Genomic DNA, 57,671 nt, shown 5'->3' with positions numbered 1-57,671 from the left:
TTCAAGAAACACAAAAAGGCAGAAAAGTTCTCGTTGTTACTCATGGTGGAGTTATTCGCGTTGCACTATCTCAAGTGCTTAGCATGCCACTCATTGCTCTTAATAAATTTGAAGTCCCCTACGCCTGTGTATCTCGTGTAGCGCACTTTCAATCGCCGTCACGGGAAACATTAAAACTGCTCGCGCATAACTGGGTATCGTAGGCAGTGAAAAAGCTATTACTACTATCACTAGCGTTGATAGCAACAAATGTAGCATGGTCAGAAATTATCGTTACTGACTTCATAGGACGCGAGGTTAAGCTACAAAAACCGGCGCAAAGAGTGGTCGCATTGGCACCACATATTGTCGAAAATATGTTTACAGCCGGTGCAGGTGATCGTTTAGTCGGGGCAGTTGATTATTCTGATTATCCGGAAGCAGCGAAAGCTATTCCCCGTATTGGTTTATCAAACAGTTTCAGCTTAGAAGCAATCGTCGCTTTAGCCCCAGACTTAGTGGTTACTTGGCATTCTGGACGAGGGACCTTAGCCCTAGAAAAATTGGCGTCGGTCGGTATAACCGTTTACGCCTCTAACCCCAAAACACTCGATGATATTCCCAAAGCGATTCGGGACTACGGCGCACTTACCGGGAATGATCAAACGGCAAACGCCGCTGCAACAAGCTATGAAATCAAGTTGTCGGGTTTAGCCGCACGTTACCAGACAACTGAAACGATTAATGTACTCTATCAAATCTGGAATAATCCCATCCAAACCATCAACAGCAAACACATTATTAGCCATGTGATACAGCTGTGCGGAGGCATCAATGCGTTTGGGGAATCCCCCGCCCTAGCACCAAAATTATCAATTGAATCCGTAATCGCAGAGAATCCCGATGTCATTATTGCCAGTGGCATGGGTGAGGAACAACCAGAATGGTTACAGGCGTGGGAGCCTTGGCGTACTATCAACGCCGTAAAAAATAAAAGTTTGTATTTCATCCCACCCGATATTATTCAGCGTCACACCGTCCGCTTGCTCGACGGTGCGTCACAAATGTGTGGCCATTTAGAACATGCGCGGCAACAAATCTCGAAAAATTATTGAGCATTATCCAGATTTAAATGCGACAAAATTTGTTTCTCTTGATAGCCATAGAACGGGTTATATCGCAATCTGTTCATTTGTGCAGGAGGAATACGTAGTATTCCCCGCTCTCCTTTAAAGTTGAGCCCACCCAAAGGCACACCACCCGGTTCACCTAATTTGCTATCACCGTAGATTGGATCGTCATATTTAATGGGTAGTGCTGTGTGCGATAGGGAATAAATATCACCCGGCCAATTCAAATCAACCTCATTGGCAGAAATCGTACCCCCTACTCGCTTCATGATCTGTAACCGGTTAGTTTGTGAAAGCTGATTGGAAACCACCGTCACAGAAAACGGCTGCTCTGCATTCAATAGATCCAGTCCATTTGTCATAGCATCGATATTGTATAAATAAGGCGTATAGCGAGTTCGGTCGATGTCGTAGACGACTAAGACATGTTGTTTGGTATTCAAATGCCAATACAGATCATGTACAACCGCCTCAACGGACACCGTTGCGTCAACCGCGGACATAAATGTCAATGTGTCTGGAAATTCCGCATGTGGATCACGCAAACGCCATTGCGCTAAATCATGACTGACTTTTTGCGTAAGTTGGTAGACTTGCTCCGCCGCATTAATAGTAAACGAGTTATATTTGTAGGGGTCGTATTCGGGCAACAATGCATTCCACGCAAGCACCCCTAAGCCAGGTAGATTAGCGGCTCTCCTTTGCCAAGAAGCAAACTCTGCCACTTTCGGCAAACCCATTGCAGGAGAAATCAATACCAACTTATCAACAGGCGGTAGCACTTCGGACGCAAGCGATTGATTAGTCTCCGAAGAAGAGGATATTTGCTTTACGGCATATTCGATTGCCAACGTCGCACCGGTTGAATAACCCACCACATAAAAAGGTAACGCTTCATGAGTTTCTTCATGAAGATAAAGTGCGGCCAGTTCAACCGCACGAGAAAAGTATTTATTCTCAGTATCCAGCAAACCTGCGGGGATGGTGCCATGCCCTGGTAAGCGAAGTGCCACTACCGAACACCCTTCTGCTTGCAGTGTTTCCGCTAACGAACGAAGTGAATAAGGTGAGTCAGTCAGCCCGTGCACCAACAAACATTTCGCTTTAACTTCACCCGCGTTTTGTCCCGCTGCTAATATCTGCGTGCGGTTCCAATTAATCATATAACCGGTCGGATCAACCGGGCTTCCCGGGGTAAAGCGGCTTGCTAGCGATGCGTTTGCAGGCGCTTTGTCGTAGATATGATTATTTAACTCATGAAATAACTTAGCTTCCAGTGCAAGATATTCATCGAGATGAGTAAACTGAGAAAACTCTCTCTCGCCGAATTCATTATCGAGCGGCGCGGCGTGCCATTGATTGAGCTCAGGCTGCGAATTGGCATAGAAGTACAACACCGCAATCAACGCCACTAGCACGCCAAAAAGCATTGTGAGTAGGTAACCAGCAGTCACACGAATAATAGCAATTAAACGAATAGACACGACTTTCTCACTGATTGTATTCGTTATTAAAGTGTCATCGACTAGGTCCCACAGAATGTTTGCGTTACACGTTCAGCATCGGTTGCCGGTAATGCATACTGTGTGTGTGTCGGGTCAAAATCAAACGGATTACTGAGCCGGTCTACTAGTTGGTGAAATGGTTCGAAATCGCCTCGATTTCCTGCTTGAATCGCGACTTCGATTTGATGGTTACGCGGAATATAGACTGGATTAACCTGGCGCATACGGTTCGCAACTTCTTCTAGATTGCTACCCTTAGCGGATAAATACGCTTTCCACTTTGCGATCCAATCGTCAAACTCACCTGGTAGCGCATAGAAAGTACGTATTGTATGGGTCTCATCGAGATAGTCTGCCAACACCCTGAATCCCAGCGTAAAATCAATGTTATTCGCCTGTAACAGCGGTAAGAAATCATTTAACAACTTCATGGCCTCGGCCGACGCCGAGTCAATGCCTATCTTCTGACACATCCGCTGTTGATATTCAGTTGTGAATAGTGGTTTGAAGTTATCTAGCGCTTGTTGCACTAACTCAATACTTTTATCTTCATCGTCGTGAATCAATGGCAGTAACGATTGCGCTAACCACGCCAAATTCCATTGAGCGATTGCAGGTTGATTTCCATAGGCATAACGGCCTTGTCTATCGATCGAACTAAATACCATACCGGGGTGATATTCTTCCATAAATGCACACGGGCCGTAATCGACAGTTTCACCACTCACCAACATGTTGTCGGTATTCATCACACCATGAATAAAACCCAGCGATTGCCAGTGAGCAATCAACTTAGCCTGCGCTCGAATAACACAATTGAGTAACTCAAGGTAGACAATATCTGAATTTTTAGCGTCGGGGTAATGACGATCAATCACGTGATCTGCCAATATAGTAAGCGTCTCTCGTTGTTGCCGCGATGCAAAAAACTGGAACGTCCCGACACGGATATGACTTTTTGCAATACGCGTTAATATCGCACCCGGCAATATTTCATCACGAATGACTTTTTCCCCGGTTGTTACGGCGGCCAAGCTTCGTGTTGTGGGTACGCCTAATACGGCCATTCCCTCACTCACAACATATTCGCGCAATACGGGCCCTAATGGCGAACGACCATCACCCATTCTCGAAAAGGGTGTAACGCCAGCACCTTTTAACTGAATATCGTATCGCTCGCCGTCCTTACCAATCACCTCCCCTAATAAGATTGCGCGCCCATCGCCCAATTGCGGATTCCAATTACCAAACTGATGGCCAGCATAAGCAGTCGCAATCGGCTCAGCACCCTCTGGCAACACATTGCCAGCTAAGGCAGCAACCCCTTCCTCACTTTTTAATTCCAGCGGGTCAATACCCAGTAACGCCGCCAACGCATCGTTAACGCGAATCAAACCTGGGTTTTTAACTGGTGTAGGCGCTTGATAAGCAAATAATGCGCTATCAAGCCTGCAGAAAGCATTGTCGAATGGTATTTTTACGGCTCTAGTCATGTGGTACCAAGCTGATGAGTAAGGGTTCGGAGTACAGTATCACCGCTTCAGGCCAATCTCCACTGTGAACTTTACTATGGTAATTGGAGGTGGGAGTCAGATTCCACGCGTAGCAAGAGGCCAAACTGATTACTCGACGCAAATATATTTACGCTAGGTGTCAACCAATTTAATAGTTCAAGCGTTAACATATAAGATCTTCATCAAATAAACTGGACTTTATCTAATGAACTTCAGTGACCTTTTTACAAGGGCTACCAGGCCTTCTCTCCAACAGCTGGCAGCTCTATTGCTAGCGTTAACCATCTCAGCTTGTGGAGGCGGCGGCTCATCCAACGATGGAGGCAACGGCACACCGATAGAAGAGCTATCCGACACGGAAAAAAGCATTGTCGATGTTCTCAACATTCTCCCAACGGATACCGATTTTACCTTACTGATTGAGTCCCAAAATCGCGTAAGGTTTTCACATAGCGTTGGCGACTCTAGCTCATCACACATCTATGAGTCTGCATCAACTTCAAAGTTAGTCACTGCTGCGGTTATTCTCTCTTTAGTTCGAGATGGTATTTTAGCACTCGATGACAACCCGCAAGATTATATAAGCTATTGGCCTACTAGCGGGAGCCACTCGACTATACAGTTGAGGCACCTGCTTAACTTCACCTCTGGACTGATATCAGAACCACTCTGCATAAACTTAGCATTAGCTAATTTCGAAGATTGCGTAGAGTCAATTTTAGATAGCAACGCGTCTATCTCTTCACCAGGTACAGAATTTTATTACGGCTCATCACATATGCAGGTTGCAGGCTTAATGGCAATGAGAGCAAGCGGCGTGTCAACCTGGACTGAGCTATTTGACAATTTCAAAGCCGAGACTGGTTTATTTAGCAACGGACAGTACGATCTACCCTCCGCTGCCAATCCGCGTCTAGCGGGGGGCATGCATTGGCGCGCCGATGAATACGTCGATTTTCTCTCCGCACTATTCCACCAAGAAATCATATCCCCATCACTAATCAATGAACTGGTAAAAGATCAGATCGACGGTGCCGATATTAACTTCTCTCCTGTTTTAGAGAATGATGTCGGGCAAGATTGGCATTATGGCTTCGGTGTATGGATTGAGTGCAGTGCCACTATATTCAACTGCACACAGGTGACTCGTGTATCGTGTGCCGGTGCCTACGGTTCATATCCCTTTATTGATTACCAACATAATTACATCGGCATTATTGCTAGACAGGGCCCACTAGGTAGTGGCGACGAAGGCTTTGCGATTTACGAACAGGTAGCCGACGAGTTGGCGACATGGGCGAGTGAAAACTAGAGCCCTTTTGCCTTGTAGACATTTCTTTTCGACTTTCTTATAGTCGTATTGGATAGTTTTTTGAGACTTAAGCGATTGTAAACTTTGCTATCAATATCTGCCGGGGTGTAGATTTTGTAGGCGCTTCCAGCGCTAGCATGAAGCATCAGATTTGATGTGTTAGTTACTTGAACGGTTATGAGGAATATTAACTAAAAAGTTGCCACACTGAGAGAACCGGGGCCGGGTGAATAAAACAGCTTTTGGCTGTTTTACCCCTTCGGCATTAACTCGTAGTGTCAGTGCTGCTCGTCTTTCAGCCAGCGATCCTATTCAAATTTAGTCTCCCGTAACGTTTCATCACATTCATTACAAAAAACGCATATTTGGCCGTATTTAATGAACTCGATCGCCTGAGTTTATTAGAGAATATAATTCTAGAAAATAAGGACATTATACTATGAGCGAAATATCCGACTATGCTCGTGGAGCGCGCGAGCTCGCTGTTCGCACGGCTCTTCCAAGCGAACATGCCACAATTCAGGCTAAGCGTCGATTCACCCTGTCCCTTGTAAATTTGCCTGCAACGCCACTTATCAAAGGTAAGTGACAATAAAACCCGCCCCATGGTTGAGCGCAACAACGTTATTTAGATAATATTACGCGCTCTCCCGTTACCACATCTACCATAATTATTCCGCCCATATGTCTGTCCAGCACATAAATCACATCAAGTTCTGCGTCAAAATGAAGACCTTTAGAATCTCTAATACTATTAAACCCTCGCGACTCAGTAAGACCCGAAGTCGAAGATTCTTCCCCCGTAGCAACATCAACGAAATAAATCGATAAATCCTGGTTTAGAAGATCATTATTGCCAACTAAAGCGATATCACGAAAAACCTCGAACTCGCTGGGGCCACGGATAGAAGAATAGTCAGTGAGTACAGATCTCTCGCCAGTCAGAGCATCGAGTGCAAGCGCATTTAGCCAGCCGAAATATAAAAGTTTCGAATTTCTAGCATCGTAATAAATTTGACCATCAGTGTAACTACGACTAAGAGGATTCAGCTCGTTAGGTGTCACGCTATCAGAAAAAACAGATCTTGAACCATCACTAAGGTCTATCGAGTATATAGTTTGTTCAATTGGACTGCTGGCGGGACGATCGAGGACAAATAAACGATTAGATAGGGAATCGATAGCCATTGACAATGGAGATTCAAAAAGATTTTCACTATCCGGGAAACCTTCACCAGAAACTAAAGTTGTTTCTCCTGTATCCACCGCCAGCCTGAAAATAGCAGGTGAGCGTGAAGCATTTCCACTATCTACAAAGTAGACCTGATTGGTATTTTCATCAACGACAATTTGAATAATTCTTGAGGTGCTATGAATGGCTACTCGTCGTCTTTCTCCAGAAGTACGACTAACTGCTATAACATCAGGCCAATCACTAGCGATCAAAAACTCGTCCGTGGAGGAAAAGTAGGCTAGGGACTCCCCATATTCAATTTTTACATTGGAAGAAGGATAGTTATTTGACCAAAATGAAGACAAAACCTCGGTGTCTAAATCGAAAGCTGTTACTTCATTCAATCCAGAATTGGTGATTAGAGCTACTCCTCCTGAAGAATCAAGATCCACCCCCTTAAAGAAGCCGTCATATCCAAAAACATTTAGGCTTGATCTTTCGCCGCCTCCTAAATCGAAGGCGTATAGCCTTGAGGAGCTAACGGCCAATAACCTTTCATTCGCTTCATCGATAGCAATGTCTTCCATGTACATTGAACCAATTGAAAATATGCTTTTCGCTCCAGTATTCAAATCGATTTCAACAATCTCATCAGCCGACCAATGGGAAACTAATGCCCGATTTCCAATTCTATCGACAGCAATTTGCGTTGGAAAATTATTTGGAGCTTCTTCAGTAGGACGGGCATTAGCTGACAAAAGAGCACGCTCTCCACTAACAAGATCAACAGCAATAATCCGGCTTTGATCGAGCACCAATAACCGGCCATTTTCCGAATCAACCGCCATACCACTAGGTATAGTGAATAGCGGAGGATTTACATCAGGTATATCGTTACTGGACAATATACTCTGATCGCCAGTCGAAAAATCAATTGAAAAAATGGCATCCTCATAACCGGATTGAACGATCAGCAATCGATCACGTTCGACGTCTACCACCAAGTCCGTTACATCTTTAACGAGATTACCAGATCCTTCCACTACATTTGAATAATCGTAAAAAACAGATAGAGTATTTGCCCTGATATCAAGCTTGAATATTTTCTTTAAAACCGTGTCAGCCATATAGGCAACTTGGTTAACTGTATCGATACTTATTTCGGTAGGGTTATATAAAAGAGAATCCCTGCCTTCTATCACAACTCTTGCCGCATCCATTTTCGAATTGGATGCATTATCATATGCTTCAACTATTATTTCATTGCGACCCGGTGCGATTGGCACGGTGGCTAACCAACTCTCATATCCGTTGGTGGTATTTGCTTCGATACCATTTACGATAATTGAGGTTATTGGGCTATCGTCAGATGCTATCCCTCTTATCATAACTGAGTCACCCTCTGTCATAGAGTCAGTGGGAGGAAACTTGATACTAACCTGTGGCGCTATAGTATCGTAGGTAGATCTAGTCGTAGCACTAAACGAACCAGACCTCCCACCGATTGTTATCGCCGCAGTTTGCATAGACGACAACTCATCACTAGATAGGACTTGTAATCTAAGCATATCTCCTTGATTGACAATTCCTGGATCACTCGAGAACGGTGCATCGTTAATAGAATAAAATCCGTTTTCTATTGATACATCAACAGCCGTATTTATTCCTGATATTTCGACCAAGTTGGAAGTTATAAATGTATTGAGCGGTACATCATTGCGCTCCTGGAATGTGAAAACATCTGGTTCTATATCTGCATCTAGCGTCGTAACAGAAAAAAAGGCGCTTCCATTCCCAACGGTAAGTGTGGCGTCGACTCTTGATGAAAAATTGGAAGAAGATGTTTGTCGTAGTTGTACATTTTCACCATTATTGATGATGCCATCTTCAGACGTATACGGCCTCCCATTAATTGAATACTCAGCATCGCTCCCACTAATAGTAATTGAGGCTGGAGAACTAATCCCAGTGATAGTAACAACGTTCGATTCAGTAAGACTTGTAAGAGGGATATCTATTTGATTCTCAAAGCTAAACAAGTCAGGCAGGACGTCCTCAATAGTCGTGACACTATAAGTATCCGTTACCCCACCTATGTTAATTGTCGCATTAAGAGTCACAGAATTACTTCCTGAAGATATTTGCCGAATCTGCAACGCCTCCCCATTATTTATAGTACCGTCGACAGATGTGTAGGTGCCCCCCTCAATACGATACTCCGCTTCGTTTCCACTAATACTGATTGATGTTTCAGCACTTATTCCCGTAATAGTAATTAAGTTCGATTCTCGAATACTGTTTATCGGCACATCAACTTCATCATCGAAGCTAAATTGATCCGGTATCGTATCTGCTTCCGTGATGACACTAAAACTTTCAACCACACCACCCACGTTCAAGCGCGTCGTTGTAGTCATCGAATTACTGCCGGAAGAGATTTGTCTTACTCTTACATTTTGACCACTAACAACAACTCCGTCTGAGCTAGTAAAGACGCCACCATCAATTGAGTACTCACCAGCATTGCCACTAATACTGATAAGTGCTGGCTCATTGATACCCGTAATAGTGACTACATTTGACACCCTAATACTGTTAACTGGAACATCAACTGCGTCATCGAAACTAAATTGATCCGGTGTGGTATCACCGATAGTCGTCACACTGAAATTACTCTCGACACCTCCAATATTTAAAAGCGTGGCAGTGGTCACCGAATTGTTCTCGGAAGAAACTTGTCTCACTCTTACATTTTGGCCACTTGAAATTAAACCTGTAGAGCTAGTAAAGACTCCACCATCAATTGAGTACTCACCGCCATTGCCACTAACACTGATAGGTACTGGCACATTGATACCGCCAATCGTAACAGTATTTGATGTTCTAAGGTCAGACAAGGGAACGTCTCTTTGCTCTACAAAATAGAAAGCATCTGGTACGGTGTCAGGCATGAGAGCAACAGTAGTCACTGTAAACGAATCACTTATACCACCGATAGATAATGTAATTGATGTTGTATTGCCGTAACTTGGGGAGGACCTAAGCCTTACAATAATTTCTTGTCCGTCTTCAATAACTCCATTGCGGGAAGTGAAGTTTGCGCCATCGATTGAGAACTCTCCCTCTTCGCTAATAGTAACTGGCGAAAGGCTATTTATTCCTGCGACAACAATTGGGGCGGAGGTTATTAACGAGTCCAAGGGCGCGTTATTTATATCAATGATATTAAATACCTCGGGTGTTATATCTTCCTGTAAAGTAGTCACAGCAAAACTACCGATTACACCCCCTACCGTAAGAACAGCTTCAGTAGCTGTATTAAAATTGTTTGAACTTGTCTGCCGAACTTGAACACGCTGATTATTGACGATCGTTCTTGCATCAGCGCTAAAACCTCCGCCATCGATAGAAAATTCACCATCAACAATGGATATTGGCACATTGCTATTAATACCTGAAATGATAACCTCATTAGAGTCTACGCTAGCGTTTCGCTCTACACCTGATTGGCTATTGAAGTAAAAAGGGGTTGGAATGATGTCTTCATCTTGAGTGGTCACGCTAAAAGTATCACTCACACCACCGATGGTAAGTACCGCGTCAGTCGTCATAGAAAATTGATCTGAAGAGACTACACGCACTATCACTTGCTGGCCATTTGAAATGGTGTTTGGATTTGAACTGAAATCTCCATCGTCGATACTAAACTCACCACCGACAATTGTTATACCTGTTGAGGCATCAATTCCAGCGACGATTACCGAGTTGGATAAAACCTCTTCAAGAAGTTCGATATCCATTTTATCCTCGAATAAAAAAGGATCAGGAATAGTGTCCGCACTATCACTATTTTCATCGCTAACACCACCCTGGCCACCACCGCTACTGCCGCCACCGCCACATGCAGTAGAGCTGACAATTAAACCGAATAAAAAAAGGCGGAATACCCAAGCCATTAGTCCCCCAAAAAACTGCTTTTGCTTAACGAATTACGTTGGTAATGGAGTTAGAGTGATAGAAGTGGTGAGTGTGACCAGTCCATTTTCTTTTTTTGATTCCATTAGGCCCGCGCATAAGGCCACGCAACGAATAACAACCCCATTATATATTCGATCGAGTAATGAGCAACACCCATCTTATATCTTTCGCCAATAACATATCGGTTGTGCATAAATTGCCTTCAAAGAACAAACTCTAACCTGTTGATTTGGCATATTAAAAAGCACTTACAGTAAGCCGCTATTAAATTGGGTAGGTGTTTGTAACGGGACGTGGTCACTACGTACATCTAAATAATTGAAAGCTGGAAGAATCGGGGCTGACAAAAGAACTTGCAAGTCATTGGGAATGGGTTACGAGGGTTGTTAAATTAGAAATTGCCGCACTGAAGGAACCGGGGCAGCGGGGTGAATAAACAGCCTGGCCCTTCAGGATTCACTCGCAGCGTCCATGCCGTTTGGCTTTCACTAAGCAAAGCTGTTCAAATTTAATTTTCTATAAATTTGCCGCCGCACTCTTTGTAAAACGCTCATTTAATGAACCTTTCCGGAATATGCCCATGGATAGGCTGTATGCCGAAATTGCAGGAGCGAATTTCGGTCAAGTACTACCGATTTATGTGAATGGGTTATGAGAGTTCTAAACTAGAGGAGCGCCACACTGAGAGAACCGGGGCCGGGTGAATAAAACAGCTTTTGGCTGTTTTACCCCTTCGGGGCTTCGTCCGCTTCGCTACCTCGTTGCTAAATGCTCCTTTGGTCGCATTTAGTGAACCTCTCCGGTTCAAGTCCCGGTCGAACTTTAGGACTTCGTAGGTGTTGGGTACAGCCGAATTATTTGTGGAGTTTTTAAGTGGTGCCCGGGGCCGGACTTGAACCGGCACGACTGTTAAGGTCGGGGGATTTTAAGTCCCCTGTGTCTACCAATTCCACCACCCGGGCTAACAGGAAGTAATTTTTTATAGTAGAGATTGGTGCCCTACTTGAAGTTCTGGCAGCGCTTTCGCACTGCGCCAATTCGCCGTTTTCAGACGTCCTGTCTTTCACGGCACTCGTGCTGTCCTGCACATCGCACCCCCTGAGCAACAGGAAGTAATTTTTTATAGTAGAGATTGTTGCCCTACTGGTTTCACCTCGCTCGCGCGTGGTGAGGAATATGGAGGCTAGGGTCGGAATCGAACCGGCGTACACGGAGTTGCAGTCCGCTGCATGACCACTCTGCCACCTAGCCACATCTTTAGAAGCCTATTGCTTGCTTCGCTAAAGAGCGCGGCATTTTAGCGAAACCTTACTGATTTTCCTAGCTTTTTTCTGGATTTAATCCCTGGTGATTGAATGTTCAGATCACCGGGGAATTTCTGACTTTTACTGGTGTTAGTACGCGTTATTTTGATCGAAATGCTTATTTTTTCTTCGGCATCAGTACGGGCCATGCGGCTTTGAGGTAAATCAGCATGGACCATAGGGTGAGAATGGCAGCTGCGTAGAGTAGAACATAGCCGATACCCGTCAGATATTGGTTGTTCAGATCACCAAATGCGAGCAATACGATGATCGCGGTCATCTGTATGGTTGTTTTGACCTTGCCAACATACGACACGGCCACTGAGGCCCGTTTGCCAAGCTCTGCCATCCATTCTCGAAGAGCTGAGATGACTATTTCCCGCCCTACTATCACCACAGCCGGGATTGCGAAGGCCGGTGAGGCATGTACTTCGACTAGCAGTACTAAGGCGACCACGACCATCAGCTTGTCGGCGACAGGGTCAAGGAAAGCGCCAAACGGTGTGCTCTGATTGTATTTACGAGCCACATAGCCGTCTAACCAATCAGTGATCGCCGCCAATGAAAATATGAGCCCTGCAACGAAGTAATGCCAAGCAAAAGGCGTGTAGAAAACGAGCACAAATAATGGGATCAGCGCGATTCTGAGCAACGTGAGCTGATTAGCGAGTGTCATGGTTGGGTGGTTCTCCTCGGTACTGCATGGGGCTTTCGCTGTTTGCGCCCATTAACCGCGGTGCGGCTGAGCGTGCAAAGTACTAGCTGTGCAGTGCGCTGTAAATATCTTCGGCGATTTTTTTACTGATATTAGGCACTTTGGCCAATTCTGCCACACTCGCCTTTCTCACCTCTTGCAAACCACCAAAATGCCTCAGCAATTCTTTGCGACGTTTCGCCCCAACGCCTGGGATATCTTCTAACACTGAGGTACGGCGTTTTTTATCGCGCAAATTTTTATGGCCTGTGATGGCAAAACGGTGCGCCTCGTCGCGAATGGCTTGGATGAGGTGAAGCGCCGGCGAATCACTATCGATCACTTTAGGGTTTCCGGCATCATCGAGGAACAGGGTTTCGAACCCTGCTTTACGGGTGGTACCTTTTGCAACGCCTAATAACCGCACACTATCAATGCCTAATTCGGCAAGCACGGCTTTCGCTTTATTGAGCTGCCCCTTACCACCATCAATTAATAAGATATCGGGCAGAACGCCTTCTCCCTTTTTTAAACGTGTGTAGCGACGAAGTATTGCTTGCTCCATTGCAGCGTAATCGTCGCCAGCCACGATACCCTCGATATTGAAACGGCGATAGTCTGAGCTGACGGCACCGCCATGATCAAATACTACACAAGATGCAACGGTGGACTCGCCACTAGAGTGGGAAATGTCGAAACATTCTAATCGCTTGGGAATTTCATCAAACTCCAAAGCATCCTGTAGCGATTCGTAGCGCTTCAACATGCTTTGTTGGCTTTGCGTATGGGAGCGTAGGTTTTCTGCCGCAGTACGTGTCGCGAGTTCCAACCATTTCGCGCGCTGCCCTCGAACTTGATAATTTATCGATACGTTGCGGTCGCGCTGAGATTTGAGCGCAGCCGCAATCAGTTCTCGATCATCAACATCACTGCTGGTAACAATCACCGCCGGAATTTCCCGAGTTTTCGAACCTAAATAAAATTGCGGAATAAACTCTGACAAAAACTCCGAGTCAGTACGCGATAAACGCTCATCATGAAAATAGCTTTTGCTGCCTAATACACGACCCTGGCGCACATACAAAATATGGGTACACAATTTATCCTGATCGCGGGCAACAGCGATGACGTCGAGTTCGCCTGACCCTGTCTCAGCAACTTGCTCTGATTGTATCGTCCTAAGTGACGCAATTTGATCGCGATACGCTGCAGCTTTTTCATAGGAAAGTTGTTCCGCTGCCTGGTCCATCGACGCGGCCAGCTCTTGGGTTAATTCATCATTGCGACCCGCCAAAAACATGACCGTATGACGCAGGTCTTCCTCGTATTCAGATTCTGCAACCATATCAACGCACGGGCCTTTACATCGTCCAATCTGGTATTGCAAACAGGGACGGCTGCGATTTTTAAACACGCCGTCTTCACACTGACGAATACGAAATGTTTTTTGTAAAAAGTTAAGGCTTTCGCGCACTGCTGCCACACTGGGGTATGGCCCAAAGTACTGGCCTTTTCGCCGTTTGGAGCCTCGGTGCAAGCCAATACGTGGAAATCGACCGACAAGATCACCACCCTGCTCAGACGTTAGATAGTCGCTGACGAAAATATACGGATAAGATTTATCATCACGCAACAGAATGTTGTAGGGGGGACGCTGCGACTTAATTAAATTCTGTTCGAGTATCAGCGCTTCCATTTCACTGGCTGTCACAGTGACTTGAATTTCGTGAATCTTCTCTACTAGCGCTCGGGTTTTAGGTGCAAGACCCGTCTGGCGAAAGTAACTCGCTACCCGATTTTTTAAATTTTTCGCTTTACCGACATAGAGAATCTTACCTGCGCCATCAAACATCTGATAAATGCCGGGCTGACGCGTGAGATTCTTTAAAAATTGGGTATGGTCAAACGCAGGTTGATCACTAGCGGGCATAGTAGGTCTTTGCAAAGCTGTTACGCGGGTTGGGCTTATCGTATCACTTATTGTTGCTCTTCGCCCCATAGCAAAACGCCCAGCTCTGCTGGGCGTTTTGAAGTTGACTGATAACGGCGTTAACCGCTATTGCTCACCAACACTCTCTAAATCGAGCACATTGTGTCTCACGGCTAACAAGGCTAATTCAACATCGCTATTGACTTTTAACTTATCGAAAATGCGATAGCGATAACTATTTACTGTTTTAGGGCTTACGCAAAACGTGTCGGCAATTAATTGTACTTTGTGACCATTCGCAATCATCACTGCCGTTTGTAACTCACGCTCTGACAACGCTTCGAATGGTGTCGATGCACCTTGCTTAGAAAAGTTTTTCATCGCAAGCTGTTGTGCAACCGAGTTACTCATATAGGGCTTACCCAGGCACACTGAGCCTATCGCACTGATCATCTCATCAAGTTGAGCGCCTTTAGTCATATAGCCCATTGCGCCCGCTTTCATTAGACGCTCTGGGTACAAGTCATCGTCACAGGCGGTGACAGCGATAATTTTTATCTCTGGATCGAGCTGTAAGAGCTTTTTGGTCGCTTCTAAACCGCCCATTCCTGGCATTTTGACGTCCATGAGTACGACCTTAGGGCTGAGCGTACGAGCAAGCTGTAAAGCTTCCTCCCCACTCTTAGCTTCGCCTACTACGTCGAAGCCATCCACGTCTTGGAGCATGCGGGAAATCCCCATACGCACCAGGTCGTGGTCGTCTACCACTAAGATTTTCGTCAGCATTGTTGTCCCCGAATTTTGTGGCATCTGCATCGATACCGGTACGCTTTTTTCTTATCTCCCTGCGGTTAGGGCTTCCGTACAATTCTTAAAGTACGTTGAGGTGCAGCTCTTTGGCAAGCAAAACCCTTCGCACTTTGGATAGATGGCTATTCTAAAGCATCTTATGGAACACTGAAATGTATAGAAACCGCGCCACTAACGTACCAATAAATTCCCAAGAGGCCTGAGCGAACATCCTTTTGGTACACACGGCAAAGTAAGCGCGCAATTATACGGCTAATAAAGGACTTGGCGGAAGGTAATATTCAATCGAGACTGAGTCAGACCCATTTCTTTTGGCACGCAATGCAACCAATGGCGCTGTAAAGGACCGCGCATCAGTAGTAACGAACCATTTACCAAGGTTATTTTTATTGGCTGGGTATGGGTTTGACTCGCTAACGAGCGATTATTTTTTGGCTTGAGGAGGAATTGTCTTTCAGCACCAAGAGACACTGAGGCAATCGTCGGTGCGCTCCCTAGCTCGGGTTCATCATCCGCGTGCCACGCAACGCTGTCGTTTCCGTCTCTGTACAAGTTCAGCAATGCACTATTAGGCTCAAAGTTATCACCGCCAACATTATCAGCAAGGGTTTCAAATAATTTTACTGACAAAGCGCGAAGAGCACGGGTATAAGGAAGTGGCTTAAATTGTATACCTGAGTATTTATACCTAGCCTCAGGCTCGCCGTACCACGCGTTTAGCCTTGGGATGAGGACACGTTTGCCCGCTACACGAATTTCAGACTGCTGCCACTGTGTCAGGCGTTTTAATTGATCAAAATATAAAGACGCTTTGGCATCACTTAACCAATTAGGGAAGTACCATAACTCGCCCCCATTTAGGCGAATAACTTCTGGACCCACATTGTTGAACAATTCGTTTTGCACGTTTAAATACCACGGGTTGAACCAAGCGAAACGCCCAATTCAATCAAGATAAACCCTCGGTTCAATCTCCAGCATGACACCAAACATATCGTCAACGGAGCGCTGGACCTGCTGTGCAAAGTCAATAATGTGGCGACTCGCACGATGCCCCTCATTAATCAGCACCAACGCTTGTTGACTATGCATTCCGATGCCATGGTCTATGCGCCCTTTCCAGCCACTTTTTTCGAGCAGCCAACCGGCTGCAAGCTTCATATTGCATCCGTTTGAGTCGTCAGAACTTGCAACGGGATAAGCCACTATATCGGGAAAGCGTTCTTGCAGTTCGCGATATTTTTCTGAGGATACGAACGGATTTTTAAAAAAACTACCGGCATTAGGCACACGTTTTGGGTCAGGCAATTTACTGCGACGAATATCACTCACCAGCTGACTAACTTTAACCGGTGTTATCTCCGCGGGCGATAGATGTTCACAGGTCGATTTAAGGGCTGGATATTCGACATTCACTTTGGGGTGCTTGTTGAGCTTTAAGGTTACGTCAGTGATGATGTAGAGGTCTTTTAAGTGCTGCTTGAAAACGCTATCACGATAACCAAACTGGCATCCTTCAGCGGTAAAGGTTACATCGAGCATCGAATTGCATTCAACAGCCTTTAGTTCGACAAACACATCTTTTAACTCAACACCATATGCTCCAATATTCTGAATAGGCGCGGCGCCAACGGTTCCAGGGATCAACGATAAATTCTCTAAACCCCAATAGTGAAAGTTAAGACAATAATCAACAAGATCTTGCCAAACTTCGCCGGCGCCCACCCGCAACCACGCCACATCATTGGTTTCGTGTACCAACTCAATGCCTTTGATATTGATATGGATAACTAGCCCAACGAATAATTCGGGCAAAACCACATTACTACCACCACCGAGAACTAACACACGCAAATTTAGTTCTTTCGCTAGCTTAAGCGCTTCTTTTAACTCAGCTTTAGTCGTTACCTTGACATAATTTCCAGCCGTCGCAGGCACGCCTAGGGTATTTAGTTCATCTAATGAAAAATTCGTGATGATATTTAAGGCAACGATGTTAGTCATGGTGCATCATACTCACGAGCTGTCTATTGGTGGTTCTTTTGTATGTGTCGAATTAAATTGTCCGACGCATTTTCTATGAGATCCAACACCAACTCGAAACCCTGCTCTCCTCCGTAGTAAGGATCGGGTACTTCACGATGGCTTTGTCCTTCAGAAAAATCTAAGAACAAACTCAAATGTCCACTGTAATGGCTAGGTCGTAGTTGGCATAGATGTGACAGATTGCTGTTGTCCATCGCTAATACATAGTCATAGCTATCAAAGTCTTCACGTATAACCTGCCGCGCACGAAGATCCGTTAGATCATAAGAGCGGCGGCTCGCCGCAGCGATAGCGCGTCCGTCAGGCTCATGACCAACATGCCAATCGCCGGTACCTGCTGAATCCACTGCAATCCTATGCTGCAAGTTGGCCTGTTGGACTTTATGGCGGAACACGCCATGTGCCGTTGGCGAACGACAGATATTACCTAAACAAACAAATAGTACCTTAACCAACTGAGTCACCTTCAAAACGCTGGCGTACACGCTCCAAGTCCGGTTGCGTATCAACACCGCCAGGTACTGGCTGACAAGCGACATCGACGTGAATAGCGCCGCCGTTATGCAATATTCGTAATTGCTCCAATTTTTCAATACTCTCTAGTGATGCCATTGGCCAAGAGACAAAATCATTTAACAACTTTACTCGGTAGCCATAAATACCAATATGCCGAAAACATCTCGCTGGCAAACATGCAGGACTAGTAAGGTTCGCCATATCATCACGAGGGTAAGGGATAGGTGAACGGCTAAAATAATGCGCATGCCCATTTTCACCGAAAACAACCTTCACTACGTTTGGATTAACAAAATCTTCAGCAGCGGTGATCGCTTCGCAAAGTGTTGCGGCTTCGGCGCTTTGATCTTGAGCTAGATTAGTCGCTACTTGGTTGATGACCGCTGGCGGGATTAGCGGCTCATCACCTTGCACATTCACAATAATGGCATCATCACTCAAACTTAATTGTGCTGCGACTTCTTGCAAGCGGTCAGTACCCGATTGATGATCTGCCGATGTCATCACAACATCAGTATCATATTCTGATAACGCATCGACAATTTTTTGATCGTCTGCCGCAACAACGACACGACTTGCTTCACTTTTCGCGGCGCGCTCAAATACGTGCTGAACCATCGGCTTGCCTGCAATCGGTGCAATGATTTTACCTGGAAGCCGCGAGGAAGCGTAACGCGCAGGAATAACGACAATAAATTCATTTGGCATATTTAGGACCAAGTTAACTATTTATAATTCGACTTTTGCTCGTCTTTTTCAACATTACCAACGATAACATCGAGTAAATTATCGGGCACCTTCATACCGACATCCAACACCCAAATCGGCAAACCGATTAACTCCTGAGTGCTTTCTAATATAGGTGCTAGCTTTACAGCGTCTTTTGCCGTGGTTACCAAAGGCAAACCCAATTCTGCCATTGTCAAAATGTCACTAGCGCAATAATGGTAATGATCGGCAAAACTTTTTTCATCTACACTCAAACCAATCCGTCGCAAGGTAGAATAAAAGCGCCCTGGATTACCAATACCGGCAAAGGCCAGAACACGACCTTGAAGCGGGTTATCATCGAGCGTTACAGCGATTTGCTTGAGCGTATTTTGCCCATGAGGGCATTCTAGTTTTCGCCATTGAATGGGTTGTACACGTGAAAGCATCACGCGATTGGTATAACTTGCTAGATGTTTTAGCACGTCAGAAGCTGGCTCACCATTCACAACGACTGCATCGACAGACGCGAGCCGCGATGACGTTTCCCGTAATGGCCCGCCAGGCAACACAAGCCCGTTGCCAAAACCTCGACGACCATCAATAACCGCAATCTCTTTATCTCGCCATAAACGATAGTGCTGCATACCATCGTCGCTCAATACAATATCAACATCGAATTGAGACACTAAAAGATCTACCGCAGCGGTTCTGTCTTGGTCGACCACCACGGGACAAGCTGTTAGTTGGGCGATCAGTAGAGGCTCATCTCCGGTTTCGCTGGCGTTGTCGGTTGTACTAACGCGCAAAGGGTATCGGTGGGAATGACCGCCATGACCGCGGCTTACCACCCCAACATTGATGCCCTTTTCTTTAAGTTGCTGGCACAATGAAATAATGAGTGGTGTTTTCCCTACACCCCCAACAGAAATATTGCCAATAACAATGACGGGAACCGGAAACGGGCTAGCAACCTGTTTTGCTTGCTGACGCCGTCGACGTAACCCAGATAAGAACCAAAAGACGAGTGATAACGGGGATAGCAACCAGCCAAGCCAGCGATATTTTCCATACCAAAGTGTATTGGCAAATGTTTCTTGGCTGCTAGACACGCATTAACTCGATTGCAATTTGAAGAAATGGTAGAAGGCCTACTGAGGAAGACTGTAGTGGGCCTTCTGACATTGATTACGCGTCATCATCTTGTGCAGGATTTCGCGTAGTAATACTTAGCTTCGCAAAGCCTAATTGCCCCGCTGCATCCATAGCGGTTACGACGGCTTGATGCGGTGTGTTGGCATCAGCGGTAATAATAATGGGGATTTGGTTATCCCCTTCAGAGACCTTTTCAATCGCGCTTCGAAGCGTCAAAAGCTTCTTATTGATTAAGCTCTGGCCGTTGACGGCAAAACCGCCCTCGCTATTAATGATAATTTCAATTTGACTTTTTTCTTCCGCAACAGGTTGCCCTGTTGCTTCCGGCAAGTCGATTTCTAAATGCGTTTCTTTTGTAAATGTAGTCGACACCATGAAGAAGATTAACAATAAAAACACCACATCAATCAGCGGCGTTAAATTGATACCCTCTTCGGTTCGAACCTGGCGACGAAAATGCAAAACGGTATCTCTCGTTGTTATTTGGCTTTTACATCAACACGGCGATCGCTGTGAAGCGCATCGACCAATTTAACGGCTTCTTGCTCCATGACCACCACTAAGCTATCGACGCGGCGCTGGAAAAAACGGTGTAAGATCATCGCTGGAATTGCAACGCACAAACCTGCTGCGGTAGTAATAAGCGCTTGACTGATGCCGCCCGCCAACACACCTGCATTACCTGTTCCTTGCAACATAATTTCGTTAAAAACATCGATCATGCCGACAACAGTACCAAGCAAACCGAGTAGCGGCGTTACTGCGGCTATCGTCCCCATCGCCCCAAGATAACGCTCCATATCATGAATCACTTGATTGGCCGCTTCTTCGATACTGTCTTTCATGACTTCGCGCCCACTGCGCGAGTTACTCAACCCCGCGGCGAGAATTTTACCTAGCTCGGAGGTATTTTTTAGTTCTTTAATTTTATTACCATCGAGCTGATTGTTTTTTATCCACCCCCATACTTGAGCTAGTAAGTGGCGCGGTGCTATCCGCGAAGGATTCAAGGTAAGGTATCGTTCAAGGCTAATCGCTACAACAGCGAGAGAACAAAGAATGATCGGTATCATCAACCAACCGCCGGCCATGATAATTTCTAACACTGGCTTCTCCTACAACAATTCTTATTTTTAGCGGTCTTGCTAAAGCGGGCAATACTTTATCATAAATCAAGCACTTGCCAGCACTGCTCCGTTATCGAGATGACAAAAACCAATAACGTTTCGCATCTTCACGGCGTGCGCGTACCGCCAGCCTACCGCTATCGTCCCAAATGAAGCTTAGCTGACCAGTATACCCAGTATGCCATTGTGCACTACCCACGCGAGTGAACCGCTCAACCACTTTGGGGTGTGGGTGGTTATACCGATTTCTGTAGCCTGCACTGTAAACAACGTGATCAGGCGATAGCTGTTCGACAAATCGTCTCGAGGACGACGTGATACTGCCATGATGTGCGGCTATGAGCAGCGTGACAGGACCGGCGAAGCTTGGCTGCCCCAATACACTTCGTTCAACCCGGCTACTGATGTCACCGGGAATGATAATACGCTGCCCGCGGTAGGAAATTGCCAAAATACAGCTTTGGTCATTACTTTCTGTATCTTTTGCAACACCGCGAGGTGGCTCTATTAAATAGAAGTCTACATCCTGCCATCGCCAATATCGGCTGGAATCGCAGCTTGTGACCGGGGCAGTGGACGGATCAGCCGCAGACAGTGACTCCCCAACGATGATTTCGCCAATGGGCAATGCATTCCACAATGATGGCGCGCCACCAGCGTGATCATTGTCGCCGTGACTGACGATTAAAGTATCGATAGAACCAATACCCTGTTTACGTAAAAAAGGCAGAACAATCGCCTCCCCCGCATTAAAACGCTCGCTACTCTTCGGCCCTGTATCGAACAACAACGTATGATTTTTAACCTGAACGATAACCGCTAGCCCCTGCCCCACATCCATGACATGCACGGCTAAGGGTGATCGATGCGTTGGCGGCGGATAAAACATAGGCATCAACAGTATTAATCCAAGCCATCGATGAGGCACGCCTCTGGGCGCCAGCAGCCAAAAAACGCCTATAACCGCCACTATTATCGCTATCCAGGACGGGGATTTGAGTGCCAGAGCATCCAACATAGGGGCGTGAGCGGTAAGCTCTTGCGTGAACGTCATCCAATGTAGGGCAAGATCTAAGGCACCATCGGCCAATTTAATTGGCCACACCGCTAAACTCGTTGCGAAGTCCGGCAAAAGGAAATGTAGTGCTATGCCTAACAGCAAAGGTCCAACCACCAATAGCGAAACGACCGGAACCGCAACAATATTGGCGATGGGAGCGAGAAAGGTAATGGCCTGGTTTAATAGCGTCAAAGGCACCATTAAGCCAACAAGCAGAAGCCCCTGAGCGCGCGCTAGGCTTAGCATGCCCGATAGCGCCGAGAACCGCTCGGTAACCTTGGGGGTATTATCGCCAACGGGAAGCGAATCGCGGGTTCCTGGCAACGCATTGATAGCTGAGCGTCCACTAAATCCGTAAAGCAAGACTAAAACGGCACCGAACGACAGCCAAAACCCGAGGTCGTAGGCAGCCAATGGGTCAATCACCAAAATCACGGGCAATGCCACCAATAAAGGTCTGAAGACACCAACTCGACGATTCAGTATTAGCGCGACATTTAGCACGATAATCATCACGAGTGCGCGTTGCGTCGGCAAAGAAAACCCGGCCAACATCGCGTAACTTCCAGCGAATAACACTGACAGACAATTAGGCAACTGACACAACCATCGTCCACTGTGCATAGGAAGCCAACAGCCAAAGCGACGTATCAGTTTACCGGCAGCAAAACCGAACAAGGCGAGTAATCCAACATGTAATCCTGAGATTGCCATTAAATGGCTCGTCCCTGTATCTCTTAACAAACCCCACTGCGCCGGATCGATGACAGAACTATCCCCTACGGCGAGTGCAATCAACAATGATGAGTGCTCAACATCGGGAATCGCCGATAACCAGGCTCTTACGTGTTCGCGGGCCCGCGACACCCGGTACCCGTTAGGAGGTCCGAGCAGACTATTCAGATCATTGTCTCGAACGTAGCCTGTGGCCCCAAAACCCGCACTTAACAACCAACGCTGATAATCGAAGCCACCATCATTTATCGATCCACGAGGTCGCCGCAGTTTAACCACCAGCCTCCATTCTTGACCTACCGCTAAAGGTGGAGCGCCGTACCAATTAAGCAACAACTTACTAGGGAGTCGTAGTTCTCCGTGCTGCTGTACTGTGGATTGTTGTTTTGTAGGCTCTTGCTCTGAAGGTTGTAACTCAAACACAAAACGTTGATAGCGGCCTCTGTCTTGAGGTAAGTCACTGATGTAGCCGGTTATGACAACTTCTTCGCCTTCGAGTCGTTCAGGCAACTGATTAGAAATCAGCCGATCCCCTAACAACACGCCGACAACAAGGCCGACTAAAAGGCATGAAAACCAACGTGTATAGCGATGCCAAATCGTTAGCAGCAGTGGTAACACTAACCACCACAATGGGAAAGCAATAGTAGGAAGCACGCTGGCCAGCATAACGCCGACACAGCCAATGAGAATAAACATGATCTCCTATCCTTGGGTCACATGAGTGCACGAAGCGACTATTATTATATGAACTAGTCCTCCCCGTCTAATAGCTCAACCTGTATCTCAAGGGATGAGGAACATACTCCAATTACCGATAGGCGGGACGCGTCAGTCAAAGCCCTACCCTCTTTGTGCCATTGCAGGCATAATGGCGCCCCTCGAAACAGGCAGTGACAATTTCTACTCCATGGCTCGTAAATTTATTAAACGCTGGATTCCTGACGCGGCTACTTTTAAAGAGCGGCCAGGATTGCGTTTTCTAGGTGTCTTGCTTCACGACCCCAACTTATTTCACCTTAACCGACACTCCGTCTCAGTGGCTGTTTTTGTTGGTATATTCTCAGCGTTCTTACCGTTTTTTGGCCAAACACCCGTCGCCGCCATGTTGGCTTTGATCTTTCGGTGCAATTTACCAATCGCGGTTCTGCTAGTGTGGATTAGCAACCCAATTACAATACCGCCGATATTTTATGCCACGTATGAAATTGGCCGGTGGGTGCTAGATAAACCCGAGGTGGACTTTTCGATTGAATTAACCTGGACGTGGTTTAACAACGAGTTTTTACAAATATGGAAGCCGCTATTAACCGGTTCATTAATGTGCGGCATCCTCTTTGGCGCGCTAGGCTACCTTTGCATGCAGGCTTTTTGGTACTGGACGGTAATGCGAAACTGGGAGAAGCGCCGCCGAGCACGGCAAAATAATCGTTAAACCTCGTAGCGTAATGCTTCGGCAGGTTTTATACGGCTAGCTCGCCATGCAGGGTACAGCGTGGCGAGAAAACTCAAAGCTAGCGACGTCGAACCGATAGCCAATAGGTCTAGCAACCGAATTTCCTCCGGTACAAAACTGATCGGATAGACATCTGACTGCAAAAATTGAAAGCCTATTAATTGTTCAAGCCAGGCAACAAACTCCTGAACAAACGACGCTAGCAATATTCCCAACCCCAAACCAACCGCAGTGCCTATAACGCCAATTAGTGTCCCCTGTACCATAAATATCCGCATGATACGGCCACTGGTTGCACCCAAGGTTCTTAATATTGCAATGTCACTTTGCTTATCCACTGTCACCATAACTAACGTGGACACAACATTAAAAGCCGCGATTCCAATAATCAAAAATAGCAACAAACCCACCATTTTTTTGGACATCTGAATTGCTTGGTATAGATTGCCTTGAGAGCGAGTCCAATCAGTGCTCGAATATCCTCTGGGTAAACTTCGGACCGCATTGTAAACGGTGTAAGGCGCTTCAAAGAGATTATCTACTTTCAGCCACATGCCAGTAACACGCCCATTTGACTTCGCTAGCGCCTGGGCTGCGGACAAATTAATTAAGGCAAAATGCTGATCGGCTTCAGTACCCGTGCGGATTAGACCACTAATTGTAAAACGTTCAATAATCGGTGTTGCACTCATCGACTCACTTTGAGGGATGATAACGCGCACATGCTTACCCTCTTCGAGTCCAAGTTTGTTTGCCAGCTCTACACCTAACAAAATGGATTTATCTTGGAGTAATTCATCCATCGGTTTTTCGAGGTATTGGCCTAGCGATGACACTTTCGTCTGATACTTTGGATCTATGCCGTAAAGTAAGACAGAACCTACCTCGCGTTTATAACTTAACATTCCCGCTAGTTGCACGAATGGCGCGCTATCGGCAATACCGCGTTGACTATTCAAGTGTGAACGCAACGCTTGCCAATCCTCAACGCCTGTAGAGTGATAGATAGCCCCTTGCGGCAACACGGAAAGAATACGTTCACGCAGTTCCTTGTCGAATCCGTTCATCACAGAAAGCACCACAACTAACAGTGCAACGCTAACGACAATACCCACAATGGATATCCCCGATATAAACGACACCAACTGATTATTGCGCTGCGCGCCGGTATAGCGAAGACCGATAAAGACGCTTAAATTCATGCGAGTTGGGACTCTTTCAGCTGGCCATCTTCTAATACAACAACGCGTGATAGTTGCTGCGCGAATTGCTCGTCATGGGTGACAACTACGAAGCTCGTCGCGAGAGACGCATTTAAGCTAGCCATGAGGTCATGAATTCCACGTGCGGAGTGTTTATCAAGATTGCCTGTTGGCTCATCCATCAAAACAACTTTTGGCTCTGTTACCAATGCACGCGCAATGGCTACCCGTTGACGTTCACCACCAGATAATTCCGCAGGTTTATGTTTAATACGCTGTGCTAAGCCAACCTTATCTAACATAGCTCTGGCTTTTTCTTCGGCCATGGTTTTATCCATTTCACCAATCCACAATGGCATACAGACGTTTTCCAAAGCATCGAACTCGGCTAACAAATGATGAAACTGATAAACAAAGCCCATATTGCTATTACGCAGCCGTCCACGAGCATTGTCATTCAATTGATAGATATCTTGCTCACCAAGCAAAACGGTGCCGCTTGTAGGCGTATCCAAGCCTCCCAATAAATTAAGTAATGTTGACTTACCCGAACCTGATGACCCAACAACGGCGACCATTTCGCCTGCCACAACGTTAAATTCAATATTTTTCAGCACCTCAACCCGCAGATCGCCCTGATCGTAGATCTTAGATAAATTTTGGCAGGCTAATACAGTCGTTGGCTGGCTCATGTCATTGCTCAATAGTTCTAATGCTCGTGTTATTCGTACCGAAGCGCTTCGGCAGGTTCGATATTCGCCGCTCGGTAAGACGGGTACAGTGTTGCGAGGACACTTAATAACAGTGCGACACTCGATACGGTCACTATGTCCTGCCATTTAATTTGTGATGGTAAGGTTGGAATGTAGTACACAGTGGCATCGAAGACGCTCGTTCCCGCAAGTGACTCCGCTGCTGAAATAATGTCTGAGAGAAAGTAGGCTCCTAACAACCCCAGAGTTGTGCCAATGACAATACCGATAAACCCCGTGGCACTCCCTTGAACAACAAATACGGCCATGACTTGCCGCGATGTCATTCCGAGAGTTCGCAGAACCGCAATATCGCCACGTTTATCGGCAACCATTAACACCAAACTTGTCACAATATTAAACGCGGCAATGGCAATAATGATCATCAGCATGACCATCACCATAATTTTTTCCATCTTGACCGCTTGAAAGAGACTACCTTGCGTAGCGCTCCAATCGGTTACTTCGAATTTGCCTGGTCGTTGTGACTGAAGTTGAGACCTAAGCTCCGACATGACAGCCCCAGCTTGGTAGATATCGGTTACCTTCACTCGCAGCCCCTGCACACCATTGCCGACACGGTACAGCCGCCTAGCATCATCGACATTTATCAACGCCAAGCCATTGTCCACCTGGGCGCCGACCTCGAAAACACCGACGACTCGAAATCGCTTGGTTCTTGGGCTCGGCCCTAACATAGTTGAGGTAAACTGCGGTGTTGTTAGCGTGACATAATCACCGACGCCAGACACACCCAAAAACCGCGCCAGGGTTCTGCCTAACACGATACCCCACTGCCCTTGACGCAAATCTTCTAGACTACCGATAATCATATTGTCTTCAATGAGTGAGACAGCCGATTCAAACTCAGGAGAGACTCCCTGGATCTCTGACCACTCGCTACGGTTATCCTGGCTGAGTAAGCCGGCACCACCGACGTAAGGGGCAGCACCCAATACTTGCGGATGCTGCTTGACACTTTCCGCAAGTGTTTGCCAATCAGCGATGGGACGCTCTCCAGTGATAAACCCGTGGGGAACGACGCGTAGAATCCGTTGTTTCATTTCTCTGTCGAGCCCATTCATGATCGACAAGACAATAATCAAGGCCATGACGCCCAAAGCCATACCGAGTAGCGAGAACCCCGATACAAAGGAAATGTATTGATTTCGTCGCTTTGCGCGCGTGTAACGTAAACCGATTAGCAGCGGCACCGATGTGCGCATGACGACTACTCCAGCTGAGTCAGCGAATAATTGGTCTGCGACTATACTGACTAGGATAGTCGGCGTCTAATTTTTGCGAGGGCCGCCAATTTTGTGCAACATTTAACCAAATCACTTATCTAATCCCTAAATGTGAGGTATTCCGCGTGGCTGAGGAAAGACGCAGTTTTTTCCGGGTGAATAAAGAAGTGCTGCTGGACTACAAGCCAGTAGAATCGTTTTCAGCGCAACGTGATAGCGCAGAGTCACAGTTTGAGAACACCTTGCCACTTGCACTCATTGCAGAGTTTAATGGTCTCGACCAACAGCTAGCGAAACAAAGCCAGCATTTGGCCAAAATGAATGAGGAAGTCGCCAGCTACCTTAAAATCCTCAATCGTAAAATCGACCTATTAGGCCGACACTTCATTGCTCAGAGTACACCTAAGCAAGAAATTGCCAGTCGCATCAATATCAGCGAAGCCGGTATCGCCTTCCTATCAAAAACGCCTCTCTACAAAGACAGCTTCATCGCCATGCGATTAGTCTTTTTACCTAACTACGCGGGCGTGGTAACCTTTGCTCAGGTTGCTCGTTGCGCACAAGAAAAATCTGATCAATATCACATTGCAGCCAAATTCCACAGGCTTGGATCGAGTCAACAAGCGATACTCGCAAAACAAATTATGGAATCGCAACGCAAAGCGAAACAAGAAAAGTCGGCATAACATTGCCGACAATGTAATTAGGGTGAATACGATGAATATGCGAAGCGTTAAATCACAAGTGACTTTTTGTGCAGCCATGGCTCTTACCTGTGCCGGCCTATTAGCTGGGCCAACTTATGCCGAAGTGATTGAGGTACCTGTGGGACAGCAGGGTCAAGCTCGCCAAGGTGTCAAACGACCACAAACCGGTATGAAACAATCTGACGTTGAAGCGCAATACGGCCTACCACAAAGTTGGACTCCGGCGGTTGGTAACCCGCCCATTTCTTCCTGGGTTTACGAAGATTTTGTCGTATATTTCGAATACGACAGAGTACTCCATTCGGTACTGCGCCCTACCCCAGAGGCTGCGCAAGCAACGGTTGTTGAGTAATCGTTTGCGGCTATTGTGCTAGCCCACTCAATTATTAGCATACAAAGCCTAAAAAGGCGGTGCTGAGAGAACACCGCCTTTTTGTTATACCTTAATTTTACATCGGTTCAGTCCGCTGTTCGCCACAATACTTTTCCTGCACTGCTTTCGATACTGTTTAGTTTGTCCTCATGAGCCAGTAATTCTTCTTCAGAGGCTGCAATGACGGGTAGCGGTTTTCGTGTTGTCGGTAGCCGTTTTATTGCAGACGCTTGCGATTGCCCTCCTTGACTATCGCCCGAGCCAAGACTTAAAGCAGTCTGGCCGCCAGTCATCATTAAATAGACGTCTGCGAGAATCTCAGCATCGAGAAGTGCCCCGTGGAGATCCCGTTGCGAGTTATCAACATCGTAGCGCTTACATAGCGCATCCAAATTATTTTTTTGTCCCGGATGTTTAGTCCGCGCTAATACTAACGAATCTAGAATTGAGCAAGACTCGGCGATTGGCGCTAACTTTGGCGATAACATCGAGAACTCATGATCAATAAACCCGACGTCAAACGGTGCATTGTGTATCACCAACTCCGCGCCGCGAACAAACTCCATAAACTCTGCTGCGATCTCTTGAAATAACGGTTTATCGGCCAAAAATTCTGTTGTAATACCATGCACTTCAACCGCCGCTTCGTCAATTTCGCGATCAGGACGAATGTATTGGTGATAATGATTTCCTGTTAATTTTCGGTCGATAATTTCCACACAACCAATTTCAATGATTCGATGACCATCTTTCGGTTCTAAGCCGGTGGTTTCTGTATCAAGAACTATTTGTCGCATTGTTTTTCCAGAGTTTGATCGTTTTTAGTGTTCTTATTTGACAGCTTCGATTACACCTAGGTTTGCCAGCTCATCCGCAATTTCATTCTCTGCGTGACCACTGTGTCCTTTTACCCAGTGCCATTCTATTTGGTGACGCTGACTTTCCTTGTCTAAGGATTGCCATAAATCACTATTTTTCACCGGTTTTTTGCTGGCGGTACGCCAACCGTTTTTCTTCCAGTTATGAATCCATTCTGTCACGCCTTGGCGAACATACTGGGAATCGGTGGTTAAATTAACCGAACAAGGTTCTTTTAGAGCGGCGAGTGCTTCAATTGCTGCCTGCAACTCCATACGGTTATTGGTGGTATTTTTTTCTCCACCATAAAGACGCTTTTCAGTGCCGTTAAATCGCAGCAAAGCTCCCCAACCGCCCGGCCCAGGATTACCTTTGCACGCGCCGTCTGTAAAAATATCAACTGTCTTCAAAAAATACTCGCTTATGTGTGGCAAATTAGTGTAATTGTTTTTGCTTTTTAACGGTTGAGCTTTCCCGTACTCGCGTAGTCGGTCTCACTCCTACCAGTGTTTCAATGGGGTTTATTTTTTTCCAGCTAGGTTTTATCGGTGTCATTCCAACCACATCTTTTCGAGCAACAACAACGTAAAATCCACCTATGGGCAACCGCATCTTTCTCGCTAACGTCTCAGCCCATTGTGTTTTCTCAATAAATTTCGAATGATCTATCGGCCAACGGCAAAAACCTCTATCGATTGATAGTGGCTCAAAGTCAAGCAACCTTAGCCAATCAATCACACGCCCCAAGCGTAAGGAGTGGTGTCGCCAGTGAGTGCTTCTAGAAAAAATTCTCGCAAAAGGCTTAAACACACCGAACCAGCTAAACGGATTGAACCCCACGATGACAACGTATCCCTTAGGAATCACGATACGGGCTGTTTCCCGCAATAGCTGATGAGGGTTTTCGGTGAACTCTAACACGTGATGCATCAACACGACGTCAACACTTTCTCGGTCTAGCGGAATTTTTTCAACCTCAGCAAGCCCGCGAGACAATCCACCGCCAGCCTGAGTTTGACTGCCTCTACTCCCGCCATGTGAAACACGCGACGCTACCGGGTTTAACGAAAAGCGATGCTGAATTGTAGACGCGTTGGATAAATCAATCTGGCTTGAAATAGACATTTGTAACAAATGGAAGCCATATAGATTACTTAATGCCGAATCAATCTGCTGTTGTTCTTCAGCCAAGATCGCCCGACCCAAGGCCCCCGACAACCACTGTTCGAGTTCCGGTACTGACTGCGCCAGAGGTTTCATACCGAGACGTTGCCGAGCCCATTGTATTGAGTGATTTATAAGCGATCTCACGAACTTTCCTTTGGCAAAAACCGGGAACAACTTTGAATGTTAACTCGTCGTTTGAATCCTTGGCGCAATCGAGTGCTAGACGGTCGACTTTTGGCAGACATTTGTTACATTAAGCCGCCATTATCCAGCTTCTCATCTAGAACGACAATCACATCGATTATAATTGCTAGATCGACGCCCCGAGCGACAACATAAAGGACACCCGAATGTTTGACGTTATTCCCGTACCCGCTTTTAACGATAACTATCTATGGTTGATCACTACTCCAGACCAACGTGCTTATGTCGTCGACCCGGGTGATGGTAATGCCATTCTTGAGGCGCTGGAGAAACATCAACTGACCCTTAGCGGTATCATTGTGACTCATCACCACCCGGACCATACCGGCGGCATTCCTTTATTACTAGAAACCTTTGATGTCCCTGTTTATGGCCCGGCTGGCGGCAGTGTACCGGCAGTGACTCAGCCAGTTGGAGACGGAGACACAATAGAAATCGCCGGCGCCACTTTTGAGGTATACAGCGTTCCGGGCCATACCCTAGACCACTTGGCTTATTTTTACGGAGGGAATGGCCAACACACCCCTGTACTATTTTCTGGCGACACCTTATTTGCCGGCGGATGTGGACGCTTGTTTGAAGGCACCCCTGCACAAATGCTTACATCGCTCGATAAATTGGCGCAGCTTCCTGACAATACCCAGGTGTATTGTGCCCATGAATACACAATGGCGAACCTCACCTTTGCCCAAGCAGTTGAGCCCGACAATGCGCCTCTCGCAGAGCGTTTACAAACCGAGAAGGCTAAACGTGATAAGAACATACCCACCGTACCCACCACCATCGCGCTAGAACGTGCCACCAACCCATTTCTACGCAGTGACCAATCCAGCGTTGCGGAACAAGCATCATCGCATGCCGGTGAAACGTTAAATGATCGCGAGAGTGTTTTTGCAGCCGTGAGAGCGTGGAAAGACAACTTCTAACCGGTAGGCAACTACACTTTAGAAGGTGTCACAAAATTGCAATTAAACGGCAAGCAGTGCAGCAATCTGGAACTTTTGAATGGTCATAGCTGCCTAGACAGCTATGATTGACCGGCATTATTCAGGCACCTACAATCCTGACAATATTGATTCACACGACAAAAGCAACAAAGGTTAGTAGTCCCTTACCATGCGATTTTTAGCAGTATTTACCACATTTGCTCTCCTCTGCGGTTGCAGCCAATTACAACAATTTTCGGCGGAAAGATCTGTCACTGAGGGTCAGGGGTTAGCCTCTACTAACGTTGAACCGCTTAGTAAAGAAATATCTTTCTTAGCAGATCCAGACTGCCTGCTAGACCCAGTACAGCTTGAGCAGTACGCGGGTGCAAAACATGCTGACCTCTGGAGCCGACTACAGGCAGGTTATCAGCTCCAGTACACCCCTAACCCGCGCATCGATAACCACCGCAACTGGTACGCAAAACACCCCAACTACATGGCGAGGGTCACTGAGCGAGGCAACCGCTACCTTTTCGGCATAGTAGAGAAACTTGAAGCTCGTGGCATGCCCTATGAACTGGCTCTGCTGCCCATTGTAGAAAGCGCATTTGACCCGTTTGCCTACTCTCATGGCCGCGCCTCGGGTATGTGGCAGTTTATTCCCGCCACCGGTCGCCGCTATGGCTTAGATAAAAATTACTGGTATGACGGCCGCCGGGACATCGAGGCCTCCACCAATGCCGCTCTCGATTATCTCACGGACCTTCACAAGCGCTTTAACGGCGATTGGCTACTGGCCTTAGCGGCATACAATACCGGTGAGGGTAACGTTCAAAAAGCCATTCGCCGCAATCGCCGAGCAGGCAAGCCCACCGATTTCTGGTCCCTTAGATTACCGCGAGAGACCAAAGCCTATGTGCCCCAGTTATTGGCGCTTAGCGAAATTGTCATGGACCCCGACGCTTATCAGATCACGCTTCACCCTGTCGAAGACAAACCTTTTTACGAGATTGTTAATGTCGACTCTCAAATTGATTTAGCTAAAGCGGCAGAGTTGGCGGGTATCGAGATGAATGCTCTGTACTACCTCAATCCGGCCTACAACCAATGGGCAACTGATCCAGGTGGACCACATAAGCTGCTCGTGCCAGTTGATAGCGCCGACCTATTTCGAAACAACTTACTGCAATACCCACCGGAGGAACGCCTTGGATGGGAAAATTACCGCGTCGTTAGTGGCGATTCGCTATTGCGTATTGCCAAGAAATTTAAAACTACTCCGGCGGTGATTCAGCAAGTGAATAATCTGAAAGGTAATTTGATCCGCGAAGGACAACGCCTGCTAATCCCAATGGCTACGGAATCATCGGACCACTACGCTTACAGTGAAAAAGAGCGCCTCGCACGTACCCAGGAAAAATCTTCCGGTAAGCCTGGAACATCCAAAGTAAATTATCGTGTTAAAGCAGGCGACAGCCTATGGGAAATAGCGCAAGCACATAAAGTCAATGTGCGTTCGCTCGCCAAATGGAACGGTATGGCGCCGAGAGACCCTCTGCGCATAGGACAGGAATTGGTTATATGGTCGAACGCAAAAACAAACTCGACTACCTTTGTGGCCAAAACAAACAACACTAAATCACCACTCGTCAGAAAAGTGGCTTATCGTGTGCGCAATGGAGACTCTCTCTCTCGTATCGCAAGTAAATTTAAAGTCAGCGTCAATGACATCGCCAGTTGGAACTCGCTCTCTAAAAACAAGTATATTCACCCTGGCCAAAATCTAACGTTGTGGGTCGACCTAACACGAGCTTACTAACCACAGACGTGTAGCTTATTATTAGTTTTTTTTGTTGGCGATCAACTCTAAACTCGATTGCGTTTGCAGCACAAAGTGCCGAAAGCTTTCAAATTGTTGATCGTTCAAGCTACCACCAAAGTCACTTCTGTCTGCATAAAATAACGCTACATCCCTACCCTTAATCGAAATAACAGATATAAAGCACGGCGTTTTCCCAAGCAGTGCAACAATATCGGGGGATAAAAGATGCTTATGTCTTTCGATAAATGGTGCAGTGATCCAAACCGGTTCACGTTCCTTTATCGAATAGGTAAATATGTTGTCGTCGTGCGGGCCTATAGTGAAATTAAATCTTTCTCGCCAATCTTCAGTACCTTCACCAAGAATGTAGCGCGCAAACATCGTATTTTTTTGGATAAATGAGACGATCACACGCTCCAAACCAATACCCCGATGCAACCCCTCTAATGCCATTTGCAGCACAGTGTTAACGTCGAGGTTTTCAGAAATTGCATTCGACATTTCCCTCAAAATACTGAGCTGCACTTGCGGGTCTGATTTGAGTATCCGTAGATCTTCCTCTGGCGCAGCCTGCTCAATTTGTTTGCTGCCCGGAATGAGGTGACATACCCGTGAGGCGCCATAAGTTAACGCCACACTCGCCGCTTCATCAGCCGCCTCTTTAACCATTGATTTTGCTTGGGAAAAATCAAGACCGGTAAAACGAGCAACTTTGTAAAGAGTTTCGCCCATTTCCTGAGAATCCCACCCCTTAATTGCATTGCGGCTAATTTCTTCGCCCATAAGCACAGCAACAACGCGAGGCGGCAACGTTTTGGGCGGATCTAACGCTTCGCGTAAGGTATCGCCCAACTTCCAAATATTGGCTAGTTCTCGCGTTATCGCTTTGAACGAAGTCCCTAATACTTCTGTCATTGCATCGCGAACGGACATACCCTCTTTTTGTAACGCCGCATCAAGCTCGTCGGCCGATTCTCCAGCGCAAGCCCAGAATGACATATCACCCAGGTGATATAGCAGTGCAGCAATAAACACTTCTTCTTTCACTTCATCGTTAGTGCGGCGAATTAAACTTCTAGATTGCACCGCCGCATGAAACGCTTTAGCCATACTTTCCAATAATCGTTCACGTGGTTCATTACCCAATAAAGAGTCGATCACCATTGAAGAAATACAAATAGCGCGAACGCCAGTAAAGCCGATAAGCACGACCGCGCGACTGACAGTATTAATTGGAAAGCTAGAAGGGTTATAGTGCGCACTGTTCGCGATACGAAGCACCTGAGACGTTAGATTTGCATCCCTCAGAATGACCTCTGATAGCTGATTAACATCCACATCATCGCTACCAGTCAGCTCATTGAGCTCCTTAACGACACCCGCTAATACAGGTAACTCCACCTGACTCAATCGTTTGACCCAGGACTTTAACCCTTTTGTTGCCATTCCCAACACTTCCATGAAAATAAGCCCCTACCATTAGGGACTCATTCTTCAGTGTAGAACAACAAAATGACTCAAGCAGAATAAAAGGCTGATTAAAATCGTGGATTTTATAGCGGCTATGTGGGTAGAGACTTTGAGACCACCTCGTACACATCTTTAGACAAGTTAGGTAGTGCTTTGATTCTCTGCAGCTGACTAATCATGTGTTGCTGGCGACAGTCATCGTATTTTCGCCAGCGCGTCAGCGGAGTGAGCAATCTGGCAGCAATTTGCGGGTTTTGAGCATTCAGAGTCATGATTTGGTCGGCCAAAAACTCATATCCACTGCCGTCTGCATGATGGAAGTTCACCAAATTTTGGTTGCAAAAAACACCGATCACAGAACGTAACTTATTAGGGTTAGTCATTTCGAAACAATCATGCTGCATTAATTGCATGACACTGTTTAAAGCGCCCTGCTTCTGACAACCTGCTTGAATCGCTAACCATTGGTCAACGGCCAAAGCCTCATTGGCAAATCGCTGATAAAAACTGTCGAGCAAAATACCGGCCTGTTCACTCGCACCGCTGTGCTCACTATTGACCACAGCGGACAAAGCAGCCAGCGTGTCCGTCATATTATTAGCAGAATGATACTGAGAAATACAACGATCCAAATGCTTGTCCGCCGGTAGTAACGACAGATAACCAAGAACAACGTTCTTTAAACTGCGCAGCGCGATCTGCTCCGCGCTCGGTTCGTAGGCCAGCGTTTGATCCAAGCGCTGATAAGTTGCTTCTAATTCATGCTGCAACGCAGTCGCTATATTTTGACGGACAAGACTTCGAGCGGCATGAATTGCATCAACTTTGACTAAGGAGGCTTTTTCGCTCAACGAAGCCTCGCTCGGCAAACTCAATAGATGCGCCGCCATCGCGGAGTCCATTGAGGTATCGTTTAAAATTGCGCGACACGCTTCGATAAGCCTAGAATCGATTTCAACACTCGATGTATTGGGGTAGCTTACGACTAACTCATCGATGACCTGTTCACCCAGTTGCTGCATAGCATCCCAACGAACAAAACCATCCGTATCGTTTTGTATAAGCCGCATCAAATCATCACGAGAATAATCGTAATGTAAGCGAATCGGGGCGGAAAAATTTCGCAATAGAGACGGTACCGGTTTTTCCGTTACGCCATTAAATTCAAAACGTTGCTCTGCTTCAGTGACCTCGAGGACATGATGATCCACTGCGCCTGCGTCACTTCCTTTGAGTTCCGTATTTATCTCGCCATCGCTACCAATTAACCCTATCGCAAGGGGAATATGTTGAGGCAGCTTTTCTAACCCGTCAGGTGTCTCAGGCAAAGACTGTTTTACAATCAGTGAATAGGTTTCACTTTCAACGTCGTAATGGTCTGATACCATCAAAGACGGCGTTCCTGCTTGAGTATACCAACGCTTAAATTGTGTGAGATCTCGACCAGACACCTCTTCCATCGCGGCGGTAAATTCATTAATAGTGACCGCTTGACCATCGTGCCGTGAAAAATATAAATCGCTACCTTGACGAAATAATTCTTTGCCCAGCAAGTTGTATATCATGCGCACCACTTCTGCACCCTTTTCATAAATGGTTAAGGTGTAGAAGTTCGAAATTTCAATAAACGATGAAGGTTGTACTGGATGCAACATTGGACCAGCATCCTCAGCAAATTGCGCTGTTCGAAGTAAGGTAACGTCCTCAATACGCTTTACTACGGGCGAGCCCATGTCAGCAGAGAATTCTGCATCACGAAACACAGTAAAGCCTTCTTTAAGGCTTAACTGAAACCAGTCGCGGCATGTAACTCGGTTGCCAGACCAGTTATGAAAGTATTCATGGGCTACCACCGCCTCTACGCGTTGGAAAGCCAGGTCGGTAGTGACTTCCGGCTTCGCTAATACACAAGAGGTATTAAATATATTGAGGCCTTTGTTCTCCATCGCCCCCATATTGAAGTCATCCACGGCCACAATCATGAAGATATCAAGGTCGTACTCTCTTCCATACACCTCTTCGTCCCACTTCATGGCATTTTTCAACGAACGCATTGCATGATCGCATTTATCGAGGTCCTTCTTCTCGACAAATATCTCTAAACGGACATTGCGGCCGGACATCGTTGTGAAGCTATCTCTTACAACCGACAAGTCACCAGCAACCATAGCAAATAGGTAGCAAGGTTTTTTGAACGGGTCGTGCCATTCCTTCCAGTGGCGGCCATTTTCCAGATCGCCTTCTCCAATGAGGTTACCGTTTGACAGCAACACCGGATAGCGTGTTTTATCACCAATAATTTTCGTAGTGAATTCACTCATCACATCCGGGCGATCGAGGTAAAACGTGATGTTTCGGAACCCTTCCGCTTCACACTGCGTGCAAAACATTTTCTGTGATTTATATAACCCTTCTAAGGTGGTATTTTCTTGCGGTTTTATTGTCGTGGTTGTCACCAAACTGAATGACTCTGGTACATCGCGGACAGATAGAGAATCACTGGTCAACTCGTAGTCTGCCTCACCAAGCTCTTTACCATCTAGACTTATTGCATCCAGACACAAACCTCCACTATGAAGACATAAATTTTTATCTTCCGGCGCGTCCTCTGAGCAGTTTCTAACAATCTCTAAAGTCGATGTCACACGTGTATTTTCTTCACCAAGGTCTATAGTGAGGTGTGTACTCTTAATCAGAAATGCGGTCGGTTTGTAATCTTTAAGATGAATCGCTTGTGGTGATGCGTCTCTCACGTAAAACTCCATTAGCAGGTTTGGATTGCGTATCGTTAGGTTGTGTGAACCTAGACTATTGCCACTTTATCGGTTGCTCACTGTTCTCGTCTCCATCACTACCGCAATGTGTATGTGCTTTCTGTTCTATGTAACCCGTTCGCTGCTCCGGCGGCAGGTGTTCGTTTTCATAAGAAATAATAGCCTGTAAACATAACCCTTGCTGCTCGGCAGTTAATTGACGACCGTCGGGCCAACGGCCAATCTCTACCGCTGTTTTTAGATTGTCATACACATCAGGCGTTATCGACTTTAGCAGCGCTTGAAAATCCATGGTTATTCCTCTATTAAATTCTATAATCACTTGGCTCGACTATTGATGGCCGATACAAACCCGCAGGTTAACCCCATCAATAAACCGACCACATGTGCAGCATTGGCGATGCCACCATTCATAAATATATCGACAACCCCCATCATACCCGCAACCAGCATCACTAAAGACACGACTAAGATACCAGGCGGAACCGCCAGCAAAGGATGCGGTTTGGTAATTTGCCTCATAATGATGAAGCCGATAAACCCGTAATTAACGCCAGAAAATCCGCCAAAGTGGGGGTTTTGCTCCCACGCAAATTGTCCAATGTTGCTCACCACACCCATCAAAATAACTAAGACGAAAAACTGAAAACTACCTAATACACGTTCGATACGGATACCAAAATACCAAAGAAATAGCCCGTTACCTAAAATGTGGAACCAACCATAATGAATAAAGATGGGAGAGAGAAAACGCCAAGGTTGATGCCACGGAACGACAAAATCTCCGATGGCGCCCTGCCATAGTTGTTCTGGGTCAACAAAAATTAGCCATCGATAAAATGGCATGACGTTAGAAAACTCAACAGCAATGAGGCCGAAAAAGCACAAGGCCAAACCTATACAGGTTATGGGCGAGCTTAACATTAAATCGATTAATCGTGGTTGGCCAACATATGCGGTATGGCTTTGGGAAGTGTTCGGCGCGCTATCTGGTGACGGCTCGCTTGACACTTCGATACGAACTTCGCCATCGCGCCAGCGAGAGACAAATTCCGCTACATTATCAACCAAGCCCTCTTGTCTTAACCACAGTGTTTGCTCGCCGTGTTCTTCCATCACACGATAAGTCACGTTCTGCTGATGTAAATAGCCGAGCACAGGTGTCAGGTCAACACCCAATGGAATAGCCGCTGCCCAATACCAATCGTTGCCGTATGCGTCTCGAAAGTGCTTCAAGGTCAATTACTTTGTTAAATGACTTTCCCATCCCAACTTGGAACGGCAGGTTTCATAAAAATTGTGATTAATGGGGTGAACTAAATTTAGTTTCCATGGATGTTTATGGACATGAATTTCATCACCGGGTTCAGTCACCATTTGATCTTGACCATCGCAAGTGACATGAGGCCTCGCCGTGTTATGTTCGCCAATGATAATTTTAATTTCGCTGCTGCCATCCACGACGATTGAGCGACTGCTAAGTGTATGGGGATTCATAGGTACTAGCACGACGGCATCCATCCGCGGGTGAACCAATGGGCCGCCTGCACTCAACGAATAGGCCGTGGAACCGGTTGGCGTAGAAACGATAATGCCATCAGAACGCTGGCTGTAAACAAACTGCTCGTCGATATAGAGCTCGAGCTCAATCATCCGTATGAATTTACCGGGGTGAATCACAACATCGTTGAGCGCTTGTCCGGTACCAATGGTTTCGCCATTCCGTAGCACTGACATGCCCAGCATGAAGCGCGTTTCCATTAAGTACTTGCCGGACAAGACTTCGCCGACCAAATCTTCAATATGATCTGGGGTAATATCTGTTAAAAAGCCGAGTCGACCCTGGTTTACGCCAAGTAATGGCACGTTATAGCGGGCCAAATCACCCGCAGCCCATAGCATGCTGCCATCGCCACCGACTACCATAACGAGATCACAGTGCTTCCCCAGCACCGACTTATCTCCGGTAGGCAGTTGGCAATTGGGGAGTACCTTGGCAGTGCCCTCTTCCAGGATTACGTTGAGCTGCTTGGCAACGAGGTAATCTATAAGGCGATTTAGGCTATACACCGCTTTTTCACTATCCAGGCGGCCAATAATGCCTATCGAGGCAAACTCTGACATAAGTACTACTCGTTGATTCAGGGTTCGCCATTATAAGGGGGATACTGCCCAGGAAAAAGGACAGCATGGCCTCATACAACGTAAAACGGCGCCCCTCTGGGCGCCGCTTTTGCTTCGATGTAGCCGGTTTGAGTAAGCTAATCTTGGTTTTCGAGAACCTGCCCATCTCGGAGGATGTAGCCGTGGGTGCAACCTTTGAAAGATAAACTACGTGATTTAGAGGCCTCTTTTAAGCCACCTTCGAGAGCCACGACGTTAAAACGGCTCTTCTTCAGCAGATGAGCTGCAGCTTTACTGCGTCGCCCCGTATCACAATAAAGAACGTATTGAGTATTTTTATCCAGCAGCCGCGTTTTGATACGCAACAAATTCAGCGGGATATTAATAGCGTGCTCAAGATGGCCCTCGTCATACTCCTCGACAGTACGTAAATCAATGCAAATAGCGCCGTCGTCAATCAACTGCGCCGTCTCTTCAACATCTGCCGTGGGTACCTTAGGCTCTCTCAGAAGCTTTAGAAAATCGCGCTTGGTGATATACATCAGCACACCGTGGCTCTTCATAAAAACTGACGCATTACGAACAGTTTCATTGACCAACGCATCCTCACCAAAACACCGCCCAGCGCCTATGTCAGCAATATGCACTGGCGGAGTCATACCATCAGGCGAGCGTCTAACTTCAGCATCACCTTGTTTAATGAAGTAACAATTATCACCGATTTCTCCCTGACGAATAATCGCCTCTCCCGGTGAAACTAGCATTGTGTGTAAACGATCAAAAATCACAGGGGCATTTGTGGGCGGAACTTTGTAGAATAAATTCGACTTCAAAATCGTCATCATCCATTCGGCATCTTCATCCAAATCACGCTGATACGAAATATCGAGAAGAAGATACTCTGCCACCTGGCTCCAAGTGAGCATTTTATCAAGGTATTCACTGTCAACGCGTAGAATACTGCAATCTGACTTAGCCATGGCTCTGCAACTGCGAGGCTGCTCATGCGCCAAGGGAGTCAAACTGCCGCCAGCGCGAACCAACGTGGCATCGCTATGGTTGTCGAGTAATTCTACGTCGCCAGACAACAGATAAATGTGTTCACGGTCATAGCTACCTGACTCGAAAATTGCCTGGCCGCGGAACACGACCTCAACCGCACTGTTATGTAATAACTCGGTTAAGTGAGTGTCCGTCAGCGAGTTGAGCGGCACCAATGATTGCGCTAACTCAATATCGATATCGAGCTCTTTTGCGGAGTCTTTTGCTTCAGCTTGTGCGTCTTCCAGCAACATACTGCGTCGCTCGCCACCATCATAAGCGCTTTCTTTCACAATCCTGTTTTCCGTCATTGCTGAATTCTTCATGACCTCACCTCAAACCCACCGGTAACGCTGGCACCTGTACTATCACTTGTGGAGATTTCGTCTCCTACACAAAGTGACCAAAACTGTCAGCTATTAGCCCATATGGTTAGTTACCTGGGCACTTCTTTTGAACCGCTCGTCGCCACTTCTGGCTTTAACGGGCGTCTCACTTTATTGTTTTACAAACTTGCAGCTTTGATGCCATTTTCATGGAGTCTCGGCGAAGACCACGCAAATTCAAACAAAAGTATGAGACGAACCTAGCATTATGCTTTCAGCATATACTTGCTTAAAGACGGCTACGGGCTCGGCTAGCAGAGCACCGCAACAAGTAGTTGATTAGGCAAAAATGGTGGGTCAGCAGGGAGCTACAATCGAACTTAAAGCTACATTCGCACTGCTTTGAGTGTTTCAGTCGGAGAGGTTTTATGATGATCACAACGATCATTTTCACCCGCATGAAACAAGCTAGGCGCAGGCACTCGATCAATGAGATCTCCACAAAGCTCACCACGGGCCTGAATAGCTTGGCAACGTGGTGATTGATAATGCTCAAGCCATTCTTTGTAATGTGCTTTAGATACACCGCATTTTTTAGCGGCAAAAGCGATAGGGTCTTCCAAATAGCTCGACATATCTGCCAAAGGAATCGTGAGATGGCCGGCACCGGGGTGGTATGCCACAAAATTCAATCCCGCCCTTTCCAATTTTTCTAACAGCTGCTCGCTGCTATTGGCCAACAAGCGTTGATTTTCGGAGCGCAAACGATCAATTTCATCCTGATAACTACTCTCCTGTTCACCGCGATACATTAGCTCGATTTCACGCATCTGCAGCTGCTCTTTCACTTCCAGGGTTGCCGCCTCAACTTTCGCTTGGACTTCGGCCTCGATACCCTCTTTCATTGCTTGAAGTTCGGCGCTACCACCACTTTCTACACTCTTGAGCTTGTGTTCGTAGTATTCGCGCAAACCTTCGATCTTTGACGCTTGGCCGTCAACAATTTCTTTTAGCTCTGAGTTTCTCTGGATTTGCAGCAACGTTTCTTTTTCTGCTGCGTTAATCTGCTCTCGCAAATCAGCGAGACGGGTTTGATGTTGGAGTTGGAGTTGATGGACTTCTTGCTGACGCTTGGAGTTCAACGTGAGTATTCTAAGACGCTGTTCTTTCAACAGCCGCGCCATGTGATCCCTAAACTCTTGCTCCAATTTACGTTTCAACTGTTTAGAAACACGTTGCTCGATCGCCCGTGCATCCTCGTGACTCACACTAAATTGCGCTGAAGAGGGAGCGATAGGCGCGCTAGGCGGCTCAACAGGTTCAACATAACTGAGTCCAAGCCGGTTATGCTTGATCACCTTTTTGAGCAGGACAAAGGTATTTGCCCCAGGCGTCATTTCAGGGTCCCACAAGTTTTGCTGGTGCCAAGCAATGGCACACTGACTTCTGCATGCTAATTTAATGGCACCCGCACCCAAGTCAGGGCCTCGTGCGGAATTATCGGCAAACTGCTGAAGCGGCACATTCCAGCGCTTGTCAGCAAAACCCTGCTCATCAAAATTGATATTGAAGAACACCGCCGCTGTAATATTTAAGCTACCGTCTATACGCAGGTATACCGCACGAGCATCTTGGTTAGCAACATCGAGCATCGGAACATAGCCATCGAGCACCGCCTCAAATTCGGAATAAAGCATCTCACGGCTAATAGCGCCGTCGCGGACAAATAACACCGCTTCTGAAGACTCATTCTCATACTTGAGCATGCTTGGTTTCCTTGTTGGTCGACACCTGTCTGACACCTCTGATCTAGCGATACAACTCTAGTGATACAACGGAAGAATATTAAATGGCTCAGTTTTCATTATTATCGGCTACAACGGCCCCTACCACTGTGAACAGATCGCCAGTTTTAGCGAAAAATCCTCAATTTGCGCACCTCAGGATTGCTAGGGATTCCCTACCGATAGAGTGAAAACATCAGGTTGACCGCAAACCCAAAAGGGACTGAATAGAGCCTATACACTAAGTCTAGAAGTTAGCGCGCAAAAAACAAAAAATGGAAGGTGGGTGGGAATAAGGTACTTGATTATAAGGTGCTTGGGTTCGGCAGAAGGCCTGTGAGTCAAGGAAGGGGGAGACCCCTTCAGCCAGCAGGCTGAGGAGGTGTAAGAAGCCTAGACCTCAACTAACTCGTCTAAGGCTTCGTCTTCATCGTCATAGTCGACGCATTGTATATCTAAGATTTCTTCTATGTAGTCCTGCATGATTAACTCCTTTTCAAAAACTACTCCGTGATTATCCAAGTTAATTAAGTCAAATATATGACAAAACAGATACATCGGATCCCACAAAGCATATGACCCGATTGTTTAATGAAAGTTCATTTTGGGAGACGCGTCAAATAGAAAGCAAGACGCTCAGAAAACCTATTCTAGGAGGCGGTGTTAGTAGTAGGCGGTGCTAGCGCTATGGTGCTACTTAAGAACCATGAGTGGTATGGGAGCGGCTCATGACAACCTGACCCACTCCCTAAACGAAGCGACAGAGCTACATTTGCGACTGCAGATAATTAGGCAAACCGATCTTCTGTATTAAGCCTAACTGCTTTTCAAGCCACCAGGCATGATCAACCTCAGTATCTTCGAGTAACTTATTAAGTACTTCACGGGTCACAAAATCTTCTTCTTTTTCGCACAACACGATAGCATCCTTCAACGCTTTATCGACCGCTATCTCTACATCCAAATCACTTTGCAACATAGCGGGTACATCAGCACCAACATTGATTGGAATACGGGTCACCATGTCAGGTGTACCCTCGAGGAATAGGATACGCTCGATCAAAGCTGAGGCATGGCCTTGCTCGTCTTCAACCTCGTGGTTGATTCGCTCAAAGAGCTTGCTTAACCCCCAATCATCATACATACGAGAATGAATAAAATATTGATCGATCGCAGCCAGCTCATACGCCAATAGCCCATTCAGTGCTTTAATAACCGTGTCTTTACCTTTCATAGTCTTACCTAGTTATATTCTGTGTTGAAAATTTGAGGTGAGATTAAACGCCTAGATTAAACACGCCTCTACAGTGACGTAAGCGACAAAAACCCAACTCTTTTTGCCACGCTAACCCACCTGGGATTGCAAGTAATTCTCAAGCCCGGTGTTAGCAATCAAGTACTGCTGGGTTTCAATCCAGTCTACGTATTCTTCTTCATCCTCTAAAATCTCTTCGAGGATTTCGCGGCTAACAAAGTCGCCACACTGCTCACAGACCTGAATCGCCTCACGTAACAACTTTAATTCTTCTAGCTCAAACGTCATATCGCAACCGAGCATTTCCTCAGTATGCTCACCGATACGGATTTTTTCGAGCTTTTGAAGGTTGGGAAGCCCCTCCAGAAAGAGTACCCGCTCGATCAGTTCGTCTGATTGTTTCATATCTTTGATAGACTTTTTGTAACACTTCTCGTTTAGCCCCTCGAGACCCCAATTGCGATACATCCGCGCATGCAAGAAATATTGATTAATCGATGTCAGCTCCATCGTTAAGACGCGATTTAAATACTCGATAACCTTAGCGTCACCCTTCATTGCTTTAGCCCTTTTAAAAGTCAGTATTTGGATGTCATGTCAGCACCATCGACCTAGATAGCACCCAACTAGAACACTGGCCGATAACATAGTTTGTTGCTTGGCGAATGTCAAAAGAAACGGGTAGTTTTTATCATTAAATCAAAGCGTTATGGCATTTATAGGGTACTTTTCGATGTAGACACACCCCAAATAAAAATGATTTAGATTTTCTTTTTTTTGACGCTTTAGATAAGGGCTAGCACCAGGGTATATGACACCAGCAATAAAAAATGAGGCTACCCTAGGGGCAGCCTCATCACATCGGACACTAAACAGATAATGTAACAAGAACAACAATTAAGTTGATGGGGACAAGCATGCTTATCAGCCGAATGTTATCGGTAAATACAGCTATCCAATTCAACCTAATAGCTTTCGTTCAGACTCTTTGATTGCCAAGTCGTTGATACTTGCGATACGGCGCTTCATTAACCCATCAGCATTAAACTCCCATAGCTCGTTGCCATAGGACCTAAACCAATGGTTATCAGCGTCATGCCACTCGTATTCGAATGTCACTGCTATGCGATTATCCGTAAAAGACCACAACTGCTTTCGCAATATATAGTCGAGTTCCGTATTCCACTTTCTGGTCAAGAACTCTTCTATCTGCTCCCTGCCTGTTATGAACTCATTGCGGTTGCGCCACTCGGAATCAACACTATACGCTAGTGCTACGCGTTTAGGGTCCCGAGTGTTCCATGCGTCCTCCGCCACCTTCACTTTGAGTGCAGCTGTCTCAGAAGTAAAAGGTGGCAACGGTGGCCGCTTGGTAATCGATTGCTGACGTTCAAGGGATGCCATGTAAGATTTGTCTCCTTTAGTTGTTGACGATTTAAATTCCATTCACCGCAAGTGATGAATGATTGTGACTTTTAAAAAAGCGCGGGACGAGTTTTTCTGCTGACAGCAAACCGCCGCCATAAATGGCCAATTGCGCCAACAACAAACCCCATACAATATGAAGGTATAACGCTGCAGGAGCGATTTCAGCAAGACTGATAACGGCAACGATATTGACCACAAACAAGGCCAAAGCTGAAAAACGTGTCATAAAGCCTGCAATTAGCAATACAGGAAAAACCAATTCTGCAAAGGTACCCAGGTAGGCCGCCAACTCGAAGGGCAACAATGGAACGTGATACTCTTCTTCAAACAAAAACAAAGTAGTATCCCAATCTCGTAACTTCGTAAGGCCAGCACTAAAGAAAACCTGTGCGATATAAATACGCGCCGCCAGAGCCGCCGCCACATGAATTTTGCTCAGGGAGTAGCTCCCCAACTTATATATGGCGTAACATTTTGAAATGAAATTAGTCATCTATCTCTCCAATAAATTAAGGGTTAAAGGTTATACGCACCCAGTTCTCATGGACTGCTCGCGAGAACCACTGTACGAAATCAAAAGTTGGATGCTGATCTAAAAGTTCATTCACACTCATTCTCCCTTCTATACTCTTCATCCAATAAAAATCTTCATCAAATAATCTCACCACCTCTGGTTTAAGATTGCTTTGATACACTAACAACCGTTGAACACTCTGCTCGCCAGCAATCAGGCGCTGAAATTCCTGCGCCCTCTCTTCCTCGCTTGAAAATTCAATGAGGTGAATTTTTCTAATTGCATCCACGGGGTATTCACTTTCCAGCAGATACACCGAAGAAGGCAACTCTAATAGAGCGTTCATAAAACCTTCAGCTTGCAGCGTATCGAGATCTGCCATAGAAATGGGCTCGACAAATTGACGCCCGGACTGGTGTACCATCCACTCTAGTGCGGCAACATCTTCAAGAAATGGATAACTCTGAGCCAAAGAAGAGGAGGCTAAAACACTCGCAAGCCCTTCTCCCCAATCAGCCCAATCACCCGTTGCAGGCGGGGATTGTTGCAACAGCATATTGGCTAGCGCATACATCACTTGCTCACCAACCAACTGTTCAACCACTGGATAGCAAATACTTAGCGCTCTGGTTGCCGTGAATAGAAGGTTGTTTTGGTATACAGAAAGACCTTGCCTATCCTGTATACGAGACACTATTGACGGCTCAAAACGTGTTAGTATTTTTTCAACCAACTCCCGCTGTCGCATTTCAAGCGTTACCGAATTGAGTAACATAGCTGATCTCCCTCTTCTTCATACTTGCTGTGAACACGGCGGGCGATGCCGGCCTGCTGCAATAAGGTTTGCCATGACGGAAGATGGTTATCCCACTCGATTAGAGCAGGAACATCAACAAATCGCTGACTCGCAAATTCATAGAGCGACCACCCATCGTCAGAGACCGGCATTGCATGGTCATCAATTAACATCTCGCCCTCTGGCGCAGGTGTGCTACCAGCCAAATGAAATTCACCAACATGCTCTACAGGTATGCTCTTCAACCATTGTTTTGCATAATCTAAAGGTGACTGATCACTAAAGTTATGGCCATTTACGAGAATGTTGTTAAGGTCCACCAATAAGCCGCATTGCGTTTTCTCCGCCAGCTGCACAAGAAAATCGGTCTCCATTATTTGGTTACGACTAAATTTTAAATACGTCGAAATATTTTCAACAAGGATCTGCCGGCCTAAAAACTGCTGCACTCTGTCTACGTTTTCCACTAAAACCTTTAAACCGTAGGGAGTAAACTCCAAAGGCAACAAATCACCGGAATGAATCGTACCCTCCCCCCAACGCGCCCAAGTAAAACACGCATGATCGGAAATTAGAGGTGGGTTAATTTGGTCTGCCAGGCGTTTTAGGCGTGTCAAGTACGCGACATTAATCCCGGACGCGGACCCCAGTCCTAACGACGTTGAATGCAAGCTAACATCATAGGTTGAAACAATATCTTCCAGTACATTCTGGATCATTCCGCCTTGCCCAAAGAAGTTTTCCGCATGTATTTCCACAAAATCGATAGGCGATGCCTCGACCAAAGCATCTTGGTAGTGAGCATGGCGAAGTCCCACTCCAACTGCAGGGGCTTGTGCAGTTTTTAATGATGACTGTATTAATGGTCGAGGCATCTTATTTCTCCCTTTCAATATCTATAAAGCGATAACGCTATTAAGACGATTTGGCTAAATTTGCTTCTTCGTAGCGTTTTTTTGCTTCCGCTTTCAACATTCCACCAATGTTTTCACAGGTGCCTTTGGCGACTAACTTCCACTCACCCGGGTCATTATCAACGGTAGATTGTCCGGCGCAGGAATGGGTACCCGCTAAATTGCCACAATCGTTTTGGCCGGCTTCTGCAATGCCATAGCATTTTTCTTTTCCAGCCGCTTGCACAGGTGCTGTAGCGAGTGTTGTTAAGGCTAAAGCTAGCGCTGCCGAGGCAATACGTTGTTTACTTGTCATGGTTTACTCCAAAATTACGTTGTGTTGTTTGATAAATAGCGCGTATCAATTCGCTTCACATTAAGCGATTGCAACCGAGTGCCCACTTGAATGACTCTACCAAGTGGGCACTTAACCGTTACTCTTCTGCGTTTACTTCTGCTACAGGTAGCGCTTCGATACCGTTCCAAACGCGATTAGCCGCCTTCACATGACCGTCAACATCAGTCAACCATTTTTTCTGAACAGCTTTGTTCAAATTAAGGAACAGCTTGTTGTCTGCGATATGGAATGCAGCAGGATCAACATCTAGTTTTTTGTTTAAAAACACACCCATTGCGCAGTAGCCACCAAATTGTGGTGCATAACGCTCTGGGTCAGACTTAAACAGATCCCGGTTATCACTACTTGAAAAGCGATAGATTGCGCCCTGATGAGTCGCCGTGTATTTTGCAGAACCTTCAACAGGTTTATTTTTAGTAAAGTAAGCTACAGGGTCGTAGCCATGGATAGCCACGTCATTAGTACCAATGTTTACTGATGCAGCAAAACTCAAACTGCTAACCAACAGGGCGATCGCTACGCTTGCTATTTTCAAAGTGGTAGATAATTTCATTGTGTTCTCCTTAAAGAGTTAAATTAATAAATCGTGTTAAAAAAGTGTTGAGCCTAAAATGCCCTCTTCACCCATTGCTTCCTATCAATGCAGGGCCACCTGACATCAATAAGTTCTTTTTGAAAGATTCAGAAAAAACCGATCTTTCGAATACTTTCGATACAATTAAGATTCTGCTGTATTGATTTCGCAGTATCGCTTTTTGTAGATCGACAAACGCTTAGGCGCGTGCTGATAAAGACTGCATGTGCTCGCCTGCTGGTCTTGTTTTGCCGCACTAGAACTGCCACTAGAGACGCGCTCATAATGAAAATGCCCACCACTCTGTTTCACATCAAAGTACGCAAGTTGAATATTGCTACCTGCTCCAGCGTCGAATAATTGTTGAACACCTGTCGTTTCAGTAACGGCTGTCGCACCAAAGGCAACGGTCACCAAAGCGACTCCAACTAATGATCTAAATGTTTTCATTTTGTAAACTCCCTAAAACTTGTTGGTTAAGAAAGCTGTCCTAGATCTGCGCTTCAATAGCACGATTGCTTTTAACGCAATCAAGTAGCAGCTTTACCGATTTAATGAATGTGATTTTCGATAAACACACGCACTCTATTTCAGCAATCGTGCCAACTTTTATTTCCTTATAAATCAATGACTTAGATTTTTTCACGCTCTCAAATATTTGAGTTTCACAAATATTTGAGGACGCAATCACAAATATTTGTTAACCTAGCTCTTCGTTTTCCCCAAAATTTGAGCACCCCGTTATGAGCACAACAGGCACACTTCCACCCGGCGTATCGAGCTGGCAACACCTTCATGAACTCATTCTCGGCGCCGCCGGCGAGGGAATTTATGGACTGGATTGCAACGGCAATGCGACCTTTGTCAACGAAGCAGCAATTCGCATTCTCGGCTGGAATGAAGGCGACTTAATTGGTAACCCACTTCACGACCTCCATCACCACTCTCACGCAGACGGTAGTCGTTATCCTCGAGAAGAGTGCCCGGTCTATGCCGCACTGAAAGACGGAGAGATCCACCAGGTAGATGACGAAGTCTTTTGGCACTCCGACGGGCGTGCCGTACCCGTCGAATACGTCAGCACACCCATTTGGGAAAACGGCGAGCTGAAAGGTGCTGTGTGTATTTTTCGGGATATTTCTGAACGCGTGAAAGCAGAGCAAGAGCGAGAACAAGCATTTGAAGAAATTAAAGACCTGAAAGAACAACTCGAACAAGAACGCGACTATTTACGCGACGAGATTAATATCACAGCAAATTTCGGTGAAATCATCGGAGAAAGCCAGGCTCTTAAGCGCACCCTGTCACAAATCGAAGCTGTCGCAAAAACGCCAACCAGCGTATTGATTCTTGGTGAATCAGGTGTCGGCAAGGAAATGGTTGCTCGTGCGATTCACATGCACAGCGATCGCTGTGAGCACCCGCTTGTAAAAGTGAATTGCGCTTCAATCCCGAAAGAATTGTTCGAAAGTGAGTTCTTTGGACATGTCCGCGGTTCGTTTACGGGAGCACACCGCGATCGTGTTGGAAAAATGCAACTGGCCAATCACGGCACACTATTCCTGGATGAAGTGGGAGAGATTCCGCTAGACCTACAAAGTAAACTGCTGCGCGCATTACAAGAGAATGAATTCGAGCGCGTAGGCGATGAAAACACGCTAAAAGTCGATGTAAGAGTCATTGCCGCAACAAACCGCGACCTCTCTGAAGAAGTGCGCAAAGGGCGGTTTAGAGAAGATTTGTATTACCGGCTTTCTGTTTTCCCCGTGGAAGTCCCGCCATTAAAAGAGCGTACAGCCGATATCCCCCCCCTAGCCCAGCATTTTTTGAATAATTTTTGCCAGCAGCTCGGGCGTAAGCCACTCACCTTAACCCAAGCGCAAGTGGCTCAACTGAAACAACATCATTGGCCGGGCAACATTCGAGAATTAAAAAATGTACTCGAGCGCGCCGTCATCCTATCCACAGGCATGACGAAACTAAAGCTTGATTTAGCACTACAAGCTGACGAAGAAAAAGACGCAGCCCCTCTGGAGCCAACGTTTTCTGACGTCGGTGTTCTAACAGAAGAAGAATTCATGCAACTGGAAAAATCCAATCTCCGCAATGCCATGAAAAAAGCCAACTGGAAAATTTCAGGCGCCGATGGCGCAGCTGAGTTACTCGGTATAAAACCTTCTACCCTCGCCTACCGACTCTCACAACATGGCATTAAAAAACCCAGTTAGCTTCAGCAAAAAAAACGCGATACCGTGTCGATGTTTAACCGAGCTACCAAATAGTTTCGTTCGACCAAATAGGAAGGCCCGAGCAGCTAGAGAATATTTGGTTATGCATGCTTGTAAGATTGACGGGTACAAAAAAAGCCATCCTTAGGTGGCTTCTATATATTCTTGAGATTGGCGGAGTAACGTGATCGCAGTGAATTGCAACACGGGATTTAAAGAAGACGAACATAAGTCCGGTTGAACGAAAAAAGCGGCCTACGCTTTTTTCGCCCTACGGGCTGCGTCGCTTCGCTCCTAGTTCCAAACGTTTCCACGTTTGTCGCGGGTTCATTGCCCCGTCTCTTCCACAAATTTCGGGCATAAAAAAACCACCCTATGGTGGCTTCGTTCTTGTTTTGAGATTGGCGGACCGGACGGGACTCGAACCCGCGACCTCCGGCGTGACAGGCCGGCATTCTAACCAGCTGAACTACCGGTCCGCAACACTCAAACTTCTTCGACTTAATTGGTGGGTGGTACAGGGATCGAACCTGTGACCCTCGCCTTGTAAGGGCGATGCTCTCCCAGCTGAGCTAACCACCCCCTGTCGAGAGCTGCGCATTCTACTCGAATTAAAAGGCATGTCAAACGTTTTTGGGGTAACTCTTTCAATTGGCACTATCTCATTGATAATTAGACAGTTTCTGGTCAAAAACACGTCAAAACTGGAGCAAAAATAGCCATTTTTAGTCGAGGTATCGGCTTTGCCCTGCTAACCGATTGGAAACGTCAATTATTCTGCTAATCGGGCCATTTAGGTCTACAATAGTGGGCACTTAATCAGCAGGATACTTTTGAACCCGTGCCGATCTCGCAACCGCCTACCTGCGCTGGACGCAGCGCAGCCAATACGCCTCGCCAAATGCGTGGAACACGCCAAGCCATTTGGTGTGTGCTAGCGATTATCGGTTTCACGCCTATATCCCCCTGCTTTGCGCAATCTGACGGGTTGCTGGGGAATGACAATGTAATGCTAGGCGTCATCATTGCCCTATTGATCATCCAGTCTATCTTAATAGCCGGTTTGCAACGCAGCCGCCTCAAAAATAAACAAGCCAAAGAAAAACTCGCCAAGTCTCAAAAGGCATCAGAAGAGCGCGTTGTCGAGCGCACCAACAAGCTCCGAGCAATCAACAACCAGCTCTACGAAGAAATCGCCAAGCACGAAATCACCGAGGAATTGTTACAGGAGACACAGGATTACCTGCAAAGTATGGTGAACTCTATGCCTTCTGTACTGATCGGCTTAACGCGAGAAGGCACGATTACGCAATGGAATGCCGCTGCCGACCAAGCCACTGGGATTAATTCGAGAGACGCTCTAGGTAGATCCATTGAGGATGTTTCCCCAACGATCAACATTGATTTGCAAATGGTGCGCAATGCGATTGACCAGGGCATATCGCAAACAAAAGAAGGGATTCAACAGCGCGATAATCAAGGCCAGGTAAATTATACCGACCTGACTATTTATCCTCTTTTATCTGGGGAAGTCAGTGGCGCTGTAGTGCGTATAGACGATGTGACTATGCGTGTTAAGTTTGAAAATATGATGATTCAAAATGAAAAGATGATGAGTCTGGGAGAGCTAGCGGCTGGAATGGCTCATGAAATTAATAACCCTCTCAGTGCGATTTTGCACGGTGTACAAAATATAGTAAGAAGGACCTCGGCCGACATTCCCGCCAACACCGATGCGGCTTCCCACAGTGGCTTTACCTTAGCGCAGCTTCAAACGTATTTTGAGGCGCGAGGAATTAATAAATTTTTAGACGGGATTCGAGACGCTGGCGAACGTTCCGCTCATATCGTTACGAATATGCTGGAATTTTCTCGAGCGAGTAGCCTTAAACACCGCTTAGTGAATATCCGCGAACTTATTGAGCATAGCTTGGAGCTTTCAGATAATCATTTTTACATGAACCTTGCTAGCGGCAATCGAAAGATTGAAGTCATCAAACAATTTTCTGACAACCTTCCTCGTGTCCCCTGCTCCGCGGCCGAAATTCAGCAAGTGATTTTGAACATTCTACGTAATTCAGCCCAAGCCCTCGAGAGTGATCCCGAAATAGCAACGAAGGTTCCCACCATTACGTTAACCCTCGACCAACTCGATGACAATATCGTGATATCTATTAGCGACAACGGTTCGGGAATGAATGAAATCACCAAGCGACATCTCTTCGAGCCATTTTTTACAACCAAGGATGTCGGAAAAGGGACGGGCTTAGGGTTGTCTGTGTCGTATTTTATCATCGCGGAACACCACGATGGAAAAATTGAAGTCGAGTCGGAACTATCTAAAGGTACTACCTTTAAAATCACACTCCCCATCAATGAAGCGGATCATTCACAGTTTGCTGAAGGTCATAACAACTCGGCTGTAGAGTCTAGCGATACTATTTAATCGCCATCATTTAATTACCGTCCTGGTCGCTTCGTATAATTCACTCGCATTTCCGCTTGAGATATTGAGGCCTTGGATCGATTGCCGACGTTTTTCAGTCGGCGACGCTAATTGATCGGCTTGCTTAGGCTTCTCATATTTAGCCGCTAAGCGTCGTGAAAAATCTAACATATCACTTGGTTTACCGGCATCGCCCAACGCGTAATTACAGACCCCATCAGGAAAGGTTGTTTGCAATTCCTCTAGATAAGGTTGCATATTCACTTTGCCGTATACGCCTGAATTCATCGCGACGCTCACGGGTTGCAAATGGCATTTAAACACGTCACTTGTAATCGGCCCGCCTGCGACTTCGCGCGATGTTTTGTAGCGGGGATACACTTGCATACAGCGTCCCTTCGGACGATTATTCCAGTCACCATCCCATACGGTTCGCCCAGCAGCAATCACTTCGCCGGTTTCATCAAAACACCTGTCACTTGCGGACATCGGTTTATTCGCAATGACACCAGCATCAGGGTTGCGCTTTAAGTTAGTCATCCATTCATCGATACTTTTAAATGCTTGCGGTTGCGGATTAAAGTCTTTATGTGCCATCCAAATCGCCTGGTTGTCGGCATAGCCCTGGCCTGCCTTTAAACGGAGCCTGGCTGAAAATGAGGCTGTTGCATGATGCATATCCAGCTCACCATCGAGATAATGTCGAACATCAAGAATAGGAATATCTGCATAACCTATAAAAACGTGACCGCTGCGGTACGCACCCGCAATAGCCTCCACGTTACCTTTGGTTCGTTGCGCAGGGGTTTCACCGCCATCGCCGCTATGATGCATGTTATGGTGACTCCAGAAGGATAAGTCGACAGGAAACATCGACCCGGCTAAGAGCCATAATTTTTCTTGCTGCATGTTCTCCGGTTCTTTCCAGCCACCCACATGAGTATTAAGGTGAAGAAAATCTTCCGGCGTTAATCGCCCCTCTTTTAATGCTTCCAGCCCATACTGAACGCCAACGTTGTCCCACGTGCTATTGGCGTAGCCATTCTGATTGACACCATAAAAGTGTTTTAAGTCATCCCAGTGGGTCCATTTCACGCGGCTCGATATCGGTTCCGCAAAACTTTTATGGAAGTGAACAAAGTTTGGATTATGAACTAGTGGGGTCAACCCTCGCCAACCGCGAATACACTCACTCGCGCCGTCTTCAAATCTTGGCATTCGTCCCTGAAGCAACCCAGCCCATGCCATCACTTGATTAAAGCGGTTTTTCGCAGTGGAATCGGCATTCATACCTTCGACTAGACTACGGTTTTCCCACTGTTGCCAACGAGGATCGCTGCCATCCGTGACATCGAAATAATATTCCAACGGCTCGCAATCCATCACATGAATAGTTTGTGTCACCATGTCTGGATAGGCATACAAGGCAATTGCCGCATCTAAAATATTGGGGTTATTTTGGGCAATGATATATTGTTGGATGGCGCCACCAGAACCGCCAACCCCGACGGTGTACAGCGGCTCTCCATACAGCGACACAAATTGTCGTTTCACCCGTGCCGCCGTATCTTCGGCAAGCCACAAATTGTAGTGATTACTGGTTTGATTCGCGCTGGAATACACCACAGCATAACCCTGCTTAATTTCTTCAAAGCGACGCTTTAACACATCATTGGGGCGAATTTTTCCTTGGCGCTTTCCTATGCCCACACCACCGCGAAATTGATAAATGAGTTTTTTATTCCATCGGCTACCCGTGGGTCGTTCAATTGATTCGTTGGGGTCTGCAAGCACAGCCATAATATAATGAAAACGATTAATGGTTCCTGATTCAACTCTCACAATGGCATCAACCCACTCGCCGTTGATTATCACCTGCTCGATATCGTTGTCAGCCTCTTCTATTGGATAAAACCGATCTGTACCTTTTTTGTTATACAAATAGCTGGCCTCTGTCGCATGCAAGCAATCCTTGCTATAGCCGACGACCTTAAGCTCTTCAGCATCCAATGATTCAAATACCGGCACACCAATACCATCAACATTGTCTATTATGGGTTGAGCATTGGTATGCCGATTATTACCACATAAAAATGGGTATTGGTTCGTTCCGGCAAACAATGGTTCTACCGGGCCTACTTCACCCAGCTCGATAGGAAAGCTGAAGGTTTCTTCAGGGCGACCACTTAAACGCGGGTGCGTTTTTTGATAGGCGGGAAGATAACTCGCAGTTAAACTGCCCTCTGGCACACCCACAACAGATGCCACTGGGGCCTCGGGAATTAGATTAATTTTTTCTTCTAGTATTTGAATAAATATTGCAAAACCAACAAACAAAACGCACATGAAGCAAAGAACCAGCTTCGCCATCAATCTTGTCACAGCTCACCTCACTTAACGCTCGGTTTCGAACAGATTTTTAGTATCTTTAATGTTTTACATCAACGTGGAGCTATCCCATAAGTACTACAGGAATTATAGGAGGTGAATTTAAGGGGTGCCGAAAAGACGCGTTGAGAATGAGGCTAATGTATGTGTTAACGGATAGTTGCTAAGACAACTAGGTTGTCTCAAGCTATCAAGATTCCTCAGTTAGAAAAAGCAACACCTGTACTTAGAACTTTAAGGTTTTTTGACTTAATATTCGCGAGCAAAATAATCTTTAAAAGCAAGTGCAGTGCGACTCCTCTGGAGTAAAAAACGTGGGCCCGCCAAGCGGTTTCTTAAGCCATGTGGACAATAATGCGGCGCTGATGAGACCCATGGCGATGCTCCCAAAGGAAAATTCCTTGCCACGTACCGAGGGCGATTTGCCCATCAATAATAGGAATACTTAACGAGGTGGCAGTTAGTGTAGCCTTTATATGGGCGGGCATATCATCAGCGCCCTCCATCGTATGGGTATAAAGTGGGTCATTTTCAGGGACTAAACGATTCAACCAGCTTTCCAGATCATTTTTTGCACTAGGATCACAGTTCTCTTGAATTAGTAAGCTTGCCGAGGTGTGCTGTATGTATAACGTCACTAGCCCTTCCGCTAAATCAGCTTTCGAAACCGCCGAGGATACCTTCGCGGTAACATCATGTAAGCCCTGTCCTCTCGTCGAGACGCTGACCTGTGTAATCATTTTAAATCCTCAAAATTTCTAGGCTCGCAACCCTAATCTAAAAACCAGCCAATAAAGATCATGATACAATGCGCGGCTATTTTTTACTCTAACCGCTACTTTTTAGCTGCTACTATTTAGCTCCTCTTTTTTCAGGAACCAACCCGTATGATTGCCGTTGCGCCAAACCCCGCCGATTACGACAAACAATTTGCGCAAAAGCAAGATAAAGTCCGCGAATTACTTGCCCCTTTTTTGCCTAACTCTCAGTCAGATGAGATTGAAGCATTTGCTTCACCTGCATTACATTTTCGCATGCGCGCGGAATTTAAAATATGGCATCAAGACGACCGTTCACACTATGCAGTTTACGACCAAGGTGCAGGCAACCCTCCCACCTGCATCGATACGTTCCCCATCGCGGGCCTAGCCATCAATAAACTGATGCCGGATTTGATCAAAGCAATCGAACGAAACCCGCTATTGCGGCAGCGACTCTTTCAGGTTGAATTTTTATCGACACTAGCGGGCGATATGCTTGTAACACTGGTGTATCACAAGCCTTTAACTGATGAGTGGGAGGCCGATGCCCGAAACCTCTCGGAACAGTTGAGCATCAATATCATTGGCCGCAGCCGCAAACAGAAACGCGTGCTAGATAAAGACTTTGTCAACGAAACATTCGACATCAACGGCCAGCCCTTTCACTACAAACAGTTAGAGGGTTGCTTCTCACAGCCAAACGGCCCTGTGTGTGAAAAAATGTTGTACTGGGCAAGTGATTGCGTGCTAAACAGCCCAATTTCTCAAGACAAACAAAGCGATATGCTGGAGCTGTATTGCGGCAATGGCAATTTCACTCTGCCACTTTCACGCGCTTTCAAACAGGTACTAGGCACAGAAATCTCGAAACCGTTAACGGCCGCAGCGACCGAGAACTGCCAACGTAACGAGATCGATAACATTACCTTTGCACGCATGTCCGCCGAAGATATGTCAGCAGCTATCGCTGGGGTCAGACCCTTTAGGCGTTTGTCACATGTAAATCTAGCGGATTATCAATTTTCGACGATTTTTGTCGACCCGCCACGCGCCGGGCTTGATGATGCCACGGTTGAACTCGTGAAAGGCTTCGAGCAAATTTTGTATATCTCCTGCA

General features: G+C 46.3%; 50 protein-coding genes and 4 tRNA genes (2 of these 54 only partly in view). 12 read left to right on the top strand and 42 right to left on the bottom strand.

All coding sequences use genetic code 11. The annotated features are described in order from the left end of the window. Window positions 1-203, top strand: partial view of an alpha-ribazole phosphatase gene (gene cobC, locus ACZ5NB_RS08690; protein ID WP_460232821.1) — the final stretch only. The gene continues 427 nt to the left of window position 1, outside the view; only the last 203 of its 630 coding nucleotides appear in the window; its start codon lies beyond the left edge, outside the window; the stop codon is at window positions 201-203. Window positions 204-206: 3 nt separating this feature from the next. Beyond that, window positions 207-1,094 (top strand): cobalamin-binding protein, encoded by an 888-nt coding sequence (locus tag ACZ5NB_RS08685; RefSeq protein WP_460232820.1) that lies wholly within the window; start codon window positions 207-209, stop codon window positions 1,092-1,094. On the opposite strand, the gene ACZ5NB_RS08680 is transcribed toward ACZ5NB_RS08685, so the two are convergent. Next, the gene (locus ACZ5NB_RS08680; protein ID WP_460232819.1) at window positions 1,088-2,593 is read right to left on the bottom strand and encodes an alpha/beta hydrolase; all 1,506 of its coding nucleotides are present in this window, start codon (window positions 2,591-2,593) and stop codon (window positions 1,088-1,090) included. The genes ACZ5NB_RS08685 and ACZ5NB_RS08680 overlap by 7 nt on opposite strands. A gap of 41 nt (window positions 2,594-2,634) precedes the next feature. Next, the gene (locus ACZ5NB_RS08675; RefSeq protein WP_460232818.1) at window positions 2,635-4,107 is read right to left on the bottom strand and encodes a protein adenylyltransferase SelO; all 1,473 of its coding nucleotides are present in this window, start codon (window positions 4,105-4,107) and stop codon (window positions 2,635-2,637) included. Window positions 4,108-4,333: 226 nt separating this feature from the next. On the opposite strand from ACZ5NB_RS08675, the gene ACZ5NB_RS08670 reads away from it, so the two are divergent. Together ACZ5NB_RS08670 and ACZ5NB_RS08665 are read left to right on the top strand one after the other, a co-directional pair. Further along, window positions 4,334-5,440, top strand: coding sequence for a serine hydrolase domain-containing protein (locus tag ACZ5NB_RS08670; RefSeq protein WP_460232817.1), 1,107 nt, complete (start codon window positions 4,334-4,336; stop codon window positions 5,438-5,440). 439 nt (window positions 5,441-5,879) lie between these two features. After that, window positions 5,880-6,029, top strand: a complete 150-nt coding sequence (locus tag ACZ5NB_RS08665; protein ID WP_460232816.1) for a hypothetical protein — start codon at window positions 5,880-5,882, stop codon at window positions 6,027-6,029. 35 nt (window positions 6,030-6,064) lie between these two features. On the opposite strand, the gene ACZ5NB_RS08660 is transcribed toward ACZ5NB_RS08665, so the two are convergent. The 14 genes from ACZ5NB_RS08660 to ACZ5NB_RS08595 form a co-directional block, all read right to left on the bottom strand. Further along, entirely contained in the window at window positions 6,065-10,570 is a 4,506-nt protein-coding gene (locus tag ACZ5NB_RS08660) for a hypothetical protein (RefSeq protein WP_460232815.1), read from the bottom strand. A gap of 896 nt (window positions 10,571-11,466) precedes the next feature. Continuing rightward, window positions 11,467-11,554: transfer RNA gene (locus tag ACZ5NB_RS08655), tRNA-Leu, on the bottom strand. Between the two features lie 215 nt (window positions 11,555-11,769). Beyond that, window positions 11,770-11,843: transfer RNA gene (locus ACZ5NB_RS08650), tRNA-Cys, on the bottom strand. A gap of 171 nt (window positions 11,844-12,014) precedes the next feature. Continuing rightward, the gene (gene pgsA, locus ACZ5NB_RS08645; protein WP_460232768.1) at window positions 12,015-12,572 is read right to left on the bottom strand and encodes a CDP-diacylglycerol--glycerol-3-phosphate 3-phosphatidyltransferase; all 558 of its coding nucleotides are present in this window, start codon (window positions 12,570-12,572) and stop codon (window positions 12,015-12,017) included. Between the two features lie 82 nt (window positions 12,573-12,654). Next, window positions 12,655-14,520: an excinuclease ABC subunit UvrC gene (uvrC, locus tag ACZ5NB_RS08640; protein ID WP_460232767.1), complete on the bottom strand. Its 1,866-nt coding sequence runs from the start codon at window positions 14,518-14,520 to the stop codon at window positions 12,655-12,657. Window positions 14,521-14,646: 126 nt separating this feature from the next. Next, the gene (locus tag ACZ5NB_RS08635; protein ID WP_460232765.1) at window positions 14,647-15,306 is read right to left on the bottom strand and encodes a response regulator; all 660 of its coding nucleotides are present in this window, start codon (window positions 15,304-15,306) and stop codon (window positions 14,647-14,649) included. Window positions 15,307-15,582: 276 nt separating this feature from the next. Beyond that, window positions 15,583-16,236, bottom strand: coding sequence for an alpha-ketoglutarate-dependent dioxygenase AlkB family protein (locus tag ACZ5NB_RS08630; RefSeq protein ID WP_460232763.1), 654 nt, complete (start codon window positions 16,234-16,236; stop codon window positions 15,583-15,585). 39 nt (window positions 16,237-16,275) lie between these two features. Then, on the bottom strand, window positions 16,276-17,334 hold the full coding sequence (murB, locus tag ACZ5NB_RS08625; RefSeq protein ID WP_460232761.1) for a UDP-N-acetylmuramate dehydrogenase: 1,059 nt from the start codon (window positions 17,332-17,334) through the stop codon (window positions 16,276-16,278). A gap of 23 nt (window positions 17,335-17,357) precedes the next feature. Next, window positions 17,358-17,831: a low molecular weight protein-tyrosine-phosphatase gene (locus ACZ5NB_RS08620; RefSeq protein WP_460232759.1), complete on the bottom strand. Its 474-nt coding sequence runs from the start codon at window positions 17,829-17,831 to the stop codon at window positions 17,358-17,360. After that, window positions 17,824-18,600 (bottom strand): 3-deoxy-manno-octulosonate cytidylyltransferase, encoded by a 777-nt coding sequence (gene kdsB, locus ACZ5NB_RS08615; RefSeq protein ID WP_460232758.1) that lies wholly within the window; start codon window positions 18,598-18,600, stop codon window positions 17,824-17,826. The genes ACZ5NB_RS08620 and kdsB overlap by 8 nt, the downstream gene beginning before the upstream one ends. A gap of 17 nt (window positions 18,601-18,617) precedes the next feature. Continuing rightward, complete coding sequence (gene lpxK, locus ACZ5NB_RS08610; protein ID WP_464107907.1) at window positions 18,618-19,712, bottom strand: tetraacyldisaccharide 4'-kinase; 1,095 nt, start codon at window positions 19,710-19,712, stop codon at window positions 18,618-18,620. Window positions 19,713-19,788: 76 nt separating this feature from the next. After that, window positions 19,789-20,217 carry an ExbD/TolR family protein gene (locus ACZ5NB_RS08605; protein ID WP_460232755.1) on the bottom strand — a complete coding sequence of 143 codons (429 nt, stop codon included), beginning with the start codon at window positions 20,215-20,217 and terminating at the stop codon, window positions 19,789-19,791. 17 nt (window positions 20,218-20,234) lie between these two features. Next, window positions 20,235-20,861: a MotA/TolQ/ExbB proton channel family protein gene (locus tag ACZ5NB_RS08600; RefSeq protein WP_460232753.1), complete on the bottom strand. Its 627-nt coding sequence runs from the start codon at window positions 20,859-20,861 to the stop codon at window positions 20,235-20,237. 91 nt (window positions 20,862-20,952) lie between these two features. Next, window positions 20,953-23,376, bottom strand: a complete 2,424-nt coding sequence (locus ACZ5NB_RS08595) for a DNA internalization-related competence protein ComEC/Rec2 (RefSeq protein ID WP_460232752.1) — start codon at window positions 23,374-23,376, stop codon at window positions 20,953-20,955. Window positions 23,377-23,548: 172 nt separating this feature from the next. Here ACZ5NB_RS08595 and ACZ5NB_RS08590 point away from each other — a divergent pair, with 172 nt between their 5' ends. After that, window positions 23,549-24,112, top strand: a complete 564-nt coding sequence (locus ACZ5NB_RS08590) for a DUF2062 domain-containing protein (RefSeq protein ID WP_460232751.1) — start codon at window positions 23,549-23,551, stop codon at window positions 24,110-24,112. Here ACZ5NB_RS08590 and ACZ5NB_RS08585 read toward each other — a convergent pair. From ACZ5NB_RS08585 to ACZ5NB_RS08575, 3 genes are read right to left on the bottom strand one after another with little or no spacing between them, the layout of a single operon-like run. Continuing rightward, window positions 24,109-25,335 carry a lipoprotein-releasing ABC transporter permease subunit gene (locus tag ACZ5NB_RS08585; protein ID WP_460232750.1) on the bottom strand — a complete coding sequence of 409 codons (1,227 nt, stop codon included), beginning with the start codon at window positions 25,333-25,335 and terminating at the stop codon, window positions 24,109-24,111. The genes ACZ5NB_RS08590 and ACZ5NB_RS08585 overlap by 4 nt on opposite strands. Next, window positions 25,332-26,027: a lipoprotein-releasing ABC transporter ATP-binding protein LolD gene (gene lolD / locus ACZ5NB_RS08580; protein ID WP_460232749.1), complete on the bottom strand. Its 696-nt coding sequence runs from the start codon at window positions 26,025-26,027 to the stop codon at window positions 25,332-25,334. The genes ACZ5NB_RS08585 and lolD overlap by 4 nt, the downstream gene beginning before the upstream one ends. A gap of 29 nt (window positions 26,028-26,056) precedes the next feature. Further along, the gene (locus tag ACZ5NB_RS08575) at window positions 26,057-27,313 is read right to left on the bottom strand and encodes a lipoprotein-releasing ABC transporter permease subunit (protein ID WP_460232747.1); all 1,257 of its coding nucleotides are present in this window, start codon (window positions 27,311-27,313) and stop codon (window positions 26,057-26,059) included. Window positions 27,314-27,459: 146 nt separating this feature from the next. Here ACZ5NB_RS08575 and ACZ5NB_RS08570 point away from each other — a divergent pair, with 146 nt between their 5' ends. Both ACZ5NB_RS08570 and ACZ5NB_RS08565 read left to right on the top strand, forming a co-directional pair. Next, window positions 27,460-28,020 carry a PilZ domain-containing protein gene (locus tag ACZ5NB_RS08570; RefSeq protein ID WP_460232745.1) on the top strand — a complete coding sequence of 187 codons (561 nt, stop codon included), beginning with the start codon at window positions 27,460-27,462 and terminating at the stop codon, window positions 28,018-28,020. Window positions 28,021-28,051: 31 nt separating this feature from the next. Beyond that, complete coding sequence (locus ACZ5NB_RS08565; RefSeq protein ID WP_460232743.1) at window positions 28,052-28,393, top strand: hypothetical protein; 342 nt, start codon at window positions 28,052-28,054, stop codon at window positions 28,391-28,393. 107 nt (window positions 28,394-28,500) lie between these two features. Here ACZ5NB_RS08565 and dnaQ read toward each other — a convergent pair whose 3' ends face one another. From dnaQ to ACZ5NB_RS08550, 3 genes are read right to left on the bottom strand one after another with little or no spacing between them, the layout of a single operon-like run. Beyond that, on the bottom strand, window positions 28,501-29,211 hold the full coding sequence (dnaQ, locus tag ACZ5NB_RS08560) for a DNA polymerase III subunit epsilon (protein WP_464107906.1): 711 nt from the start codon (window positions 29,209-29,211) through the stop codon (window positions 28,501-28,503). A gap of 33 nt (window positions 29,212-29,244) precedes the next feature. Continuing rightward, on the bottom strand, window positions 29,245-29,682 hold the full coding sequence (gene rnhA / locus ACZ5NB_RS08555; protein ID WP_460232739.1) for a ribonuclease HI: 438 nt from the start codon (window positions 29,680-29,682) through the stop codon (window positions 29,245-29,247). Window positions 29,683-29,707: 25 nt separating this feature from the next. Continuing rightward, window positions 29,708-30,583, bottom strand: coding sequence for a class I SAM-dependent methyltransferase (locus ACZ5NB_RS08550; RefSeq protein WP_460232737.1), 876 nt, complete (start codon window positions 30,581-30,583; stop codon window positions 29,708-29,710). Window positions 30,584-30,789: 206 nt separating this feature from the next. Here ACZ5NB_RS08550 and gloB point away from each other — a divergent pair, with 206 nt between their 5' ends. Both gloB and ACZ5NB_RS08540 read left to right on the top strand, forming a co-directional pair. Further along, complete coding sequence (gloB, locus tag ACZ5NB_RS08545) at window positions 30,790-31,569, top strand: hydroxyacylglutathione hydrolase (RefSeq protein ID WP_460232735.1); 780 nt, start codon at window positions 30,790-30,792, stop codon at window positions 31,567-31,569. Between the two features lie 190 nt (window positions 31,570-31,759). Further along, window positions 31,760-33,391 (top strand): LysM peptidoglycan-binding domain-containing protein, encoded by a 1,632-nt coding sequence (locus ACZ5NB_RS08540; protein WP_460232733.1) that lies wholly within the window; start codon window positions 31,760-31,762, stop codon window positions 33,389-33,391. Between the two features lie 21 nt (window positions 33,392-33,412). Here ACZ5NB_RS08540 and ACZ5NB_RS08535 read toward each other — a convergent pair whose 3' ends face one another. From ACZ5NB_RS08535 to ACZ5NB_RS08460, 16 genes are all read right to left on the bottom strand, one after another. Beyond that, a complete protein-coding gene (locus ACZ5NB_RS08535; protein WP_460232731.1) occupies window positions 33,413-34,855 on the bottom strand; it encodes an HDOD domain-containing protein in 1,443 nt (480 codons plus the stop codon). Between the two features lie 101 nt (window positions 34,856-34,956). Beyond that, complete coding sequence (gene pepN / locus ACZ5NB_RS08530) at window positions 34,957-37,617, bottom strand: aminopeptidase N (protein WP_464107905.1); 2,661 nt, start codon at window positions 37,615-37,617, stop codon at window positions 34,957-34,959. A 55-nt stretch (window positions 37,618-37,672) separates the two neighbouring features. Then, a complete protein-coding gene (locus ACZ5NB_RS08525; RefSeq protein WP_460232729.1) occupies window positions 37,673-37,930 on the bottom strand; it encodes a YeaC family protein in 258 nt (85 codons plus the stop codon). Window positions 37,931-37,956: 26 nt separating this feature from the next. Next, window positions 37,957-38,874: a rhomboid family intramembrane serine protease gene (locus ACZ5NB_RS08520; RefSeq protein ID WP_460232727.1), complete on the bottom strand. Its 918-nt coding sequence runs from the start codon at window positions 38,872-38,874 to the stop codon at window positions 37,957-37,959. A 6-nt stretch (window positions 38,875-38,880) separates the two neighbouring features. Beyond that, window positions 38,881-39,762 carry an NAD(+) kinase gene (locus tag ACZ5NB_RS08515; RefSeq protein ID WP_460232725.1) on the bottom strand — a complete coding sequence of 294 codons (882 nt, stop codon included), beginning with the start codon at window positions 39,760-39,762 and terminating at the stop codon, window positions 38,881-38,883. Between the two features lie 137 nt (window positions 39,763-39,899). Further along, window positions 39,900-41,129 (bottom strand): cyclic nucleotide-binding domain-containing protein, encoded by a 1,230-nt coding sequence (locus tag ACZ5NB_RS08510; RefSeq protein ID WP_460232724.1) that lies wholly within the window; start codon window positions 41,127-41,129, stop codon window positions 39,900-39,902. Window positions 41,130-41,515: 386 nt separating this feature from the next. Continuing rightward, window positions 41,516-42,895, bottom strand: coding sequence for a sodium:proton antiporter (locus ACZ5NB_RS08505; protein WP_460232723.1), 1,380 nt, complete (start codon window positions 42,893-42,895; stop codon window positions 41,516-41,518). Between the two features lie 784 nt (window positions 42,896-43,679). Next, window positions 43,680-44,147, bottom strand: coding sequence for a bacterioferritin (gene bfr / locus ACZ5NB_RS08500; protein ID WP_460232721.1), 468 nt, complete (start codon window positions 44,145-44,147; stop codon window positions 43,680-43,682). A 111-nt stretch (window positions 44,148-44,258) separates the two neighbouring features. Beyond that, window positions 44,259-44,726 (bottom strand): bacterioferritin, encoded by a 468-nt coding sequence (gene bfr, locus ACZ5NB_RS08495; RefSeq protein WP_460232719.1) that lies wholly within the window; start codon window positions 44,724-44,726, stop codon window positions 44,259-44,261. 402 nt (window positions 44,727-45,128) lie between these two features. Further along, a complete protein-coding gene (locus ACZ5NB_RS08490; RefSeq protein WP_460232717.1) occupies window positions 45,129-45,572 on the bottom strand; it encodes a nuclear transport factor 2 family protein in 444 nt (147 codons plus the stop codon). 31 nt (window positions 45,573-45,603) lie between these two features. Next, on the bottom strand, window positions 45,604-46,089 hold the full coding sequence (locus ACZ5NB_RS08485) for a DoxX family protein (protein WP_460232715.1): 486 nt from the start codon (window positions 46,087-46,089) through the stop codon (window positions 45,604-45,606). Between the two features lie 16 nt (window positions 46,090-46,105). Then, entirely contained in the window at window positions 46,106-46,885 is a 780-nt protein-coding gene (locus ACZ5NB_RS08480; RefSeq protein ID WP_460232713.1) for an HvfC/BufC family peptide modification chaperone, read from the bottom strand. Continuing rightward, the gene (locus ACZ5NB_RS08475; RefSeq protein ID WP_460232711.1) at window positions 46,867-47,781 is read right to left on the bottom strand and encodes an MbnB/TglH/ChrH family RiPP precursor modification enzyme; all 915 of its coding nucleotides are present in this window, start codon (window positions 47,779-47,781) and stop codon (window positions 46,867-46,869) included. Before ACZ5NB_RS08475 ends, ACZ5NB_RS08480 begins: the two co-directional genes overlap by 19 nt. 40 nt (window positions 47,782-47,821) lie before the next feature. Beyond that, the gene (locus ACZ5NB_RS08470; RefSeq protein WP_460232710.1) at window positions 47,822-48,115 is read right to left on the bottom strand and encodes a BufA1 family periplasmic bufferin-type metallophore; all 294 of its coding nucleotides are present in this window, start codon (window positions 48,113-48,115) and stop codon (window positions 47,822-47,824) included. Window positions 48,116-48,233: 118 nt separating this feature from the next. Beyond that, window positions 48,234-48,710 (bottom strand): YHS domain-containing (seleno)protein, encoded by a 477-nt coding sequence (locus ACZ5NB_RS08465; protein ID WP_460232709.1) that lies wholly within the window; start codon window positions 48,708-48,710, stop codon window positions 48,234-48,236. Window positions 48,711-48,875: 165 nt separating this feature from the next. Further along, window positions 48,876-49,181, bottom strand: a complete 306-nt coding sequence (locus ACZ5NB_RS08460) for a hypothetical protein (RefSeq protein ID WP_460232707.1) — start codon at window positions 49,179-49,181, stop codon at window positions 48,876-48,878. A gap of 293 nt (window positions 49,182-49,474) precedes the next feature. Here ACZ5NB_RS08460 and ACZ5NB_RS08455 point away from each other — a divergent pair, with 293 nt between their 5' ends. Further along, window positions 49,475-50,959 (top strand): sigma-54 interaction domain-containing protein, encoded by a 1,485-nt coding sequence (locus ACZ5NB_RS08455; protein ID WP_460232705.1) that lies wholly within the window; start codon window positions 49,475-49,477, stop codon window positions 50,957-50,959. Window positions 50,960-51,361: 402 nt separating this feature from the next. On the opposite strand, the gene ACZ5NB_RS08450 is transcribed toward ACZ5NB_RS08455, so the two are convergent. Next, window positions 51,362-51,438: transfer RNA gene (locus ACZ5NB_RS08450), tRNA-Asp, on the bottom strand. Between the two features lie 27 nt (window positions 51,439-51,465). Continuing rightward, window positions 51,466-51,541, bottom strand: a tRNA-Val gene (locus ACZ5NB_RS08445). Between the two features lie 259 nt (window positions 51,542-51,800). Here ACZ5NB_RS08445 and ACZ5NB_RS08440 point away from each other — a divergent pair. Then, on the top strand, window positions 51,801-53,405 hold the full coding sequence (locus ACZ5NB_RS08440; RefSeq protein ID WP_460232703.1) for a two-component system sensor histidine kinase NtrB: 1,605 nt from the start codon (window positions 51,801-51,803) through the stop codon (window positions 53,403-53,405). 6 nt (window positions 53,406-53,411) lie between these two features. Here ACZ5NB_RS08440 and ACZ5NB_RS08435 read toward each other — a convergent pair whose 3' ends face one another. After that, the gene (locus tag ACZ5NB_RS08435; protein WP_460232702.1) at window positions 53,412-55,787 is read right to left on the bottom strand and encodes a DUF6351 family protein; all 2,376 of its coding nucleotides are present in this window, start codon (window positions 55,785-55,787) and stop codon (window positions 53,412-53,414) included. Between the two features lie 341 nt (window positions 55,788-56,128). After that, window positions 56,129-56,533, bottom strand: a complete 405-nt coding sequence (locus ACZ5NB_RS08430; RefSeq protein WP_460232700.1) for a secondary thiamine-phosphate synthase enzyme YjbQ — start codon at window positions 56,531-56,533, stop codon at window positions 56,129-56,131. A gap of 147 nt (window positions 56,534-56,680) precedes the next feature. Here ACZ5NB_RS08430 and trmA point away from each other — a divergent pair, with 147 nt between their 5' ends. Beyond that, a protein-coding gene (gene trmA, locus ACZ5NB_RS08425; RefSeq protein ID WP_460232698.1) for a tRNA (uridine(54)-C5)-methyltransferase TrmA crosses the window boundary here: on the top strand, window positions 56,681-57,671 show its 5' portion. The gene runs 128 nt beyond the window's last position; the window shows 991 of its 1,119 coding nt (coding positions 1-991); it begins with the start codon at window positions 56,681-56,683; the stop codon falls past the right edge of the window.

Source organism: Aurantivibrio plasticivorans (genome assembly GCF_055392955.1).
This window is presented reverse-complemented; position numbering and strand designations above follow the sequence as displayed.

What these genes read in the sequence shown, in the direction of transcription:
- ACZ5NB_RS08470 (WP_460232710.1), bottom strand. Translation starts at nt 48,115, where the DNA reads ATGACAAGTAAACAACGTATTGCCTCGGCAGCGCTAGCTTTAGCCTTA.
- ACZ5NB_RS08525 (WP_460232729.1), bottom strand. Translation starts at nt 37,930, where the DNA reads ATGGATTTTCAAGCGCTGCTAAAGTCGATAACGCCTGATGTGTATGAC.
- ACZ5NB_RS08465 (WP_460232709.1), bottom strand. Translation starts at nt 48,710, where the DNA reads ATGAAATTATCTACCACTTTGAAAATAGCAAGCGTAGCGATCGCCCTG.
- lolD (WP_460232749.1), bottom strand. Translation starts at nt 26,027, where the DNA reads ATGAGCCAGCCAACGACTGTATTAGCCTGCCAAAATTTATCTAAGATC.
- ACZ5NB_RS08460 (WP_460232707.1), bottom strand. Translation starts at nt 49,181, where the DNA reads ATGAAAACATTTAGATCATTAGTTGGAGTCGCTTTGGTGACCGTTGCC.
- ACZ5NB_RS08540 (WP_460232733.1), top strand. Translation starts at nt 31,760, where the DNA reads ATGCGATTTTTAGCAGTATTTACCACATTTGCTCTCCTCTGCGGTTGC.
- dnaQ (WP_464107906.1), bottom strand. Translation starts at nt 29,211, where the DNA reads ATGCGACAAATAGTTCTTGATACAGAAACCACCGGCTTAGAACCGAAA.
- ACZ5NB_RS08490 (WP_460232717.1), bottom strand. Translation starts at nt 45,572, where the DNA reads ATGGCATCCCTTGAACGTCAGCAATCGATTACCAAGCGGCCACCGTTG.
- ACZ5NB_RS08585 (WP_460232750.1), bottom strand. Translation starts at nt 25,335, where the DNA reads ATGAATTTAAGCGTCTTTATCGGTCTTCGCTATACCGGCGCGCAGCGC.
- murB (WP_460232761.1), bottom strand. Translation starts at nt 17,334, where the DNA reads ATGACTAACATCGTTGCCTTAAATATCATCACGAATTTTTCATTAGAT.
- bfr (WP_460232721.1), bottom strand. Translation starts at nt 44,147, where the DNA reads ATGAAAGGTAAAGACACGGTTATTAAAGCACTGAATGGGCTATTGGCG.
- ACZ5NB_RS08665 (WP_460232816.1), top strand. Translation starts at nt 5,880, where the DNA reads ATGAGCGAAATATCCGACTATGCTCGTGGAGCGCGCGAGCTCGCTGTT.
- ACZ5NB_RS08480 (WP_460232713.1), bottom strand. Translation starts at nt 46,885, where the DNA reads ATGTTACTCAATTCGGTAACGCTTGAAATGCGACAGCGGGAGTTGGTT.
- ACZ5NB_RS08505 (WP_460232723.1), bottom strand. Translation starts at nt 42,895, where the DNA reads ATGCTCAAGTATGAGAATGAGTCTTCAGAAGCGGTGTTATTTGTCCGC.
- ACZ5NB_RS08510 (WP_460232724.1), bottom strand. Translation starts at nt 41,129, where the DNA reads ATGAAGAATTCAGCAATGACGGAAAACAGGATTGTGAAAGAAAGCGCT.
- ACZ5NB_RS08475 (WP_460232711.1), bottom strand. Translation starts at nt 47,781, where the DNA reads ATGCCTCGACCATTAATACAGTCATCATTAAAAACTGCACAAGCCCCT.
- ACZ5NB_RS08485 (WP_460232715.1), bottom strand. Translation starts at nt 46,089, where the DNA reads ATGACTAATTTCATTTCAAAATGTTACGCCATATATAAGTTGGGGAGC.
- ACZ5NB_RS08660 (WP_460232815.1), bottom strand. Translation starts at nt 10,570, where the DNA reads ATGGCTTGGGTATTCCGCCTTTTTTTATTCGGTTTAATTGTCAGCTCT.
- ACZ5NB_RS08565 (WP_460232743.1), top strand. Translation starts at nt 28,052, where the DNA reads ATGAATATGCGAAGCGTTAAATCACAAGTGACTTTTTGTGCAGCCATG.
- ACZ5NB_RS08575 (WP_460232747.1), bottom strand. Translation starts at nt 27,313, where the DNA reads ATGCGCACATCGGTGCCGCTGCTAATCGGTTTACGTTACACGCGCGCA.
- ACZ5NB_RS08675 (WP_460232818.1), bottom strand. Translation starts at nt 4,107, where the DNA reads ATGACTAGAGCCGTAAAAATACCATTCGACAATGCTTTCTGCAGGCTT.
- pgsA (WP_460232768.1), bottom strand. Translation starts at nt 12,572, where the DNA reads ATGACACTCGCTAATCAGCTCACGTTGCTCAGAATCGCGCTGATCCCA.
- ACZ5NB_RS08670 (WP_460232817.1), top strand. Translation starts at nt 4,334, where the DNA reads ATGAACTTCAGTGACCTTTTTACAAGGGCTACCAGGCCTTCTCTCCAA.
- ACZ5NB_RS08430 (WP_460232700.1), bottom strand. Translation starts at nt 56,533, where the DNA reads ATGATTACACAGGTCAGCGTCTCGACGAGAGGACAGGGCTTACATGAT.
- uvrC (WP_460232767.1), bottom strand. Translation starts at nt 14,520, where the DNA reads ATGCCCGCTAGTGATCAACCTGCGTTTGACCATACCCAATTTTTAAAG.
- ACZ5NB_RS08535 (WP_460232731.1), bottom strand. Translation starts at nt 34,855, where the DNA reads ATGGAAGTGTTGGGAATGGCAACAAAAGGGTTAAAGTCCTGGGTCAAA.
- gloB (WP_460232735.1), top strand. Translation starts at nt 30,790, where the DNA reads ATGTTTGACGTTATTCCCGTACCCGCTTTTAACGATAACTATCTATGG.
- bfr (WP_460232719.1), bottom strand. Translation starts at nt 44,726, where the DNA reads ATGAAGGGTGACGCTAAGGTTATCGAGTATTTAAATCGCGTCTTAACG.
- ACZ5NB_RS08595 (WP_460232752.1), bottom strand. Translation starts at nt 23,376, where the DNA reads ATGTTTATTCTCATTGGCTGTGTCGGCGTTATGCTGGCCAGCGTGCTT.
- ACZ5NB_RS08590 (WP_460232751.1), top strand. Translation starts at nt 23,549, where the DNA reads ATGGCGCCCCTCGAAACAGGCAGTGACAATTTCTACTCCATGGCTCGT.
- ACZ5NB_RS08515 (WP_460232725.1), bottom strand. Translation starts at nt 39,762, where the DNA reads ATGTCAGAGTTTGCCTCGATAGGCATTATTGGCCGCCTGGATAGTGAA.
- ACZ5NB_RS08635 (WP_460232765.1), bottom strand. Translation starts at nt 15,306, where the DNA reads ATGCTGACGAAAATCTTAGTGGTAGACGACCACGACCTGGTGCGTATG.
- kdsB (WP_460232758.1), bottom strand. Translation starts at nt 18,600, where the DNA reads ATGCCAAATGAATTTATTGTCGTTATTCCTGCGCGTTACGCTTCCTCG.
- ACZ5NB_RS08455 (WP_460232705.1), top strand. Translation starts at nt 49,475, where the DNA reads ATGAGCACAACAGGCACACTTCCACCCGGCGTATCGAGCTGGCAACAC.